The sequence below is a fragment of the Saccharicrinis sp. 156 genome (genome assembly GCF_050589685.1).
GTDB lineage: Bacteria > Bacteroidota > Bacteroidia > Bacteroidales > Marinilabiliaceae > Saccharicrinis.
Map to the genome: position 1 here is coordinate 115,344 of NZ_JBNGOS010000008.1, position 57,671 is coordinate 173,014.

The following is a 57,671-nucleotide window of genomic DNA, read 5'->3' on the forward strand; positions in this document are numbered from 1 at the left end:
TTCCCGAGCCAGCATGGGGATAAAAAAAACAAGTATACTTTCAAAATAGTGAATATGCATATTCGTACTGTATTACGGATGGCATTCCCGATTCTGAAAATATTGGTTAAACCAAAGCCAATTAGTAACCCGGAAAATGAAATTGAAAAACACTTCAGCACGGCTGATATGGTACTCGACATTAGTGGTTATGGTGTGAGCTCGCATAACCAGAAAGCTATTTGGACTTATGCAACACTTTTTCCGGTTAGGTATGCTAAAAAGTATGATGTTCCCTTTGTGTTTCTCCCTCAGTCCATTGGACCTTTTGATTTTACCGGATGGAAAAAACTGGTGGTTTGGCCGTTAATTAAAAAGTACCTTAAGTATCCGAAAACTATTTTTATTCGTGAACCGGATTGTAGAACACATCTCGATAAAATTAATACGCAGCAGGTAATTGATTCTTTCGATTTGGTATTGCAATCATCTAAAATTGAAGCTAAAAACATTTTTGCAGACTCCTCTTCTTATTATAGCAGAAGTTTTAACATACCTGAAAATTCAATACTTCTTATTCCTAATAAACAGCTAACGCGACTGAAATCTCAAGAAGAAATGATTAATTTATTTTCTTCGTTAGTGAAGACGATGGTTAACCAGGATCAGAAAGTGGTTATACTACGTCATTCTGCCGATGACAAGGAAATGTGTGACCTGATAGCCAAAGCATCTAAAAACGAAAATGTTTATTTAATGAATGAAGATTTGGACCCCTTGGAGTTGCAAGAGTTATTCGAATCATCTAAAATGGTGATCGCGGCCAGGTATCATGGTTTGATTCACGCGTTAAAATTAGGAAAACCATGTTTGGTGATTGGGTGGGCTAACAAATATAGCCATGTAATGAACACGTTTGGTTTAAATGAATTTTACTTTGACATTAGAAAAATGGAAGTGGATAACATTAATTTTGCATCGCTAAAAATGTTGAAGAGCGTTGAAGAATATAAAATGAAAATAGAAGACAAGTTAAACGAAATAAAATCGTCAGATATCTATAAATACATTTATTAATCATGCTTGCTCCCATTGTTCTCTTTACATATAATAGGCTACATCATACGCAAAAAACAGTTGAAGCTTTGCAAAACAATAAACTTGCAAACCAAAGCCGTTTGTTTATTTATTCCGACCAGGCACAGTATGATCAGGATGTTGTAGAAGTAAATAAGGTCAGAGCGTATTTAAACCAGATATCAGGGTTTAAAAAAATAACAAAAGTTTTTCATGATGAAAACAAAGGCCTGGCTGCTTCTATTATGGATGGTGTTAGCGATGTTTTAAAAGAATATGAAAGCGTCATTGTGTTGGAGGATGATTTGGAGACATCTCCATATTTCCTGACTTTTATGAACAAAGCATTGGATAATTACTCGCATGAAGAGGTTTGGAGTGTGGCTGGATATACACCCAAGATTTCAATTCCCAAGGATTATTGTTATGATACTTATTTGGCCCACAGAAACTGCAGCTGGGGTTGGGCAACCTGGAAACAAAATTGGGAGAAGACAGATTGGGAGGTCAATGACTTTGACGATTTTTTCGTGGATAAAAACAAAAGGAATGATTTTGAAAGAGGAGGAAATGATCTTTCCATCATGCTTCTGAAACAGCAGAAAAAAATTATTCATTCCTGGTCCATACGATTTAACTATGCGGCCTTTAACAATAACTTACCAAGCGTCTATCCTACTCAGTCCTACGTTAAAAATATGGGGGTTGATGGCAGTGGAACCCATATGAAAAAAAGTGGGAAGTACGATTCTGAATTAAATTTTTCTGATAATTCTAATATGCTATTTGCCCCGAGTAATATAATTGATTCAAGGATTTCAGTTAGGTTTAAAAAATTCTATAATACTTCGTTATACAGGAAGGCCATCAATTGGTATTACTCCAGACGGGAAGTTAGATCTATCAAAACTAAGTGTCGTTGAATGTGTTTAATGGTTGTTTTTAAGTGAGTTGATATTGTTTTTTAAGTTGGAAAGTTTACTCCATTTTATCCAGAATGTATTTATCCTGTCTTTTTCCGCCGCTAATAAAAAACCCGAGAAGTATATAATGGAAGGCCATAATAACAATAAGCTAATTTTAAAAGTGAGTGCACCCATAAAATTCTCAATATGAATAACATATAATGGGATAATTGATACAGAAAGACTGACGAACAGAATCAGTATGCGTTTCCATTCCAGGTGTAATTGGGTTAGTTTCAGCGTGTAATATACCAATACCCCTGATGATATTATTTGAACTATACCCGTTGCGTAGGCAGCTCCTATGGCATGCCATCTTGGAATAAACAAAATATTTAAAATGACGTTTAACATTCCTGCAACAACCGAAAGGGTTCCAATAATTTTTGTTTTTTTTATTTTATTAATGGGTAATGTAAGCATTTGCCGTATTCCACCGAAAATAAGACCGATGGTGAGTATGGGAACTAGAATGATTGAATCCTTATAATCAGTTTGTTGTGTGTTGAATAGCATTAATGCTTCTTCTATAAAAAGGATAAGTAGTAAACTACAAAACGAAATCACCATTAAAAAGTAAGTAAACGACCTGGTGAAAAACTTTTCTCCTTCTTCCTTATCGGCACCCTTAAAATAACTGTGCATATAGGCGTTCATAAAAGCATTGACAATTAACAAATTTACAATATTCGAAATTTTATGGGCTATTGTAAATGTTCCTACGTTTTTTAAATTAGAAAAGAGATTGATAAAATACTTATCGGTAAAATTGAATAGCACATTAACCATATTTCCCAGAGCAACAGGAAATCCGTATTTTAATATGTCTTTGATTATTTTAACCTCTAATTTTAACTTTATATTTCTTACAATAACAGGAATTAGTATCAAAAACTGAAAGGAAGCCGATAAAATGGTGGCCCAAAATAGTCCTTCCAGTCGCATTTTAAACCAAGCTAAAAACACATATACAAAACCTACAAATGAAATTAATTGAACTAATTGAACTACGGAGTGTTTTTTTGCCCTGTGTTGTGCTCTTAATAGCAGCATTGGGATTTCGGACAATAGTTTTATCAGGTTGCCCACGATAAACAGAACTACCAAATAATTGCCTATTGGAGTTTTTAGGTAGTATCTGGAGACTAAATCGAATCCAAGGTATAAAAGAATACTAAAGAGCACACAGACAATAACATTAAAGGTAAATGCCGTAAAGAACAAACTTTTTTGGTTGGGAGTGTTTCCCTTATCCCAATACCATCGGGCAAAGCCAAGTTTAACACCTAGTCCGGAAAATACCTGAAAAATTTGAAACAATGCCTCAAATAAGGCGAAGAGCCCAAATACTTCAACCGGTAGGTATAATAAATAAATGGGTAAAAGTATTATGCCGGAAAACTTACCAAAAAAGTTACCTAAACTGTAAAAGAAGGATTGAATTACCGTTGACCGTAAACGATTAAAAATATCACTCATTGGAAGCTATAATTGAACTTCAAACTTAAGAAAAGAACAAATGGAAACAAAAAATGCCACCTCGTTTTAATTGAGAAAGCATTTTATTATATGTTATATTTTAATCTTTATTCTACGGGAGTCATATTGACGGTGTTCCAGTTGGTGCCATCATATAGCTGTAGTTTACCGTCCGTTCTAAAATACATATCCCCCGTTTGGGCATCTGCCAGAGAGTTTCTTGAGGTTCCAACCTTATAGCTTCAGAAATATGTAATTTCTTTTTAGATTCTGTTTGTCACAGGTTACCAAAGTTTTATCTTCGATGTTCAAACAATTCTACTGTTTAATTAAAAGAATTTTATGTCCTCCGAGCTGCCATTTTCAAGCTTTAAGATATCAGTTAATAGGTTGTTGGCCAGTCTGCTGGCACCAATTCTAAAAAGTTTGTTGTTCAACCATTCTTTTCCCAGAACCTCTTTTACCACAGCATAAAAACCAATTGCTTCGGCAGTAACTGCTATTCCTCCGGCAGGTTTGAAACCAATAAGTTTACCTGTTTTTGCATGATAGGCTTTAATGGCATGGCACATCACATAAGCGGCATCCAATGTGGCTGCGGTGGGTATTTTACCAGTGCTCGTTTTTATAAAATCAGCCCCTGCGTCCATGGCAATGATCGAGGCATTCCAGATAAGTTGAGGATCTTTAATGGCTCCTGTTTCCAGAATCACTTTAAGATGGGCGCTCCCACAGGCTTCTTTTAATTGGCGAATTTCCTCATATACAAATTCGTAGTTGCCTTCCAGAAACTCACCAATGGATAGGACCACATCAATTTCGTTAGCGCCGAAATACACCGCTTTTTTAGTTTCCAAAACCTTTAAATCCAGAAATGTTTGAGATGCTGGGAATCCGGCCGAAACAACCGCACGTTGCACGTTATCCACCTTTAGATATTGTTTTATGATGGGCGCAAATACCGGAAATACACAAACGGCACCCACAGAAGGAAAAGTAGGGTATTTGTCACTAAATTCGTTTACCTTTTGAACAAAAGCTGTAACCGATTCTGCCGAGTCAGTTTCTTTTAGGGTGGTTAAATCAATACAACTGAATATGTTTTTTAGTACTTCGGCATTCTTTTGTAAATCTTGGTTTGTAGATGTAATGTGCTCAATTTCTGCATTTATGTTCTCTATATTGAAATTGATTTTATAATCTTCAAGTATATTTTCCGATTGCATCATTATTGTAGTTTTTTATTGTTCGTGTGTCTGTCTCTATCTCTATTGGTTTTCTTCTTCATATTTTTCTCGAGCGCTTCAGTAAGATCAACCCCGGTTTGATTGGCCAGGCATATCAGTACCCACAACACGTCGGCCATTTCATCTGCCAGATTTTCTTTTTCGCCCTCCTTAAAAGATTGCTCCCCATATTTACGAGCCATTACCCGTGCCAATTCGCCAACTTCTTCGGTTAAAATGGCCATATTGGTAAGTTCACTGAAATATCGGACTCCAATGGTTTTTATCCATTCATCCACTTTATTTTGAGCATCTTTAATGGTCATAACTGAGCAAATTCTAATTTCATTTGTTTAATTAACTGAGCAAATATAAAAATAATAGAACGTTAAATATGATTTTATTACTTGGTGCATCAATCTTTATTTTCCAATGCCATGATTAATTTATCGTTAATCATTGCATTGGAAAGTGATGATATATACTAGTATATGTAATTTTCATAAGCCGACCATTTGGTCTACGATTTTTATTTAATCATCTTTACTATAATAAACCCAAAAGCTTTACCCATGAATTACAAATTCTTTTTAATACCCGTTTTATTGGTTTTTGGCGTACATCTTAAATCAGAAACCATAGAGCAGTATTATGCCAATGCAGCGGGAAAAACCGGAAGCGAACTGAAGGCAGCGTTACACACAAAAATAAGCGTACAAACCGTGTTAAGTTATAGTGAGGTTTGGGAAGCATTAAAAACCACCGATGAAGATCCGGATAATAGCAGCAACGTCATACTTTTATACACTGGATGGTCATATCCTAAAGATAATAATGGGGGGGGAGCCACAGAGTGGAACAGGGAGCATACCTGGGCAAAATCGATGGGTGACTTTGATACGGATCCTGGCCCGGGAACTGATATCCATCATTTGCGGCCCACCGATGTTACGGTAAACAGTAAAAGAGGAAATCTATATTTTGATGACGGAGGAACAGCCTATACGGATCCGTCACCCTATGGCGGAATCAGCGGTATTACCGGTTGTTATTACGATGGTGACAGTTGGGAGCCACGGGATGAGGTAAAAGGCGATGTGGCCCGTATGCTTTTTTATATGGCAGTTCGTTATGAGCAAGGCGATAGGGTTGATCTTGAATTGGCTGAATATTCTTCGAGTTCAGGATTGCACGGTAAACTTTCCACTTTATTGAAATGGCACGAAGATGATCCCGTGGATCAGTGGGAATGGGATCGTAACGAAAAGATTTATATCGAACAGGGTAACCGTAATCCTTTTATCAATCACCCCGAATATGTAGGTATGATCTGGGGCGATAACGGAAATAATGGTGGGGATGGGTTTACCAACCTTTTTTATGAGGATTTTGAGTCGGTTAGCGTAGATAATCCTATTACATTAAGTAATTGGACAGTGGTTAATTCATTGGGGGCAAACGAATGGTTGGGAAAAGAATATAATTCGAATAAATATGCCCAGATGACAGCTTATCAGGGAGACGCATCGGAGGTAGACTGGTTGGTTTCTCCATCAATTGATTTATCCGGTAAATCAGAAGTTGTTTTGAATTTCGCCACGAAAGATGGCTTTGATGTTGGTGACGTTTTGGAAGTTTTTGTTTCAGAGGACTATGGGGGCGATGTAAATACGGCAAGTTGGGTGAAGCTAAACCCTACTTTAGCCAGTGGTTCTGCGTCAGGGTTTGCCAATAACTTCACCAATTCGGGAGATATCAGCTTAACGGGATATTCCGGAACGGTTTATATTGCTTTTAAATATACCGGAGGAACAGGATTAACCACCACAATGCAAGTGGATAATATACTCATTAAGGGAAAGGAGATCATTTCTGCAATTAATGATAACCATCGCGGATATATAAAAGTTTATCCGAACCCTGCAAAGGACAATATTTCGTTGGAAGGTGACGGAGAACCGATAAAAGAGGTCCGGATTTATAATCAAGGTGGCCAATTAATGAAATTTGTTACTGACTATGGAACTTATTCGATCATTAGAATTAATGGATTCAGTACTGGCTTGTATTATGTTCGGGTAACCGACATCAACGGTTATACGAAGACCGAAAAATTATTGGTGAAATAAAAGCTTTCGTGATTTTATCATAATTGTAAATCCCGCTGAATTTTATGGTTCAACTGGGATTTATTGCTATGAATGGAGCGCAACCGCTATTAAAAGCAAGCTAATTTTGCTTTGCTGCCCTACTGTAGTTACATTTGCTTTTGCAATAAATTATAAAGCGATGAGGATAGCCATTTTTGGAAAACAGTTTTCGGAACTCTTTAGGGAAAGTTGCAGCAACTTGTTCCGTAAGCTGCATCAACACGGAACAGAAATCATTATTTACAAGCCATTTTATACGTTTTTGGTAGGTAATATTGATGTTAAACCAATGGTGGATGGTTATTTTGAAAACCGAAAGGATCTGGTGGATATTGATTTATTCGTGTGTATTGGAGGTGATGGAACCATGTTAGAAGCAGTTACTTTTATACGTGACTCAGGTATTCCAATAGTGGGGATCAATAGCGGTCGGCTGGGATTCCTGGCTGATATTGGCCAAGAGGAAATTGAAAGTGCCATAGAACATATCTTTGCGGGAAATTACCAGTTAAATTCGCTGGACCTGCTACAGCTCAAAACGGAAAACAACTTGTTTGGCGATATGAATTTTGCACTGAACGAGCTTGCTGTGCATCGTCGCGACAGTGCATCAATGATTACGATACATGCCTACTTGAATGGAGAGTTTCTCAATTCCTATTGGGCTGATGGACTTATCGTTTCCACAGCAATTGGTTCAACGGCATATTCCCTAAGTGTTGGTGGCCCAATTATTCATCCCAAATCACAAAGTCTGGTAATTACCCCTATTGCCCCGCACAACCTTACCGTTAGGCCCATCGTAGTGCCCAACGATATGATTATCACATTAAAAGTTGAAGGTCGCGCCGATAAGTATTTGGCGACCTTGGATTCGCGCAGCCGTATCTTTGAAGTCGGTTTGGAGTTAAATATCCGAAAAGCGGATTTCAACGTCAATGTGATTGACCTGCCCGGAATCAATTTTAATTCAACGCTCCGCAATAAACTAATGTGGGGAGCCGATAAAAGGAATTATTGATGGGTCATAAAAGGTCGTTTTTATGAATAACTTCTGCTTCCTGCTCGCTTCATGCCACCAAATTACTAGGCGTTGAAACTGGAATTTGGGTTTAAATACTCATTTGAATGTGTGGGGTTACTGTTTACATTATTCTTAATCCGAAAACAACATTACCTTATTTTTTTCTGGCTTTCCGGTTTAAAAAATTAAAAATGGATATTAAGTCCTTGGGTAAATTGGATTCTGAGAAAGTAAATGCGTGCGCATGTTTTCCTTTAACCGTTAAAACATATTGAAATTGATCGGGGTAAGCATCCGTTTCAGGCACTCCCGAAGAACCATCAGCATTGGTTAATTCTAACCAATTAATAAAGTTGCTGCGAAGCTCTTCGGGCAGCTCGTCACTGTTTAGTTCGCAACTAATAGTTTGCCCCATAAGGCCGCCCGAACGTTCGTAAATAATTTTATAATTGTCTGCCATTTAAAACAAATTAATTGATGGAAGTTTCAGCATTTCATACCAAATATTAAAAGCTCATTGCTATATTAGAAAGGATCAATCATTCTATTTACCAAGAAAACGACTTAAACAGCCTCTGTTCTCCTCAAGTTTTATGGGCAGTCCAACCCCAGCCCATGCGTTTTTCACCGCTATTTGCTCGGCGCTATCGTTACCATATAAATCACCTGCTACTTCATAGGTTAGTTTTGCGGCATCTTCAAACTTTGATGTTTGCTTTAGTTTATCTTTTAAAGTAACATACCATATCCTACCTGCTTTTTCCCAGGCATGACCGCCAATTTCCATCGCAGCCAAATAAAAAGCCTTGTTGGGAATTCCCGAGTTGATATGAACACCACCATTGTCGCGGGTAGTATCTACATAATCGTCCATATGTCCCGGTTGTGGGTCCTTGCCGATAGTGGGATCATCGTACGCAGTTCCAGGATCTTTCATGGAGCGTATTCCAACCCCGTTTACGTTGGGTGTTAGCAAGCCTTCACCAATAATCCAGTCGGCATCAGCAGCAGTTTGGTTTTTTTCCCGTTGTTTAACGAGCGAACCAAAAACATCTGAAAAAGATTCGTTTAAAGCTCCTGCTTGCCCTTGGTAAACCAAGTTGGCTTCGTACTGGGTTACACCGTGCGTGAGTTCATGTCCAATAATATCTATGGCAATTGTAAAGCGGTTAAATATACGGTCTTCTTCGGGCAAATCTTCGTCACCTTCGCCATATACCATCTGTGTTCCATTCCAAAAGGCATTGTCGTAACCACTGATATACCGTACTGTCGATATCAGATCCATCCCATTGTTATCGATAGAGTTCCGGCCAAAAACCTGATCGTATAAATCGTATGTGGCTCCTGCGCCATCGTAGGCCTCATCTACTTGTGCATCACCAGTGGCAGCATCTCCCTCGCTACGTGCCAAAACGCCGGGCAGAGTATTCAGGTTCTGGGCATCATAAACCAAACGGTTTTTATCGCCTTGCGTGGCTTGTGGCGTTAGACTTATGTCTGCAAAAGACTGGCGCTGCCCTCTCATTTGTCCGGCAAAAGCAATGGTGTTTTTGGCTTTTTCTTTTTGCTTTTCGGAGCCTTTGTCCAAAATACGTTCTAAAACATATGGTGGTACCGCGCAAAGAATGGAATGATAGTTCGATTGACACATATTAGTTGTTTTATATTAAATTCTTAATTTAAGGAATATGCACGAGGAGGTCAATAGTGAAAGCATTTAATTAAGCGGGTTTATTTTTGAGAAGAAACTAGATTGGGACGAATATGGTGTATCATATATGAATATACTTAATTATCATGAACATTGCTTTTAGCAAAAATACCTCCATGTCTGTCATCATTTATTCCTTTCTTATGGAAAAAATATAACCTTTAATAAAACGGGAGCATGATTTTATGTGATTAATTATAGCTTTATCAGTATTTTGCCAATCAGATAATATGATGTATGAAATTCTCTAAATATACCCTTGCTTTTGCTATACTATATATTATAAGTACAAGTATGGCACTGGCTCAAATCGATTTTAGCAATCTTACCGAAGAACAGATCTATCGAAAACAAAATAAATATAATACCTGGTCGGTTACGTTAGGTTACGGACCTGTATTCTTTTATACCGATGTGATAGATTATACTGTTTTTCCAAAAAGCGACTATAGGTTTGCCCCTACGGTTATTGTATCCAAACAATGGGGAAGAGCCTGGGGTTTAGAAGCCCAGTTTCTTGGAGGTAGTATGTATGGAGAAAAAAACAACCGATATTTTAAGGGAAGCTTTCGCGATTATTCCTTGAACCTTCGTTTTAGTATAAATCAGTTAGTGGCTTTTGGCCCATTGGGCGATAAGTGGGATTTGTACGGTAAGGTAGGCCTTGGTATTAACGCTTTTAGAAGTAGGTTGCGCAGGTTGGATGACGACAGCTTTATGCTGGTGAACGACGTACATAAGAATCTGGGAGGGTATCCAAACCCGCCGGGGTGGGACGATGATGATTATTTGGTGGTAGGATATGACCGGCAATACCCAACGGATAAAACTGGCAGGGAAACCGAACTGGTGGTGCCTATTGGTGTTGGTGCCCAATACAGGATTAATAAAAGTTTCGATTTAGGGGTGGAGATGACCATGCGAAATCTTACTGCTGATAACTTTGATGTGAATCTTACCGGTGCAGATAACGATACCTATATGCATACTTCGTTTTCTGTGACCTATAAAATTGGTAAGAAGAATAAACGTCACGCTCGATGGACCTATAAAGATTTTAACCTGGCCTACGAAGCCCAGCGTGCTTCGGATCCTTTAGCTATTAGGCTCGACTCCTTGAAAAGCGAGTTGGACAGGTTGGCCGGTCTGGACTCAATCATAACAACTAAGTCTTATCAGAAATTTGAACAAGTAATTTATGAAGAAGGTGTTTCCGCTTCGGTGTTCTTCGATTTTGATAGGTCGGATATTAAAAAGAGCGAACACAGGCAATTGGCAAGAGTAGCAAGAGCGTTAAAACGCGACAAGTCAATAAGCATGGTAATAGCGGGGTATTGCGATGACAGAGGAAGTTACGAATACAATTTAAAACTAAGTGAGCGCAGGTGTAATGCCGTTTTAAAGGCCATGGTCACAGATTTCGGTATCGATTCGTCGCGATTTAGGTTGGATCCCAAAGGGGAGTCGGAATTGCTATCAGATACCCAAAATATGAATATAAAAGGTCTGCACATGGCCAATAGAAGGGTAGATCTATTGATGATTGTTAACGAGGAATAAATTAAACCCAATGATAAATATACCGAAAGGCATCATCTTAAGTGTTTTGGGTTTGGTTTGGATAACTTTGGCCAAGGCCCAATTTACTACGGATGGACGATTGATTCAGGAACACATGCGGTATTCCAGCGAAAAAGCTTTTAATCGTTGGGATATTATGATTGGATATGGGCCAAATATTCTATTCACAGATTTTACCGAATACGCTTTGTTTCCCGATGACAAATGGCATTTTAGCCCCACTGTTGCATTGAGTTATCAGTTGGTTCCCGCACTGGCATTCGATTTTAGGTATATGCAAGGGGATATTAAAGGGCAAGGAATCCATCATTATTTTAAAGGGAATTTTGCGGAATATACAGGAAGTGCGAGATTCTACATTAACCAAATGTTATCCAATCCCGGACCGGTGAATGATAAATGGAATTTCTATTTTAATGTAGGTTTCGGGGTTCAGGCTTTTAGAAACCGAATTTACAAAAACGAAGATGATCAGGTGTTACATGCCAATGATATTGAAGGCAGTACTTATGAAGGTTATTTTGTTTTGGGTTACGATTCGAATAACCCTGATAAAAAGATAAGCAGAGCCACTGAACTTGTTTTACCCGCCGGAATTGGGGTGCTGTATCGTATAAACCGTAGTTTTGATATAGGTGTGGAAAGTACTATTCATTTTGGACTCGAAGATAATTTAGACGGTGTTTTATCAGGTGCAACCAACGACAACTATTGGCATACTACTTTTAATGTAAGCTATAAAATCGGTAAAAAAGACAAACGACACAGCAAATGGACATACAGAACTTACGGATTTAATATTTTCGGAAAGAAAAGGAAAGATCCTCTGGAGGACGAAGTAAATAAGTTTGAGCGGATGGTGCAACAACAAGCCGGAATATTGAGGTTGCAAGTAGATTCTGTAATTACCGAAGAGAAAAACACAAAAATTTATTCGGCCGATAATATATTCCCCATTTATTTTATGCCAGGGGGGTCTACGTTTAAGGATTACGAAAATCAGATCACGATGGCTCAAATAGCGGTTTTGCTCCGTAAGCATGCCGACTGGACACTAGAGGTAATTGGATACGCCGATTCAGCGGAAAACAATCCGATGTTTATAAGTCAGAAAAGAGCAGAAACCGTGAAACGCTACCTGATGGAGCATTATGGTGTGGCCGATGAGCATATTAAAGTGGTGGCTAAAGGAGATGCCGAACAGCTAAGCACCGATGACATTAAGAAAAAGACAGGTCTTATCCATGTGGATAGGAGGGCGGATATTGTACTGATAAAACAAAAGTTAAATCTCAGTGAGTAGTATTTGATTCGTGGTCCTCAGTCAGCAGTCTGATGAAATATTTGACTGCCAAACTGATGACTGTTGACCGAACTACTCCGGGCTTTGCGTTTTTTCCTTGTCTTGTTCCTCGTGATATTTACCTCCCAAAAAAGCGAGGAAGCTACTAAAAGCTTTAATGGCTTCTTCCGTACCTTTCGAAATTTCTTTCCCCTGCAATTTAAGCAAGAATTTACTGTAGATGCCTGTTAGGCAGAGCTCAATCTCGTTGTTGAGTGTTTTGCCCGTTTTTTCGTCAAATTCGTTAATGAAGGGGAGGGTCGCATTGTAAATATGACGGTAGGCTATTTCTTTCGGATCATTTAGTAGTTCGCGATGCAACCGGTCCAAATCTTTCACCAAATTGGTAATTACCTGTAGGTGACCCTTTTCTTTGATTTGTTCCAGCGTCATCATTTCAACCAGGTTGTCGTACCAGTCAATACATTCTTGCAAGGTGTCGCCACTCAAATTATATTGGGGAATAATCCCTTGTTTAATGGCTTCGATATTGAATTGATATGCACGAATCAAATCCTCAACTTGCCACATGTACAATATGTACTCTACAATGTTGCTGTGACGTTTTTCTTTAGCTATAATCATTTTTTCAGGAATCAGTTATCAGTAATCGGTTATCAGTAATCGGTGGTTGGTATATAGTTCAACAGTCGATGCTTATTAGTATTTTACTACTACTTACTTTCTTTTGAAAGGAAAGCTTTCGTCTATTAAAAATCCCAGTCGTCTTCTTCTTCCATCTTATCCAGGTCGCGCCGGTCTTTTTTGGTAGGGCGGCCAAGGCCTTTTCTTCGGCCCATAGAATTAGCCAGGCGGGTTAGTTCCAGCAGTTCTATTTGATCTTTTGCTGTTACCTCTTCCATAAAATCAGGCACTAGTTTAGCACCCATTCTTTTGCCGGTAATAGTCAGCACTTTAAATGAGCGGGTGATAGGAGGGAACTTTACGTCGATAACTATGCCCACTTTGACCAACCTTGAGTTTTTTACGGGAAGACCACCAATGAGAACGCGTCCTTTTTTTATGGCTTCGGCAGCTACACTCCTGGTTTTAAAAACCCTCACGGCCCATAAATATTTATCTACCCTAACACTTTCGTCCATGGTATTACTTTTTATTGAATTGATTCATGGTTCTGGCGGCACCAATGGTGGCAAATCCTTTAATCATTTTTATGGCTATATCAATTCCTTCATGCAGGCCGGCCAGCTCCTCACTGCTCCATTTTCCCAGCACATAGTCAATCTGCTTTCCCCGGCTAAAATTATCGCCAATTCCAAATCGGATTCTATTATAATTGCTATGTCCAAAAATATCCTGGATGTTTTTTAAACCGTTGTGGCCGGCATCACTTCCCTTTTGCCGCATCCGTATCGATCCAAACGGCAATGCAAGATCATCGACAATAACAAGCAGGTTTTCCGGTTTAATCTTTTCCTGCTGCATCCAGTACCTAATGGCTTTGCCACTCAAATTCACATAGGTGCTGGGTTTGAGGAGGATAAGAGTTTTTCCTTTGAATTTGTATTCTGTTACCGCACCGTAGCGTAAGTTCTCAAATGTTAGGTTTTCTTGCTTTGCAAGTTCGTTTAACACATTAAAACCTATATTGTGACGGGTGTCTTCGTATTCCGAACCGATATTACCCAACCCAACTATTAAATACTTCATGGGATCAATTTTCGAGGGCTTATTACTAAACAATAATTTTTTTAAATAGAACCACATACGGTATGTTTTGCTGTGGCAATAATACAAAAAGCCTCCATATTACCATAATATGGAGGCTGATTATATGCTTAAAATACGTTTTACTCTTCTGCTGCTTCTGCTTCTTCTCCACCTGGAGTCTGTGCAGCACGAGCGGCACGGGTAAGTTTAACGGCGGCAACAACCGAGTTTTTAGCATTTAATAACTCAAGGTTTTCGAACGCCAAAGCACCCACCTTTACAGAATCACCCAGCTTAAGGTGGTCGATATTGATGTTTAAAGTATCGGGTAAGTTGGCCGGTAAAGCCTTTACACGTAGTTTACGTTGAACAAGAGACAATTGTCCCCCAGCCCTAACACCTTCTGCAAAACCGTTGAGTTTTACAGGGATTTCAATAATAACAGGCTTGTCTTCGAAGATTTGTAAGAAATCAACGTGTTGAATTTTGTCGCTTACCGGATGGTATTGGATGTCTTGAAGAATAGCTTCAACTTTTTCTCCATCAATGTCTAAACTGATGATGTAAACATTTGGTGTGTAAACCAAACCTTTTAGTTGTTTTTCTTCGATTACGAAGTGTGCTACTTCTTTTCCTCCATAAAGTACTCCGGGTACTTTTCCTTCTTTACGAAGCTCTTTGGTTGCTTTTTTACCAATTACTTCTCTTTTTGAACTTTTTAATTCAATTTTTTGCATCTTTCTAATTTTTTGTGCTACTCAAAATAAATCACTGGTAATGAACAGGTTTACTCCCCATCACACTTTTTTGCCAAAGGCGGCTGCAAAGGTAAAAAAATAAACCCACATTTTATTCATAATCTATTAAAATTTAATGAACAATGTGGGTTTGTGCGTTCACAGATACTGACTTCCACAATTAAAGGGAGCTTGTATCCAGGATGTTTTTACCTGTTAAATCAAAAACTGATTACTGATTGATTTATAATAGTACACTTTTTCTATGGTATCTGCCAAAAGTTCCGCTATGGACAATACTTTAATTTTTTCCGATTCCTGACGTAACGGTATAGAGTCCGTTACAAACAGTTCTTCCAATGCCGAATTGTCAATGTTGTCATAGGCGTTTCCGGATAGTACCGGGTGGGTAGCAAAAGCTCTTACACTTAAAGCGCCATCTTCCTTCATCATGTCAGCTGCTTTCGTCAGGGTGCCGGCCGTATCAATCATATCGTCTACGATAATCACATTTTTGCCTTTTACATCACCGATGATTCTCATTTCGCTAATAACGTTCGCTTTGGCTCTCGACTTATGGCATATTACCATTGGGGCCCCTAAGAACTTTGCATAGGTGTTGGCTCTCTTGCTACCGCCCACGTCTGGAGATGCAATAACAAGATTTTCCAGATTCATACCTTTTATATGCGGCAAGAAGATGGAGGATGCGTACAAGTGATCTACAGGAAGGTTAAAGAATCCTTGAATCTGATCGGCATGTAGATCCATCGTAATCAAACGGTCGATACCTGCAGCGGTAAGCATATCCGCAGCCAATTTGGCGCCGACAGAAACACGAGGCTGGTCTTTCCTGTCCTGACGGGCCAACCCAAAATAAGGTATAACAGCAACCACCTTGTAGGCAGACGCTCTTTTGGCGGCATCGATCATCATTAGCAATTCCAGCAAGTTATCTGCAGGCGGGAAAGTGGATTGAATGAGGAAAACATGCGACCCTCGAATTGTTTCCTGAAAAGCCACAGCAAATTCTCCGTCGCTAAAATTTAATTTTTTAATGTTCCCAAGATCCCTTCCGGAATAGTGACTAATCTTTTCGGTTACGTAACGGGACGATGATCCCGAAAAAATTTTAATGGGCGCTTTTGGTGGCATCGTAAATAGTTGTTTTTCTGTTTATTATTAAAAAGACGCTGCAAAGATAAAAAATCATGACTGAATTTATCGTTGCCCGACCATAATTTAATATGTTTCCTTATCTTGAAGCCAGGGTTAGATTTGTGGTTGCAGCTCTATTCACCTTACCATTGTTCATTTACCTGGTCGATAAAATTTAGAATCTCATCTTTACCCTCAGCTTTTTCAGCCGAAGTGATGAATATTTGCGGTAATTCTTCCCATTCCTCCAACAAGGCGTTTTTAAAACTTTCGATGTTTTTTTCTTTTTCCGAAGGTTTTAACTTATCCATTTTTGTAAAGACTATTACAAATGGGATCCCCCAAATACCCATCTGATGCATAAACTCCAAATCTATTTTTTGAGGATTATGCCGGCTATCCACCAATACAAAAAGACACATTAAGTTGGAACGGTGACGAAGGTAATTATCAATTAAAAGTTTAAATTCCTTGCGCTGTGTCTTTGATACCTTGGCATATCCATAGCCTGGTAAATCCACCAAATACCATTTGTCGTTTATGGTAAAGTGGTTAATCAACTGTGTCTTGCCAGGAGTGGACGAAGTTTTGGCCAAGGAATTTTTATTGCATAACATGTTAATTAATGAAGATTTACCCACGTTTGATCTGCCTATGAACGCGTACTCGGGTTTGTCTGCTTCGGGGCATTGACTGGCTTTGGAACTTGAAGTAAGGAACTCAGCTTTTGTAATTTGCATTTTTGTTTGCAAAGGTAAGTTACAATATCTAAAAAGTATGCCTTTTGTGTCGCTTTTAAATTTTTCTGAACAAATTATCGGTTATACTAACCTTGTAGGTTTCTAAATCGCCATATCCTTTAAAACCTAGCTTTAAATAAACAGGTTCTCCTGCCTTTGAGGCATGAAGCACACAAAAATCGCAATCATTATTTTTAGCGATTTGTATTAAGTATTGTGTCATACTTTTAGCGATTCCCATTTTTCTACTATTCGGTATGGTACCAATCATGTGCAATCCTGCAAGTTTTCCTGAATCAAAAAAGATACCACCGCACCCAAGGTAATGGCTGTCCGACACGTAATTGTAAAGTTGTATTTTTAAGTTGTCATTGCAGATGGCATGCACAATTTCACCATCTACATTATAACCAAAAGCTAACGATGCGGTCTGGGCAAATTTATCAGCGTCCTGTTTGGTCTTCACCTGAACAATGTTTGGGTCTGGAGTAGTATGCCGATTATATGACTTTAAGTTTAATGCCATATTCTTTTGTCCGGATATTAGTTCTGTTTGAGGGTTTTCGTTTAGATTATTTGGTTGGGGCATGGTTACGAGGTTTGGCAATTTTCCCTGGTGTATTTTTTTAAGAATATCTGAAAAATCAGCTTTAGGGGACACGTCAAATATTCTTTTGGGCCAATCGGAACCTGAAACAGCCACAGCCTTCAATTCATCCCGGACCATGAACAAATTTGACTGGATTCCTATGTAGGACCAGAATTCGTAAAGGTTATTTATAATCAAGTGATTCATCTTTTTCTTGTATAGGTATCCTGGGTTATCGCATTTAAAAACACTTCTGATTTAACGTGATTAAACAACATGGGGTTTGGCAATTCCGAAAATAACGGTGTGCCGCCTCCAATTAATATGGGAAGGGTTGTCAGAATCATTTCGTCAATTAAATCCTCTTTTAGAAAACCCTGAACTGTGTTGCCCCCATCGATATAAAGTTTATGGTATCCTTGTTTGTTTAATTGCGTAACAATTTCGTTTGGTGCACCTTTCACCAATTCTACATGTTCCGTATATCCCACGGGAATTTTTTTTAAAGTATGGGATGCAACAAAAACAGGTAAATGGTATGGCCATGGAATATTAAAACTCAACACCTTTTCAAAAGTTGTTCTTCCCATGATTATAGCATCAATTTTATGAATAAAATCAACATATCCTAAATCTTTACCCTCCGGATTGGGAACTGTATTTTCCAACCAATCAATTCCGCCATTTATATCGGCAATATAACCATCCAAACTTTTTGCTATAAACACGTAATTTTTGTTTTCCATGTTTTGTATCGTTTTTTACAAAGAAAGGGTTTTTGACAGAAAAGGGTTCAGGGTTTTATCATTTTACAAATTTACGCCATCTTCAGAACACCATCTTCAGCACTTGTTTGTAACGAAGCCATAAGTGAATTTCTAATCTAGTTCAATTACCTGCCGGACTTTATGTGCCAATATTTTTTTACTTGAAATACCTTGGGTTGTAACCCATAGGTGTTCGTAAACCATAAACTAAGGAGTTTATAATGAGAATGATCGTTCAGTTTGCTTTCTTTCCCTTTACGAAGTCACTATGGAGTTCAACAATACCTTTAAAAAGAACAAACTAGGTGTTGATGAATAACTGCTTTGCATTTCCAGGAATTCCACATGAAAACAATGTTCTATTATGTAGCTCTAATGCAAAATCCGGGTTACATTAAAATAGATTTACATGGTAATATCTATTTATGAGACATTAATTAGGTTTTCCAGCACCCATGTATAATCTCAGGGCTATCAAAGTTGGATAACCGGTGTGATATTAGGAAATGTATGCAGTTGCATTTCGTAAATGATACTGGATTCTTACAACTCAAACTTAATGCCTTGTGCCAGAGGTAAATTTTTGCTCCAGTTGATGGTGTTTGTTTGTCGGCGCATGTAGGCTTTCCATGCATCCGAACCGGACTCGCGTCCACCGCCGGTTTCCTTTTCGCCGCCAAAGGCACCGCCAATCTCGGCACCTGATGTTCCAATGTTTACATTGGCTATGCCACAATCACTTCCTACACCCGAGATAAACGCTTCGCATTCCTGTACGTCTCTGCTAAAAATGGAAGAAGACAATCCCTGCGGGACATCATTATGCATGGCAATGGCTTCATTGAACCTTTCGTATTTCATCACATACAAAACAGGCACAAAAGATTCGTGCTGAACAATGGGCAGATGGTTTTCCGCCTGTATAATGGTGGGCAATACATAATGGCCTTTATCGGGTATGCCGGATGTTATCAACTTGTTCCCAAATAAAACTGTGCATCGTTGCTCTTGGGCTGCTTTGATCGTGTTTTTGTAAATCTCAACCGCTCCAATATCAATAAGGGGTCCTACCAACATTTTCTCATCCAGGGGGTTCCCTACTTTGTTTTCAACTTGTCGGTATGCTTTTTTCAGCATGTCAATTACCACAGTGTAAATACTTTGGTGGATAATTAGGCGGCGAGTGGAGGTGCAACGTTGCCCGGTAGTGCCTACGGAACCAAATACAATAGCCGGGATGGCCAATTGCAAATCGGCTGTTTGTGTTACGATAATGGCATTGTTTCCACCCAATTCCGCAATAGTTCTGCCCAGGCGGGCGCCTACCTTTTCGCTTACTTTTTTACCTACCCGGGTCGACCCTGTAACCGATATCAGCGAAACTCTTTTGTCCTCGGCCATCAAGTCGCCAATTTCGGATGATGGTGCAATAATTAGGTTTAATACGCTCTCGGGAACATGGTTTTCCTTCAGCACTTTTTCCAGAACCTTGTGAACAGCTATGGCACAAAGGGGTACTTTTGAACTTGGTTTCCAGATGCAAACATCGCCGCATACCAATGCGATCATGGCGTTCCAGGCCCAAACTGCCATGGGAAAATTAAAGGCTGAAATGATACCGACAATGCCCAGTGGATGATATTGGTCGAGCAAGCGGTGGCCGGGGCGTTCGCTTTGCATGGTGAAACCATACAACTGTCGCGACAACCCTACGGCAAAATCGCAGATGTCGATCATTTCCTGGACTTCACCGAGTCCTTCCTGGTATATCTTGCCCATTTCCAAGGATATTAGCTTGCCTAAATTTTCCTTTTGGTGGCGTAACGCATTCCCCATCTGCCTGACAATTTCACCACGTTTGGGAGCTGGTATTGTTCGCCAGCTATTAAAGGCATGTGATGCATTGTCAACAAGGTTGATGTAGTCCGAAGAGGTGGCCTGATGAACTTTTGCAATAGGATGACCATCGATGGGCGAATGTGATGTTAGAAGCTGCCCATCTGTTTTAACCCACTTGGAGCCTGTGCATAAACCCATATTGTCGGTTTTAAGGCCGAGTTGTTTCAACATTTCCGGAATACCGAAATCCTGTTTGTGGTGTGAACGATATTTTAAATAAAATTGTGGCATAGTAATATTTTTTATCTGATTAGATCGATAATTCAATTTACGGCTTTTTTTTAAGAGATGAGCCCACCTAATTCATATATTTTCCAGGATATAAATGTTGATGCGCGTTAAGCCTTTAATTGCTATGCGCCTGCGCCGAAGCTTCTAGTGCAAGCATAAGGCTGGTCATGGGCGAGAGCCGTCCGGTAAGAATTTGGAACAACTGGACGGAATGACTTTGGGAGGTTGTGCCAAGCAGGATTCGTAGTGCCAATTATGGATCATCAAAATTGGTTGTGACACATAATCGATGCTGGAAGCAGTAGTTTTTCGTAAAAAATAAGGGATAAATGAAATTGAAGATGATTGTTTTATGATTTTTGTCTTTTTATGTGTTGGCTGCAATGTATATCTATGCGCTTTCAAAAGAAAAACATAACTACATGGGCAACACTAAAAGGAAATTTACACCTGCGTTTTGGACAGCAAATTTTGCCGAGTTGTTGGAGCGCGCCGCGTACTACGGGGTTTTTATCGTAATTACCCTTTATTTATCAAGGATTTTAGCATTTGATGATATTGAGGCTGCGGCTATTGCAGGAACATTCTCGGCCTTGCTTTATCTTTTACCCACATTTGCAGGAGCATACGCCGATAAAATAGGATTTAAAAAATCCCTTATTGTCGCTTTCAGTTTGCTTACGCTAGGTTACTTAGGCCTTGGTTTATTACCTACGTTTATTCAAAATGCAGGTTTGGCAGAATACGGCACAGAAACCGTGTTTAAAGGGCTTGACAAAAGTAATTTCAGGTACGCTATCCTACCGGTGATGGCTTTAATTATTCTTGGGGAAGTTTTATTAAATCGGTTATCACTGGCACGGTCTCTCTTGAAACAAGCGAGGAGAACAGGGCTACAGGTTTTTCGATTTTTTATACCATTGTGAACATTGGGGCGTTCTCGGGGAAAACCATCGTTAAGCCTTTGCGCGATGCCATGGGTAATGTGGGTCTTATTAACATTAGTTACTTCTCGGCCGGGATGACTTTGTTAGCTTTAATCGCAGTGTTTTTCTTTTTTAAGCCATCCGTCCAAAAGCGGGATGGAAAGACTTTCGGTGAAATATGGAGAGCTTTTGTAAAGGTACTATTCAATGTTCGATTAATCGTTTTGATTTTCATTGTAACCGGGTTTTGGTTAGTGCAACATCAGTTATATGCTACTATGCCAAAGTACGTATTGCGTATGGCAGGCGAGAGTGCTTCGCCAAGCTGGTATGCAAACGTTAACCCACTGGTTGTATTTTCCACTGTAGCAATAATTACCTCTTTAATGAGGCGACGAACAGCCTTGTTTTCGATGACTGTCGGTATGTTTATTATGCCTGTTTCGGCTTTTTGTATGGCGGCGGGAAATCTTTTTGATGGAGGATCAGCGATCATTGGAATGCATCCGGTGGCCTTTATGATGATTGTCGGTATTGCTTTTCAAGGCTTGGCTGAGTCGTTTATTTCGCCTCGTTTCCTGGAGTATTTCTCGTTTCAGGCTCCTAAAGGTGAAGAAGGCCTTTATTTAGGCTTTAGTCACTTGCATTCGTTTTTATCCAGTATTGTTGGCTTTTTGATGTCAGGGGTATTACTGGATAAATATTGTCCCGACCCAATAAAGTTTGGTGGAAGAACAGCTGAATGGCATGCGGTGAGTGCCAATGCGCATTATATCTGGTACTATTTTGGTGCAATAGCCATGGTTTCGGCTATTGCTTTAATAATTTATGGTCGTATATTTAAGGCCCAAGAATAATTTTTTTATTCCACTTACACAACTACTGAGAGCCGGAAAACTTCCCACCGTTTTCCGGCTTTTTTATTTTCGTTGAAAGAAAAAATTAGTCATAAACAGGCGGAGTACGGCGGCAGCAGATACCATGTAGTGTTTTTTACTTTTGCCATTGAAATGTATTGTTTTTGTGGGTTAGTTTGAATTTTATCAAAAAATAAGGGTTCTTGATCTACGTATAACAAAGAAAAACCGTGCTTTACTTCTTGTTTTATCCACTAGCCTATTATCTTTTTATATTAAAATGTTGAAAGCCAAAATAAGGAATGTCGTGTATGAAGCAACCCTGAACATCTGACATCCTGGAGCCTTTTTTACAGCCCAAAATAAAATTGGCCAAATTATTACGTTCACCTTCCGCATCCACTTCAACCTCGCCACCAGGCAGGTTTCTTACATAGCCTTTAATGCCATGTTCCTGCGCTTGGGCCAAAACAAAATATCGATATCCTACTCCTTGAACCCTTCCGCAAACTATCATTCTAACCCTTCTCATCCCATTCAGTTTTTATGTATAAATTTACAGGCAAAGAATCAAATATAAAAGAGAATTCCCCTTAATTTATACTCTATCATTCGAACTATTAGTTTTTTATCACCTATTGGTTTAATTTCGATATCAATAATATTTTTTATGCCGCATCCCCCCATTGTAAGCTTAAATATTATTAAAGCCTTCAATCTGGATTTGAAATAATCCTGACGAAAGTTTAGAATGTCAAAAATTTCGTCACTCTGATGGACAGATACTATTTTTATAATAACAAATCTGGTATACACACAAAAAATAGGTAAATTGTATCGCTAAAATCAACGTAAAACCATGTCCAATAAAATATTACCGGAAAAATGGATTCAGACAAAGGTCGCTATAGGTTTTATCATCATAGTGGCTATTGCAATTGTTATTTTTTCCATCACCTACTTTTCTGTAATCTCCATTATAAAAGTGCAGAACGAGGAATACAGTCACGAATATGAGTTTACATATTTGAACCAGCTTATATTTGAGATCATCGAAACAGAAGGACTCAGCCGGGTTTATGGTATCACAGGGAAAAAGGAATACCACGAACAATATTTGCAACACCACGATTCGGTGCTAGCCGTTCTTAATTACCTAAACCTGCTTTTCCCGGATACGGTTTCGCAAGGTGGGATTAAGGAGATTGAACGATTGTATTTTCAAAAGAAAGAGTTGATGGATCAACTGACTAAAATGAATCTTAAAAAGTTGTATGCCGAATCTGCAGAGAAAATAATAGCCTCTATTCCAGATTCTTTAAATTATGAAGTAACTCAGTTTACCTATACCAGTTTGCAGGTTGATTCTGCGCAGCAAGATGTGATTGTAGAAGATACCGTGCTGGTAATCCAGCAACAACCCGAAGATGAGAAAAAAGGTTTTTTTAAACGAATGGGCGAATTGTTTGGAGGAAGTAAAAAGAAACAGGAACCACTCGTGGAGTTGGAGGCCGTTGTTAGTAGAAAGGTGGATTCCACCGTCATACAGGAAACCAGGCCCAACGAAAATATCGGGGAATTAAAATCGAGAATAGAACGTGCCGAAAAAAGGGAAGAGAGATTGAATATTATTGTTCAGAAACATGAAGATGAACTTATTCAACTCGACAGGCGTTTGACCGACCAGATTAAAAACATCGTAACTAATTTGCATGATACTACCATAAAGCGAAACGAAAACAAGCGATCGGAGCTTGAAGTTTTACGGAGCGAGATGATCGATCGTATTTTGCTGCTGGTGGGCACCGCTGTAATAATGATGTTGTTTTTTATTTTCTGGATTAGCAGGGATATCACCCGAAGCCAGAAACTTAAAAATGATATTATCAGAGCCAAAGAACGAGTTGACCGGCTTCTAAGGGTCAAGGAGCAGTTTGTAGCACACATGAGTCACGAGATCAGAACCCCGTTAACATCCATCATCGGTTTTTCGGAACAATTATCCGGAATGCTTAGTAAAAAAGAAAATCTACTTGTTTCGGAGCGGATACTGTTATCGGCCGAACACTTAAACGGCCTTATAAATAACGTTTTAGATTCGTCGATGCTGGAATCGGGAAATATTGCTTTTTATAAAGATAGGATTGATGCTAAAGCCCTGATGGATGAACTTTTCCAGCTTTTTGAATTCGAAGCGCAAAAATCAGGCTTGACCTTTTCGTATAATATTGACCCCGACCTGACAGGTTTTGAGTCAGATAATCTCCGACTCAAGCAAGTGTTGATTAATCTAATTGGCAATGCATTAAAATTTACATCTAAGGGTTCGGTATATTATGATGTAAATATTCGTAAAGACAAACTTGTTTTTACGGTAGAAGATACGGGTATAGGTATACCGAAGGATAAACAGAAATCGGTATTTAAAATGTTTAACCAGGTAAATATCAGTTTGTCGCGAAAATACTCGGGAACAGGTTTGGGACTTTCCATTAGCCGGCAAATTATTGAAGCCATGGGAGGGAGCATACACCTTGATAGTAAACCGAACGAAGGAAGTACCTTTACATTTGATATTCCTTACATTAAATGTGAAGTTGTGCAGGCCGATCCAATGGAGGGAGTAACTTACCTGTTTAAAGACAAAAAGATAATGGCGGTGGACGATGATGAGATGATTTGCCAATTGATTGACGGTATTCTGCACGACAGGGTTGAACGTTTGGATGTAATTTCTTCGTCCGAACCAGCTATGCAGGCCATCGAGCATGTGAAATACGACCTTTTTCTGGTGGACCTGCATATGCCCAAGGTGGATGGATTACAATTGTTAAACATTATTCGAAACGAAAAGAAACTGACCACACCGGTTTTGTTCCTGACAGCGGATATGGTTAATTCAGAGCTGAAAGAAGCCAATAAAAAAGACAATATTTGGGTAATGGCCAAACCGTTTACGCAAAAGCAGATTATGGAGAAATTGGCGGAGATTTTTAATTTGAAAAGGAGTAAAGTTGCAGATACTAAAGTTATGGCGCCAAAAGATGAAGAAAATGACCAGTTGTTTAGTTTAGATGGGGTGAAGTCGTTTACTGGCAATGATCAAGAATTTTTAAACTCGGTGATAAAAACATTTGTTGAGAACTCAGATAGAGGAATTTGGGATATTAAAAAAGCGCTTTCGGAGGATCCGGAGTTTTACCATGTTGTATCGGAAAGGGCACATAAACTTCTGACCGGGTTCCGTCAGTTTAAAATTAAAAAAGGGATTGCGAAACTTACGTTGCTTGAAAAAGCCCGGGAACAAAAACTTACCAAAGAAGAAATAGTAACCAAAGTGAAGGAATTGGAAACTTTTTGGGACGAAGTTAAAAACCAAATACAATCACTGGTAGCCTAGAACCGCAAATTCTTGTTGTACCTTACGAAAACACCATTTCAGGCATCAATACCGTATTTGTGTATTTTATTGTACAAGGTTTTTCTGTCAATCCCTAGAATACGGGCTGCCTTGGCTTTATTATACCGGGTCTGTTCCAAGGTTTCTACAATAATTTCTTTCTCTGATTTTTCCTTGGCAGCTTTTAATTGAAGCGGTATATCGGGTTGTTCGAGAGGTGACTGAATTTCCGGAGGTAATTCCGCCAAAGTTATTTCGTTACTTTTTGCCAGCAGAACCGCTCGTCGGATCACATTACGCAGTTCCCTTAAATTTCCGGGCCACTCATAGCTCAGGAAAATTTTTACCACCTCAGAACCAAAATAAATATTTTCCTTGTTGAATTCATTGGAGGCCATCTGCAAAAACCGATCGCTATACACGGGTATATCTTCTTTTCTATCTCTTAAGGGCAATAGGTTAATGGAGAATTCGTTAAGTCTATGGTATAAATCCTCTCTAAATTTCCCACTAAACGAAGTCGTCCGCAAATCTTCGTTGGTGGCTGCTATTATCCTGCAATTGATGGGATATTCCTCGTTGCTGCCCAATCGGCGACCTTTACGTTCTTGGATGGCTCGTAGTAATTTTACCTGCACATCGTAACTCAGGTTTCCGATTTCGTCGAGGAAAATAGTGCCATCCTTAACGTTCTCAAAATGTCCTTCCTTATCGTCCAAAGCACCCGTAAACGAACCTTTTTTATGTCCGAAGAGTTCGCTGGAGGCAATGTCGGTATGTAAGGCGCCGCAATCCACTGCCACAAAGGGCTTTATGCTTCTGTGGCTAAGTTCGTGAATACGCTGGGCCACAAACTCCTTACCAACACCACTTTCGCCCAACACCAATACGGAAAGTTCGGTGCCAGCTATTAATTCAATTTGTTGGTCTATTTGTTCCGCAAATCGGCTAACGCCCTTAATGTAATTTGAAACAGGAGCCAGTACGGGCTTATTGGCTTCGGAAGTAGTTTTAGCGATACCTCTTTTAATGACGTGTAATAGCTCATCGGGATTAACAGGTTTGGCAATATACTCGAATGCCCCCAGTTTTATAGCGTTTACAGCTACTCTAATATCGGAATAGGCGGTAATGAGTACCACGGGAGTTTTAAGATCTTTCTTCCTGACTTCGGGAATTAAATCCAATCCTGTACCGCTGTCTAACCTATAGTCGGTTAAAACCAAGTCGAATGATGAAGTCTTTATAGCATCCAGTGCGGAGCTGAAACTACTCACAAAAACGGTTTCGAAGCTTTTTCTTTTCAGAAAGCCTTCGATCATCAATCCAAAGGAAGTGTCGTCATCAACAATTAAAATCTTTGCCATTACCGAAAATTACAAAAGTTGTTAAATTTATAAAACATCTTTTTGATTATAACGAATAACAGGAAATAAATTACTTTTTAATCAAATGCTGGGAGCAGTGAGCAAATCTTCTGGTAGTTTAAAAGATTTTTGTGATTTATTGTCTGAAAGTGGTTGAGTTATTCATGGTACTTAACTATTTGGGTTTGGAGGCTGATTGTTAAAAAACAAAATAATTATATCATTTAACAGAAAAAATAGGACAAAAAAAAGCGGATCAACGTTTTGATCCGCTAGCCTAGAACTACATTTAACTATATATGGTAACAATAGTCTAGAGTTGGGTGGTATCGTTTAATTTGTTGTGTGTGTTGTGTTGTGTGGTGTTGTGTGTGTTGTGTTGCTTGATACCGATACCTATTGTAATATGAGAAACTTACTAATTCAAATTGTCATAAACCGTAACACCTTGACCTTCAGAATATGGATAGGTTACTTCTGGAAGATCTGCTGTTTTAAGCAGAACCAGCCCGATCACTACAACCAAAGAGGTAATTATAAGTGCTGTTAGTTTATTTATGAATGATTGATCCATTGATCTGTTTCTTTTTTAATTGATATTCGATGACTGTATATGTCAAAAGTGTGCCATAAAAGTGTGTATCGTGGCCTGTGTTTTCTAAGGTGTTGATATTCAGTATTAAAAAATTGTATAGGATGTTTTCTGTATGATAAAGAATTTGGTTATTCTCAAAAAGTGTGGAATAAAGTCCACACATTGATTCCTCATAGTGTGGAAATTTCCTATAGGTACCTACTGTTAATACTAGCAATAACTTAATAATAAGTTATAAAACGTAAAAATAAGTTGCATAACTTAAATATAAGTTGTAAGTTTGAATTGCTGATTAACTAACTTGGTGTTTAGATGGTAAATTTAACAAAAGCAGAAGAAAAAATAATGAAGCTACTTTGGGAGCTTAAAAAAGGATTTATTAAAGATATTCTTGAAAAGTTTCCTGATCCAAAGCCTCCTTATAATAGCGTTTCAACCATTGTAAGGGTTTTGGTAAAAAAGGAAATAGTGGGATTTAATAAGTATGGAGGTACATACGAATATTATCCGCTTATCTCGAAAGATGAATATAGAAAAGGTCAGTTAGGCAATTTGGTTAACGGATATTTCAATAATTCTCTGTCACAAGTTGTCAATTTTTTCTCTGAAAGTAAAAACGTAAAAATCGATGAAGTAGATGAAGCAATAAAAATGCTCGAAGAACTTAAAAAGAAAAAAAATGGCTAGTTTCCTTTTGTACTTGTTTGAATCGGGCTTATGCCTGACATTGTTTTACTTGGGGTATGTTGTTTTCTTTCGTAAAGAAACCTATTTTACCTTTAATCGTTTTTACCTGTTGGCTTCTATGGTATTGGCTTTGCTTATGCCGTTAATCCCTATACAGGTAAATGCCAATGAAACAGAGTACATCGGAGAGGCGCTTACAAAAGTTGAAGCCTTTAGAAACTATTATGAGGAGTTTGTTTATTATTTCGATGTGGAATACGACGCTCCTGTAATTGATAATTCAGAGGAACAATTGGTTTCTCAAAAACTATATTTTAACAGAGTTGGTTCTTCAGTAAACATCATTAAACTAATATTTTATTTATATATCGCAGGTCTGCTATTCTTTGGTTTACGACTTGTATTTCTTCTTTATCACTTATTCAGGTATATTCGACAAAACCAGGTTAGTAATAACGATGGGTTTTCTGTGGTGTCAATAAAAGAAGAAGCACCGTCCTTCTCCTTTTTAAAATGGATTTTTGTTAATAAAGATAATCTTAAACCAGAAGAATTAAAGCAGGTAGTGGCGCATGAAAAAGTTCATGTGCAGTATAAACATTCGGTGGATTTGATACTGGCGCATATTATTACAATGTTTCAATGGTTTAATCCGCTTACATGGCGCATACAGAAATCGATTAAAACATGTCACGAGTATATTGCCGACAGACAGGTGATTAAGCAAGGACACGAATTATTCGATTATCAGTCTCTCTTACTGAGTCAGTTAATCAGCATTCGCTCAGTTGAGCTGGTAAACAATTTTAATTTATTATCCATTAAAAAAAGAATTGCCATGATGAACAAAATAAAATCGGGAAGAATAGCTAAACTAAAAGCTGTTTTGGTTATTCCAATTATATCGCTTGCATTTATGTTTTTTGCAAACTGTACGGAATCTTTAAAAGATTCAAATGATCTTAAGAATGGTGGTTCAGCCGTTTTAAAATCGATTACGGTAGATCTTCCAAGCACTAATGAAGTTAAAGAGTATGATGAAAATTTTATCCTATGCACTTTAACTCTAAGCAAGGAAGGCTTTTATTACAACGACACAAAACACGATTTAAATAAAGTAGATGAACTTGTTGCTTCCATCGATTTATCGGAAAATAAAGAAAAAGGCAATAAAATGACCGTTTTGTTAAACGTTGACAAGTCGGTTAAAGTAGGAGATGTAGAAAAAGTAAAACAAGCTCTACGAAATCATGATATTCTAAAAATTGGTTATTTATCTAAAGGAGATACTCCAAAAGCTTTATTTATGCTTTTACCGCCTAAAGAGGCAGAACATATTGATGAAAACCTGGTGGTTGAACTATTTACTATAAATCACACTGAAAAGCTTGATGTGAAGAAAGTGTCACAGGATTTAAGTAAGTATTACTACGATCACAATAAATGCATTATTTTATACAAGTTCGAAGATCATATTACCTATGAGGATTATGTAGAGGTGGTTGATATGGTATTTAATACTGTAAAGAATATGCGTCGTGCAGAAGCTAAAAAAGACGGTAAAGATTACGATTCCTTATCTAATGAAGATCAAAAAGTGTATCGTAAAAAATATCCTATTAGATTAACACAAAAGGGTATTCATGGAGTAAGACCATGAAATTGATTTAAATAATTTCTAGCTAAGGTCGTTAAGTTTATAGCAAAGCAAGCCAATATTAATCGTATTAATGAAAACTTTGCGTAATTTGCGTTTAAACTTTGCGTTCTTAGCGAGAAATATTTCATGCTGATAGATATCCATACCCATAACAATTCTGAAGATGCTGATATTGCTATTATCAACCAGTTTGCTTATGATGTCAAACCAGTCGCTGAAAATCAGCAATATTCATGCGGTATCCACCCATGGTTTATTCAGGAGGATAAAGTTTATATTTGGTTAAAACAGATTGAAGAGCTTTGCCAGGAAAAGAAAATTGTAGCCATAGGCGAATGTGGATTAGATAAAAACATAAAAAACTTAGAATTCCAGAAAATCGTTTTTAAAGATCAAATAAGGCTTTCGGAACAATATAGGCTGCCTGTTATCGTTCACTCCGTTAAAACACATCATATCGTGTCTGAGATAAGAAATAGCAGCCTTGCAAAGCAGCCCTGGATTATTCATGGTTATAATGGGTCGTTAGAAACAGCTCAACAATTCGTCAAACAAAATATTTTTATTTCTTTTGGGGAAAATTTAATCAAACACCCCGATAAGTTTCAGAAGCTTTTAAGCTGCCTGGATTTGGATTTTTTATTGCTCGAAACCGATGATAGCGAAATTTCAATAGCTGATGTTTACAGGCAGGCTGCAAAAAATTTAAGCATGGATATGGGTTTGCTTGAGAAAAGAATAGAAGCAAATTTTAATAGTGTATTTGGTTAAGATGAACTGGTTAGAGAGAACAGAACTGCTTATAGGTCAGGATAAAATTAAAGAGTTATCGGAAAAAAATGTGTTGGTAGTCGGGCTTGGTGGCGTTGGTGCTTTTGCCGCTGAAATGATTGCCAGGGCAGGGATTGGAAAAATGACCATTATTGACGGTGATACAATTAACGAGAGTAATAGGAACCGACAGTTGCCGGCACTTTGCAGTACTCTGGGCATGTCAAAAGCCCAAGTGTTGGAAGCCAGACTATTAGATATTAACCCCAGTTTAAAACTTACTGCTATTGCGCGATTCATAGATGAACATTCTTTTGAGGAGCTATTAGAGAACGACTTTGATTATGTGGTGGATGCCATTGATACCCTTTCACCGAAGGTAGCATTGATTCGTGCTTCGGTTCAACAACAAATTCCTATTGTTTCATCCATGGGAGCAGGAGGTAAATTCGATCCTTCACAAGTAGAGATCACCGATATTTCAAATTCTAAGTATTGTAATTTGGCACGTATGGTGCGCAAGCGTATTTACAAAGATGGCATCAGGAAGGGTGTGCCCGTTGTTTATTCTCCCGAAATGGTGCCCAAGGAATACATCATTAAAACGGAAGGTGAAAGGAATAAAAAGACAACGGTTGGGACCATCTCGTATATGCCCGCGATTTTTGGTTGTTTTGCAGCCAGCAAGGTTATCAAGGATTTGGCAGGGAAATAGAGGTTAAACCCGGATGATGTATTAGAGGTAAGTAATGAGTATTTAAAATACCATAAAAATCGGGGTTACTGAAACGAGGCATAGTACCGCTGCGGTGAGTTGAAGCAAGTTAGTGAAACGCCTTGTTTTGAAGTAGTTGATTTACACAGCAGGATTTCTGATGCATATTCGGGGTTATACCGAGATCTGTCATTAGGCATTCGAAAAATTCCTTAATAATCGCAGGCATCAGCTGTATCGAGGGAATCCCGATTTAAAAAATCTTACATTGCTGTGTTTCGGTAATGTTTAGGTTTTGATCATCGAATTGGCCTTTTGGTGAGGTTTGATGACAATTTTGGGTTAAAAAAAAGGCTCCACTGCGTGTGAAGCCCTTTGAATATTTTATTTCAATTATTTATTTACTTCATACTTCTTTTGTCGCCGGCGTGGCTTAATACAGTACCGTTTAAAATACCGCTATATTTAGTTTCATCACCCAACAATTCAAGCGCTTTTTCCAACTCTTCATCGTTTTGCAAGGAGAATTTTATGGCCCCTTTTTGGTAATAATATCTTTTTACAATCTCGTTACCCAATAACTCACTAACCTCAGATTTAAAGATATTTAAGTCTTTTTGAACATCTAATGTCAACAGTTTCTCGAGTTGTTCGAATTCGGTTTTTGACTTTTCGTAGTAATCTTCCTTTTGGGCCGTTTCCTTTAGCTCCTTTAAAGCTTCTTGTGTTGCCGATTTATATTTAAAGTCTTTTTTCGCAGCTACGAATTGCTTGAATTCTTCAAATATTTCATTCGATATTTTAAAGTTTTCAGGTTTAGCAATCTCATCATGTTTTAAAACAAATTCGGTAGCGTAGTTAAAAAACATGTTCTGTGCTACAAGTGCATAGGCAATGTTGCCATATTTTTGGGGTTCAACCTTAATGTCAGGCGAAACACCGCCCCCATCATAAACAGAACGGCCACCAAAGGTCTTAAATTCCGTAATCAATGAATCGGGAATTAACCCAACACTACCGTCCTCGTTTCGATGGCTGTAATCAACTGCCTGAATGCACCGACCGCTGGGTATGTAATATTTGGCTGTGGTAACTTTAAGCTTGGCATTGTACGACAACGGGCGTGTGGTTTGAACCAGTCCTTTACCAAATGAGCGCTGTCCAATTAAAACCCCTCTATCCATATCCTGAATGCTACCTGCAACAATCTCTGATGCCGAAGCGGAACCTCGGCTTATTAGGACAACCATCGGGCTAATTGTGTCAATAGGTTCCGAAGTAGCACGATATACTTTATCCCACTGACTTACTTTACCGCGTGTAGAAACCACTTCGCTTCCTTTTTTCACAAATAAGTTTACAATCTTAACAGCATCGTCCAACAAACCGCCCGGGTTTCCTCTTAAATCAAGCACAAAGCTTTCGGCACCGTGGTTCTCTTTTAAATCCATAAGTGCTTTAGCTACCTGTTTTGAACAGCTTTGTGTAAAGTTATTCAGGATAATTAATCCTGTTTTGTCGGAAACCATTCCGTAATATGGAACTGGATTGATGGAAATCTTTTTGCGGATCAATTCTATGGTCACTGGTTTGTTTTGGCCGGGACGATCAATCTTCAGTTTAAGCGGTGTGTTGGCCGGACCTTTCAGCATATCGCTTACCTCGGAACTGGATTTTCCAACCACATTCACATCGTTGACCTCCACTAATTTATCGCCCGCTTTTAGACCCGCTAATTGAGCGGGAAAACCCTCGTATGGTTCTGCAATAACAATGTAATCGCCTTGTCTGGAAATCAGGGAACCCATACCTCCATATTCGCCTGTTGTCATAAACTTAAAATCCTCCATATCATCCTCGGGGATATAAGTTGTGTACGGATCAAGCGATTCAAGCATTTCATCAATGCCTTTTTTAATCAGTTTTTCCGGGTTGGTTTCGTCCACATAATAACTGTTCAACTCACGAAAAAGAGTATAAAAGATATCGAGGTTCTTAACGATGGAGAAGTTACGGTTATCGTCGTTGTTAAAGCCTACCAATCCCACCGAAACAACCAAAACAATCAGTGTTCCGCTTATCCACCTAAGTCGGCTTTGTTTATTAAAAATACTCATCTGTTTAAAATTTAACAAAACTCTAATAACCAGTGCAATTTTCAGTCATGCTCCTCCCGCTCTGACGGTACGACCTGTTCCGAACTTGATTTGGAAGGGTATATAACCTAATTATTTGCTCCGGCCATGCCGGTTTCATGTTTTAAATATTAATCTGCTATATCGTCTTTTCTGTATGAAAGAATACCCCGATATAACAATTTTTCTTACTTTTTGTGTAATCCACATTCCTTTGTATCCGGATTTTCCCAGTACCATCGGCCGGCTCTAATGTCTTCGCCCGGCATAATAGCTCTTGTACAAGGCTGGCAGCCAATACTTGGATAACCTTTGTCGTGAAGCGGGTTATAAGGGATACCATTTTCTTTGATGTAATCCCAAACATCTTTCTCGCTCCATTTAGCCAAAGGGTTGATCTTTAAAATATTGTTGTTCTCGTCCCATTCCACTACCTGAACATGGGTACGTGTTACCGATTGATCGGCCCGCAGCCCGCAAACCCATGCCTCTAATCCTTCAAAAGCTCGTTTTAATGGTTCCAGTTTACGGTTGTAACAGCATTCCTTTCTGTTTTCGATACTGTCGTAAAACAGGTTAATCCCCTTTGTTTCAACCATTTTCTGAACGGCTTCTGCTTTCGGTGAATATACCTTTAGGTTTGTTTTGTATTTCTTAGAAGTACGATCAATGAGCTCATAAGTTTCAGAAAATAATCTACCTGTGTCCAAGGTGAAAATATGGGCCTGGTCTGTAACCGAAGTTATCATTTGGGTTAATACCTGATCTTCGGCACCCAGGCTTGAAGCCAATGCTATTTTATCATTATATTTCTTTACGAAGTATCTGATTACTTCAACCGGATTGCTATCCGCAAATTGCGCATTTAGTCCGGCAATTTCTTCCTTTGTCATCCTCTTATTAAGCTTAAAAATGCGGTTGTTGATGCAGCAAAATTAACACCAAACAACCGCAATTGGTTTAACTGTTAGTTTTTTAACTTAAGTTTAACTATAATTTATCGCCAAAGCACACGCCCATGTTTCGAGCTTTCATGACTAACCGGTTGTTCGGTTCAATTAATTTAGTTTTCCCCCCTACTTCTTCCAATGCAACAGAGTTGATTTGATTGTTTTTAACACAAACCATCGAGCCGAAATTTTTGTCTTTGATCATTTTGGCTGCGTAAGAACCATAGCGGGTTGCCAGAACCCTGTCGGCTGGAGAAGGAGTGCCACCTCTTTGTGTGTAGCCTAAAATAGTTTCGCGTGTTTCAAGACCTGTCCGTTCCTGGATTTGTTTTCCGATAAATCGGGCGGCGCTCTTTTTTTTCGGAACCTTAATGCCTTCGCCAACCACCACAATGGAATAAGGTTTGCCTCTTTCGGAACGTCTAAGGAGTGCATTGGTAATCACATCCATATCGTACTCTATTTCAGGAAGCAGCACGATGTCGCCGCCTCCGGCAACACCCGAATGCAATGCTATCCAGCCTGCGTTGTGGCCCATTACTTCAATCACCATAACGCGTTTGTGAGAGTTGGCAGTGGTATGAAGTCGGTCAATCGCATCGGTGGCAATGTTGACCGCAGAATCAAAACCAAATGTGACATCGGTACCCCAAACGTCGTTATCAATCGTTTTTGGCAGTCCAACAATGTTGAGTCCTTCCTTGGATAGTAAGTTGGCCGTGCGCTGCGTTCCGTTACCTCCAATACAAACCAGCGCATCCAATCCCATTTTATGGTAATTTTCCTTGATTACCTGAGGTTTGTCTTCCACGGTGTCCCCTTCTTGCGGTTTAAAGGGTTTCATTCGTGAAGTTCCAAGGATGGTTCCTCCCAATGTGAGTATACCGGATAATTTATCTTCGGTTAACAGTTCGTAATCCATATCGATAAGCCCACTAAAACCGTTTGAGATTCCAATTACTTCCATACCATACTGAACAATGGCTGTTTTTCCTACTCCTCTTATGGCTGCATTTATTCCGGGACAGTCCCCGCCTGCTGATAATATTCCTACTTTCATTGCGTAAAATTTGATATTAAGAGATTTTCGCTGCTTGTAGCAAAACATCTATTTGGTAAACCACGGGACTACCATGATAAAAGTCATCATAAAATGACGGGTAAATTTAATTTAAAAATCCCTTTTTAGGAACTAATGTTGCACAGATGTTATAAAAAAGCTTTACTTTTTTATAAGTAGGTTGGGTATTGCTCATTCTCCGGGCTGATTATACGCTATTTTTATTCACCTTCTTAAACTTCTTCGCATTAGCTTGGGCTTTCACTGCGACGGAACAAGCTTTGTGCGTATTCCTTGCCAGGGGAAAAGAAAAATGGTATTAAAGCATTTATTCCGCTTAAGTATTATTTATGTTTATTTGTGAAAGAATAAGGTAGGGATTTCTGCGCTAAAGAGAATTTTCCTGGTTTGGCTGGGGTGCATCATTTTAGCAATAAAGTTACGCTTTTTACGCGTAATAGCCATTAAATCAATATTGTTGTTTTCAATGTATTCCATGGATGCTGCAACCATATCGTGTCCGCAAATATAATCGCAAATCATGCTTTGGTTCCTGTAGGTAGATTTACAATATTCACTGTATTCTTTCAATTGTTCTGCGTCTACTTTTTCTTTTCCAGCAGGACAATATTGAACATTATGTATTTTGGTTTTAAAAGTACCCACTAGTCGGACTAATTTGTGGAGTGAGGTGTATTCGCACTTCGCAAAATCGGTTACAAATAGTATGTTGTTGATTTTGTCAAGATTAAAGCTGTAATTGATAGGGACTGCCATAACCGGAAAGGACACACCTTTAATGATATCCAGTGTTACACTGCCCAGGAGTTCCTTGATAGTTTCGCCCTTGCTTTTTGTTCCCATTACAATTAAATCGGGGTAATATTCCTTACAAAACAATTGAATCGCATCCTCCGGATATCCATCTAAAACCCGCAGCTTGATTTGGAGGTTATTGCTTCTCCTGGTATTGCTAAGAACGTGTGCCTTTAATTTTTCAAGTTCGGTATAAGCATCTTGGTGCGAAAGTATTGTGGTTTCAGATTTTTCGTTTCCACTGTCGGTTTCGCTGTCGCTTTCTCCGTCGCTTTCACTCAAAAAGTTGGTATAACAATAAAGTAAAGTAATTTCACCACCCACATGTTCTGCTATTGCGGTACAATACTCAATTGCCTTTAAGGTGTACGGCGCAAAATTAACTGGAATTAAAAATCTAATCATAAGTAATCCTCCAAGTCAGCTTTTCTTGATATTGTGTTTGTATAAAGTTATCAATATTTAAACAGAATGGTACCAATTGTGTTTCAAATATTAGGAACTGTTAGGTTTATGGTTTAAACAATAACGTAAAAAAAAATAGAATAATATAATATTTAACAAATTGAAAAGTACAACTACCAGAATAAACATCGTTTGGCTCAGAAATGAATTGAGGTTAGCCGATAATGCGGTCATACAAGGAGCTGCCAGGGAAAAACAGCCCATTCTTGTCGTGTATATTTTTGATGAGTCGGCAGTTTGCAAGCTGGATTCGGATGATAGCAGAATTTCATTTATTCACGATCGGCTGAATATTATATATCAAGAACTGAAAGGGCACGGTAGCTCGCTTTGGGTAGCAAGAGGGAATGTAGTAGAGATTTGGAAAACTATCTTTCAAAAATATAACGTAAATGCCATTTATGCAGCTGAAGATTATGAGCCGGACGGAATAAAACGTGATGGTATGATTGCAGATTTGTGTGTAGCCCATCGTGTGGGATTTCAGCTCTTAAAAGACCGTGTAATTTTTGCCAAGGACGAAGTGGTCAAGAAAGACCAAAGTCCATATTCTGTTTACACACCGTATAAAAGGCAGTGGCTAAGGCGGTATCAGGATATGGAGCCGATTCGAAGGAGCGAATGGAGGCCTGTTTTTCTAGATGGGGTTTTACCTTTTCCGTCCCTACGTTCGCTGGGATTTGACAGGGGGAGGTTAACGGTGAAGGATTTTACCCTCGAAGGGTTGGAAGACTATGGTAAAAACCGCGACTACCCGTTTAAAAACTCAGGGTCAAACCTGGGGCCCCACCTGCGCTATGGTACTACGTGTATACGAAAGGCGGTGGAGGTGGCGATGGGAAAAAGCGAGGTGTTTCTCTCGGAATTGATCTGGCGGGAGTTTTTTATGCAGGCATTATATCATTTCCCTCATTCGGCAACTCGCAATTTTAAAAAACAATATGATTTTATTTCCTGGAGAAACAATGAAATGGAATTTGAGCTTTGGTGCAATGGGAAGACTGGTTTTCCTATGGTAGATGCGGGAATGCGGGAATTAAATGAAAGCGGTTATATGCACAACCGTACACGTATGGTGGTAGCTTCGTTTTTGTGCAAGCATTTATTGATTGACTGGCGCTGGGGCGAAGCTTATTTTTCGTCCAGGCTGTTGGATTATGAAATGGCGTCGAACATAGGCAATTGGCAATGGGCAGCAGGAACAGGATGTGATGCGGCACCTTATTTTAGGGTTTTTAATCCCACTAGTCAACAGGAAAAATTTGATCCTGATTTTATTTATATCAAGCAATGGATTCCGGAGTTTGGGACGGGGGATTACCCTAAACCCATGTTGGACCATGCCATGGCCAGGGAAAGGGCTATAAGGACGTACAAAGAAGGAATAGTGAAATAAAAAAGCCGCATTATCAATGTAATGCGGCTTTGGATATTTTATTAACAAGGTTATAATATCAACATGGCATCTCCGTATGAACCAAAGCGATACTTCTCTTTAACAGCTACTTCGTAGGCGTTCATCAAATTGTCGTAACCGCTGAATGCTGCGGTCATCATCATTAAAGTGGATAATGGAAGATGGAAATTTGAGACCATGCAGTTAGCAACATTAAATTCATATGGCGGAAAAATAAACTTGTTTGTCCATCCTTCAAAAGGTTTAACGTGGCCAAAAGTAGAGACTGAACTTTCGATGGTTCTCATAACCGTTGTTCCTACAGCACAAATTTTTTGGCGGTCATCCTTCCCTTTGTTAATAATGTTACAGGCTTCTTCGGTGATAAATATTTGCTCCGAATCCATTTTGTGCTTCGTTAGATCCTCAACATCTACCGAACGGAAGTTTCCTAATCCAACATGTAAAGTTATTTCCGCAAAGTTAACGCCTAAGATTTCCAGGCGCTTCATCAGCTCCCTGCTAAAGTGCATGCCCGCAGTAGGTGCGGCAACCGCACCTTCGTGCTTAGCGTAGATGGTTTGGTAACGTTCTTTGTCTTCAGGTTCTACCTTGCGGTTGATAATTTTAGGAAGTGGTGTTTCGCCCAAACCAAAAAGCGCTTTTTTAAATTCATCGTAAGGGCCGTCGTACAAGAAACGCAACGTACGCCCACGTGAGGTAGTGTTGTCAATAACTTCGGCTACCATTTCGTCGCTTTCGCCAAAGTAAAGCTTGTTGCCTATCCTAATTTTTCGTGCCGGATCAACCAATACATCCCAAAGTTTCTGATCACGGTTCAATTCGCGAAGTAAAAACACTTCAATTTCTGCTCCTGTTTTTTCTTTGTTTCCGTGCAGCCGTGCTGGAAAAACCTTGGTGTTATTAAAGATCATTACGTCCTGGTCTTCGAAATATGTAACCAGGTCTTTAAAAACCTTATGTTCTATTTCTCCGGTTTTTTTGTCCAGGACAAGCATGCGGGCTTCGTCGCGATTGTGGGCTGGGTGTAAGGCTATTAGTTCTTCAGGAAGATTGTACTTAAACTTCGATAACTTCATTTGTGTTTGCTTTATATTTTAGTCAACAACGGTTCTTTTCTATTTTATACGGTACAAACGCGTTGTCGTTTGATACGTAGTAACTTATTGGGTAAAAATGCTATTTAAACCTATTGATGTAATTGAGATTGTGTTATTTAAGGTAAATATGCGCATAGGAGCAACCTTATACGCAGAGATTTGCCAAAGGTTACAAATTATTTTAATTTTTTTTCAAAGGTTTCGATATTCATGCTATTTTCGTTGATAAACAGACCGATACGGGTTCTTTTTAGGGCTGTTAAGTGGGCTCCGCTTTTAAGCGCCTGTCCAATATCACGTGCCAAACCACGTATGTATGTTCCTTTACTACAAACAATTCTTAATATCAATTGGTTCTGATCAAATTCAAGAATTTCTATTTCGGTAATAATTAGTTTCTTCGGTTTTAACCCCGGGTCTTTTCCTTTGCGGGCGAATTCATAAGCTCTTTTCCCTTTCACTTTCACGGCAGAAAAAGCCGGGGGTATTTGGTCCAGTTCGCCTATGAATGCATGTAAGGTTTCTTCAACAAGTTCGCGGTTGATGTGTTCCGTGGGATATTCGGCATCAATTTCGGTTTCCAAGTCGAAGGAAGGTGTTGTTGCGCCTAATTTAAGTGTAGCAATGTATTCTTTTTCTTTGGCTTGATAGCTGTCGATGGTTTTGGTGGCTTTTCCTGTGCAAACAATCAAAAGTCCGGTTGCCAATGGGTCCAATGTTCCGGCATGGCCAACTTTTATTTTTTTAACGCCTAATGCATTTCTGATCAGCTTCCGTATTTTGTTGACCAAATCAAAGGATGTCCATTCGTACGGTTTATCAAACAATAAAACCTCCCCTTCTTTAAAATCGTACCCTCCGGGTTTTATATTTTCCACTTCCATTTTCAACATTTTTTATACGCAACAAATGCCTGGGGTAATGTCCACTGACAATTGCTATTTTTTGTTATGTTGTGTTTTACAATGAAAAGGCTATGGCAATTACACCTACCACGGCACAGTACAATGCAAAATAAATCAGTTTTCCTCTTTTTACCAGTTGAATCATGGCATTACATGCCAACAAACCCGACACAAACGCTCCTGTAAAACCCACCACTACAGGAAGGATTCCAATCGAAGTTGAACTTGAGTAGTCGTTTTTTAAAAGGCTCAACACGTTTTCGCCCAGAATTGGAATCAGTACCATTAAGAATGAAAACCGGGCAACGGCTTCTCTTTTGTTTCCCAGTAACAGACCTGTAGCAATGGTTGAGCCTGATCTGGAAATGCCAGGTAGTACGGCAATTGTTTGTGCAATTCCTATGATGAACGCATCTTTAAACGAAACGTCCTTGTCCTTTGCTCTAGCATAAAACGTAAAGGCCAGCAATGTAGCTGTTATGAGCAACATACATCCCACCAAAAGCATTATATTGTCGGTACCGAAAAGTGCTTCTACCTGGTCTTTGAAAAAAACACCTACAATCGCGATTGGAATCATACTCGCCGCGATTTTAAAAAGATATTGGGTTTCCTCATTCCATTTAAACGCAAACAAGCCCGCTATTAATTGGGCTATATCTTTTCTGAAAACAAAAATCGTACTTAATACGGTAGCTCCATGAACCACCACTGTAAAAGTTAGGTTGTCGGTGGCTTCAACACCCAACAGGTGTTTGCCAATTTCCAGATGACCACTGCTGCTAACAGGTAAAAATTCGGTTAATCCCTGCACTATGCCAAGGATTAATGCTTCTATCCAGTTCATTTTGTATTCTTGGTAAATAGGTAAGAGAAATGGCTATTCGTTTTTCTTAGGTTTTTTCATGATGGCATAAATTTCAAAAGCAAAACCTGCCAGCACCAACATGGGGGCTAAAGTAATCCTTTGAAAGCCATATATTTCTTCGTTGAAAACATTTGGGTCCTCGCTTCTACCTCCAATCATTAAAACAAAACCTAATATAACAATGGCGAAACCAATAGCCATTAAAACATAGTTTTCCCTAGATAGGGCAAACTCAAATTTTTTTTCCTGTTTGTTGCTTGACATAGTTGTAAGTTAAAAATATAATTGGTCAGTTTTTAATCGCAAATATTTATTTACCGCAAAATAGGTTGAAACCAACGAAAGAAGGATTCCCACAATGATAACCAAAATAAATAGTATCCCGATTAATTCAATATTATCGAATCCGATAAAACCGCCTAATTCCTGGTGCAACAGATAAATGACTCCGGCCAACATGCCATTGGCGATAACCGCGCCTATAAAGCCATGAAAAACACTGATGCTCACAAACGGTTGTCTGATAAACCCTTTGGTTGCGCCAACCAGCTGCATGGTGTTAATCAGAAACCTTTTGGCGTAAACCGACAAACGGATGGTATTATTGATAAGTGCTATTGCTATTAGTAATAGCAATATACTGAACGTTAGTAATATCAAGCTTATTTTGTTTACATTTTCATTTACTTTCTGGATCAGGTTTTTTTGGTAAAAAACCTCTTTGACTTGTGAAAACGAACTGAAAATTTCCTCAACATTTTTAATACTGTCAGGATTGGCGTACTCTGCAAATAATTTAACCTCTATCGAAGAAAGGAGTGGGTTGTATCCCAGAAATTCCACAAAGTCTTCGCCCAATTGATCCTGGAGCTCTTTGGCTGCTCTTTCCTTGTCGATATACTCGGTGGATTTTACATAGGAGGAGGCATCCAGATATTTCTGAAGTCTTCGAACCTCTACTTCCCTGACGTTATCCTTTAATACAATGTTAAAACCAATGTTTTCCTTCACATATGTCGAGAGACGTTGTGCGTTCAACATCAGATATCCCACCGACCCCAATAAAAATAATACCAGTGCAATACTAATTACAGTGGTAAAATATGAGTTTCTAAGCTGTCGTTGTGTATGTTGGCTATCTTTCTTTTTCATCATAAAAATTGGGCGTAAAGATAAAAAAAAGAACCAATGCAAAGTAAGGTTTTCTCTTTTGTTTTGGCAATCTTTGTTTATAGCGAGTAATTTGAGTTGTGCGGACTGGGATATTATGTTTTTCCGCCTACTGATTCGCTGAAAAACTGAAGCAATTCGTGAGATTTTGAGCGCCATATATTGTAAGTATATGTGATAATTATCGGGTCTTTTTTCTAAAATCTATTGATCTATTATTATCTTGGCGCGCTAAATATAAAGTTGGCAGGATGAATAATAATGACGTTTTAAGAAGTTTAAGATATACTTTTGATATTGACGACGATAATATGATAAAGTTGTTTGCCTTGGCGAACGTTACCGTTAGCCGCGCTCAGGTAAGCGATTGGTTAAAGAAGGAAGAAGACGAATCGTTTACAACAATTGTGGATGAATTTTTTTCGGCGTTCTTAAATGGTTTTATCATTTTAAAAAGAGGAAAAAAAGATGGTGAAATACCGGTAAACGAAAAAAGGTTGAACAATAACTTAATCCTGCGAAAGCTTAAGATTGCCCTTCAGTTAAAGGATGCTGATATGATTGAAATTCTTTCCTTGTCGGATTTTAGAATAAGCAAGCATGAGTTAAGCGCTTTTTTTCGTAAACCCGGACAGAATCAGTATAGGGTTTGTAAGGATCAGATATTGAGGAAGTTTATGTTTGGCTTACAGAAAAAATTTAGGCCTAAAGTCGAATAACCAATATTTTTTAATTCTGTGTTGTCGTAAAAAAATGCGGAACATGGTTTTACAAGGTAGCTTTACAAGGCAGCCTGGCTATGAAAGTTGAGATAGAAAATTGTTAATTGGCATCCAGCAATTTAAGGCACTGCTTTGCTTTAGGTCTAATGGTATGCAATGAAAAATAGGATTAGATATAAAAGTTTAAAAGTTGCCCTGGTTATTGCCGGTTTTATTAGCATTTAGGACAACTTTTGTTAATATGGTTAGAATCTTTTTCCGATTGAAACACCGAAAGAATAGGAAGAGTAATGTTCTTTAAAGTCATAAGAGAAAATAGGGGTTAATTCCCATCCTTGTGCAATCTCAACTTCAAAATCGATACCTGCTTTTAACACCATAAACATTTCTGAATCTTCACCTTCAATAAATTCGGTTTCAATGCCTGGACCAGCAAAAATCCCCAACCTGTGCAATGGCTTGTAACGTGCAACAGCTGCTGTTACCAGAATATTATTTCGTAACAATTCATTATGTTGGTCGGTATGTATGTAATATTCATCCAGCTCAATATCGGCTAATACACCGAGGTCAAATTTTTTGGATAAGGTATAATAATATTCCGCTCCGATAGTCGGGATCCATTTCCCGGTGCTTTCCTGGTGAGTTTCGTGTTCGTAAAATGCTGCTTCAACATGGGTAAAACCGGCATAAAAGGCAACTTTATGTTTCCCGTGAACATTTTCGGGGCCGCTTTTACCGACGTGAATATTTTCACCCTCATGATGTTGGGCAACTAAATTGTTGCTTGAAACTAAAACCAGGCTAAGTGCAATTAAATTAATCAATCTCATTTTTATTTTTTTTATAGGGGCTTTATTTAACGGACGGCAAATGTAAGAGAAATCGCTTTTAAGTGTTATTGCACACCATATTTGTTAACAATAATTAGCACTCCACCTATGCCGACGGATCGCCTAATGGTTAAAAATTTATTCCCTGGTGTTTTAAGCTAATATTTAAGGTGCAGATATATAGTGAGATATGAAAATATGTAACTTATGCACATATTTTCAGATGTTACAATGTTCAATTTTTAACTAATGTTAATAAACATTACAAAAAGGTATGCTCTATAATGAATACCTGATAAATAGTTATCTTTGGCGGCCTAATCTGATTTAATTATGTGGGAGTTTTTGCAGCAAGGGTATTTTGCCCTATTCGTTATTATTTGTTTGGGCTATATTATTGGAAATGCCAAATTTAAGGGAATATCACTCGATATTTCAGCAATTATTTTTGTAGCTCTTGTGTTCGGACATTATGGCTTGGTCATGCCGCCCATTATCGAAAAAATAGGGTTAATACTTTTTGTGTATACTATAGGTATTCAGGCTGGGCCGGGTTTCTTCGATTCCTTTAAAAAACAAGGCAGAACCTTAGTGGCAATGGCTGCCGTTGTAATTATTTCCGCTTCGGCACTTACTTATTTAGCTATAGTTTTATTTGATATTGAAGTGGCAGTGGCCATTGGTCTTTTAACCGGTGCGCTTACAAGTACGCCAGGTTTGGCTGCGGCCATCGAAAGTACGGGCTCCACAGGTGTTTCCATTGGTTATGGTATCGCCTATCCTTTTGGGGTGATTGGTGTAATTTTGTTTGTTCGTCTGTACCCTAAATTTACAAGGGTTAATCTTCAAAAGGCAGAGGAAGATTACGAGAAATCATCCGAAGAAAGCTTTCCCGAAATATTTTATAGACATTTTAAGGTAGAAAACGATAACGTTGCCGGTAAATCGATCGGTGAGCTAAGGGTTAGGACGATGACGCAAGGTGTGATCTCCCGTGTTAAAACAAATGGGGAACCACACGTTCCTTCTTCCCAAACTATACTGCACCAGGGAGATATTATCAAGGTGGTTGGTACCGAGGAGGCTCTAAAAAAAGTGGAACTTTTGATTGGAAGCGAAACAAAAGAGGAAATTCCTTTGAAACAAGGCTACGAAATACAGTCGATACTTGTATCTAATGCCAACGTGGTTAACAAAACCATTAAGGAAATATATCAGTGGACGGCTACTTACCATGTTACGATCACCAGGGTACGACGTTCAGGTATTGATATAACACCAACCCCAAACCTACGCTTACAAATGGGCGATAAAATTAAAATATCGTGCAGCAAGGCGCATATGCAATTGGTAACCAAAATTTTTGGAGGTAACAGTAAAAAGCTATCAGATACTAACTTTTTTCCCATTGCCGCAGGTATAGTGTTGGGATTCTTCCTGGGTAAATTTTCGCTCAATTTCGGCCATTCCTTTACTTTTTCGTTAGGGTTAACAGGGGGTGTGCTAACTGTAGCTATGATTTTAAGCCGGATTGGAAAAACAGGGCCGATCATTTGGTCCATGTCGGGGGGCGCTAACCAACTGCTGCGGACGCTTGGACTGATGTTTTTTTTAGCTGGCGTCGGAACAAAAGCGGGTGCTCATATTGTCGAAACGTTTAATCAATATGGCTTCACTTTGTTTTTAGTTGGGGGCGGACTTACACTTATCCCCATGATACTGGGGGCTGCGGTTGCGCAATGGGCATTTAAGGTTAATGTTCTTTCAATGTTGGGGGCATTAACCGGATCAATGACAAGTACGCCCGGGTTGGCGGCCGTGGATCCCATGACAGAAACCAATGCGCCATCCATAGCATATGCCACGGTTTATCCAGTAGCAATGGTGTTGTTGATTATTTGCGTTCAAATATTAGCCTCGTTGGGTTAAATGCTTTTTAATCTGTTTGCTGCATCAATAATCTGTTCGTCGCTTAATGATAAATTAATTTGCAGGAATTTCTTTTTGCTTTTCTCGCGATAATAGAAACTGATGGGAACTGTAGCAATATCCTGCTCCCGAATCAATTTGTAGGCCATGTCCACATCGCTTTTGTCAATAGGCGTTTCAAAACTTATCAATTGAAAATAGGTTCCCTTGCTAGGGATGGCTTTGATCTTGGAGTCTTCTATGATAGACAGAAATAAATCCCTTTTCTTTTGGTAAAATGCTGCAAGTTGATTGAAACTACTTTGCTGATTAATATATTCTGCGATTGCCATTTGGTAAGGCAAATTAATGCCTTCCCCAACAATGTCAATTATTTTACGTAATTCATTGGTTAGTTTGGCCGAAGCCATGCAATATCCAATATGCCAATTGGGAATATTCAGTGTTTCGTTGAACGAGGATACAATAATGCTACGTTCCCTTAACAACGGGTAAAGTGCGATACTCTGGTGCATTTCACCGTCAAACACGATATGCTCGAACGATTCGTCAGCTATAACCACAATGTTGGTGCCGTTCAGGATTTTCTGAAGACGTATCATGTCCAATTCAGACATGGTTGAACCAGTAGGGAAGTGAGGTGAATTAATAATAATCATGCGGGTGGTGGTGGAAATTAATTTTTGTACCTCTTCCCATTCCACATGAAAATCGGGCGGACGTAAGGTAACGGTTACAGGACGTGCACCTGTCGTTTCAATGGCTTGCTCGTAGCTTCTGTGGGTGGGTTCAAACACCAGTACCTCATCTCCTTCTTTCAGAAAGGCCATAATGGCAGCAAAAATACTTTGTTTAACCCCGGAGGTAATGGTAACCTCCGTTTCCGGATCGTATCTGTGATCGTATAACTTGGAGGTCTTGGCTGAAATGGACGCTCTTAAGTCCATCAAACCAAACCTGGGCGAAGGATAGTTTGCATTAGGAAGAACTTTGTTAAGCAATATTTGCTCCAACTTTGAGTTGCATTTCACATACGAATGGCTTTCTGCTAAATTTAGCAACGACGTTTCCCGGGCATATTCAATAATAGCCTTTGGCGATGTCAGGTTATCTGTATTGTGTGTAATCATATTAATTATAGTTCTAGTACGTAGTTTGGTTATTTGTTTTAATCGTCAATCTTTCGAAAATACAAAAGTTAACGCTTTATTGTTATGGGTTTTACCATGGCTTAAAATAGTTTTTACGCACTAATTTTTAGTCAAAGGCAAAGCAATTTACAAAAGTTTTTTCTATAAATAATCCTTAAGGGATGGATTTACATTAATATTACGCCAAAGGCATGTTTTTTTCTACTATCGGAATAATTCCTTTAATACTTCAAGTGACTTTATGTTGGAAAAACCGGCAAGGTGCAGCTGGTAATACTCCAACATTTTCTCGATAAAATTTATTCTCTCATCCTGACTAATTCGAATGCGCTCAAGCTCATCAATTCCGGTTTTTTCCAGTAGGAGTAGAATAGCAGTTTCGGAGTGGTTCATATAATGCGGGTGTGCAGGTTCGGATTGCTGAAACAAGCCTTTTTTCAAATCAAAATATTTGCAGCCCTCAATATTCTGGAAATGTGGGTAAAAACCCAATGGGCGCGTTAATCGGAACAATAAAAAAAGATGAAAATTTTGGACCCCAAGCAAATGACTGTCGAGGATGGATATAGACTGATGCAAAAAATCAAATAAACTTTCTTCTCTTTTGTCCTCTTGTTTTAGCGCTTTGTTGAGCACTTCGGCAATAAAAAAAGCCAGGCTTCGCCTCACAGGTTCAAACGGTATTTGCGTAAATGGGGTGTTCACCTTAAAATCCTTGATTCGATGCATCGTTTTTTTATCGTTATGGTACACTTCAAGGTCTAACAGCGTAAGCGGTTGTAGGAAAACATTTTTTCCCTTGTTTTTTCGGCTCCTAACCTGATTGATCATATAGGACTGTAGACCGAATCTTTGGGTATAAATGTGGGAGATGATACTCGACTCGGCATATCGTGTGTAGTTTAAAACTATTCCTTTGGTTGACTCAATCATTTAGGCATATTTAATACAAAAATACCATTAATTTTTCCAAAAAATATATTACATCGCTAAATTCAGGTGGATATAGAAACCACTTACACCAAATTTATTGATTGAATAATTAAGTGAGACAACTTTGTCGTAGTAGGTAACTAAGTCTAATCCAATACCATAACTGTATAAAAAAGAGTTGCTTAATGTATTGGTAATGCCGGGATTACCTTTATGGGCATACCCTCCGTCGGCAAAAGCTTTTAGATACAGAGCGTAATGGAATTTCGAAAACTGATTAAGATCGATAAAATTGAGGTAAGCTGTTTTTGTCGGGATCAGTTCAAATGATATTTTCTGTTTGCTATAGGCAAAACTGGTGCCGTCGATAACGTTGTATTCATAACCGTTTAAAAACTCGTTGTATCCCAACTCGGAATTAACAATTAAAGGCTTGTTATCGGATGTGTTCATTATGCCTCCCATATTCCAACCGTAGTATAGTCGATTGGATATCATTCCGTAATGTTGGAATTTAAGGATAAAAGTAAGATTGGAGTAGCTGTTGGAGATAATACCCAGACCATTCTGCATTATGGTTCCTTCAACCATACTGCCTTTTATCGGGTAAGATTTATTGTCGCGTTTATCAAGATTATAGGTGTAAGCCAGGTTCAAATAGGTTAAGGATGTATTTCCGTGAGGTAAATAGTCGGGGTTGAGGGCTGCCAGCGTGTCTTTAATGTGAAAGGCATCATGGCCCAGAGTTAACCTATGGCGATGATAGAATTTATGGCGATAATTTAACATGAAACGCGACTTCCATTTTTGTTGCAGAATGGCATGGTTCGATTTAATATATACGGGCTCATTGTTTATAATATCATAGGATACTTGGTTGTTAACGTGATATCCCAGTGCCGAGCCCCAACTAATACGATTGTTATAATCGGCGGACTTATAATATAGAACAACCTCGTTCAAATAACCCAGCCTCAATTTCATTTTAAAGGTCTCATTCATGCCCCTGAAGTTAAGCCGCTTAAGGTAAAGGCCGTAATTTATCCTCGACCAGTCTCCGTTTTCCAAAAAGGAACTGAAATTTCGGCCGGCGTGTTCAAAAATGGGTAGAGCCCATAAATACCAGCGTTCGTCCACTTTTACTTCAAAGGCGATCTCGTTATTGGAGATCAGCCAATAGTCGATGTACACGAAATTAAACAGAGAGGTATTGTGAAGGTTCTGACGCGATCCGCCAACCAAATCGTATAATTTGGAGGTAGGTAACCGAGAGTTTTTTTTGAATAGCAGTTCGTTCAAGATTACTCTAGCTTTGGTTTTTTTATTGCCCGCCAAATATATTTTTGCAACCAGCAGGGTGTCTGCAGCCTTGGAAAGATCGATAGCTACCGTATTATTATTTGCATGTAGCTGGCTTGCGAAAAGGCAAAAAAAACAAAACAGTAAAATTTTAAACTTTTTATATATTAAGAAATATGTCAACTACACAGGTTATCTTTATACATTCAGATACCTTATCAAGGCATCATAGTTCTTCTTAATAATTTCATCAACAGTATTATGTTCTGAATATGAGGCTGTCACCGTATAATCATATCGGTCAAAAGCTCTAAGCACAGGGGTTATGTCTTCCCTGTTAAGTTTGATGGTAATTTTTAAGGTATCGCTTTTTTCGTCATGGTTCAGGTAGAAGCTTAATACTTTGGTATCAGAGTCTTCAATGATCCTGGCTATTTCGGAAATTGAATAATCATACGAGGGCACTTCTATTTCCACAATTCCACCTGGCGTATGAACCGCAATTAAATCGGCAAAATTCTTTAACAAATCGGTTTGCGTTATCAAACCCAAATATTCTTTTTGGTTGGTCAATACCGGAACCACTGTCAATTGCAGTCTCGAAGCCACTTCGATCACAGAGTAAATATGTTGATCGTAAGTTACGTATGGGGCGGTTAACGACAATTGATGGTTTCCCAACGGTTCTTCGGGTTTGTTCAGGTCAAAAATATCCGTATCGGTCACCAGGCCAAGCAACTGCTTGTTGTTGACAATGGGCAGGTGCGAGACCCTAAAAACCTCCATCCAGTTCAAGGCATCCAGGCCGGAATCTGAGGTTCGTAATGCGGGAACTATATCTGATATCAAATCTTTTGCTAACATACAACAGTTTCAAGAAATACTCTTAACTTTGTGTTCTATTTAAATTGTTTCCTGCTACCTTTTAGCTGGAGCCATTTTAAACGGAACGAAGGAGAGGCATTTGATTTCTCCTTTTTTTATAGTACTCAGGATAAATTTACTTGCATAATATGAAACAATCAAATGATTGATTGGTTTATTTATGACTTTTAGACTAACGTCCTGTGGATGATGACAAAATAGAATAGAATAAGATGACAAAATTAAGTGTAAATATTAACAAAATAGCCACTTTAAGAAACTCGAGAGGTGGTAATCAACCCAACGTGCTAAAAACTACCATTGATGTTCAGGAGTTTGGTGCAGAAGGTGTTACGGTTCATCCTAGACCGGACGAAAGACATATTCGGTACCAGGATGTGATTGATATTAAGCCTATTATTGTAACGGAATTTAATATTGAAGGCTATCCTTCAGCGAAATTTATCGACTTGGTGAAAAAGGTTAAGCCCAATCAGGTTACGTTAGTGCCCGATCCGCCGGAAGCACTTACTTCAAATGCAGGTTGGGACACTATAAAGAATCAATCTTTTTTGCAGGAGGTTATTGCTGAATTTAGTGAGGCCGGTATTCGTACTTCAATTTTTATTGATACCGATTTGGTTAATATTGCTAATGCCCCCAAAACCAATGCCGACAGGGTAGAGCTGTACACAGAGCCTTATGCCGCTATGTACGCTAAAGACAGGGAAGCAGCAGTAGCCCCCTTTGTTGCAGCTGCTGAAATGGCCAGAAAAGGAGGGCTGAAAATCAATGCGGGTCATGATCTGAGCTTGGAGAACCTGAAGTTCTTCTCTGAGAAAATACCTTTTTTGGCGGAGGTATCAATTGGTCATGCATTAATCTGTGATGCACTGTATATGGGTCTCGAGAAAACGATACAGCTATACAAACAGCAGTTGCGTAGGCTGTAGTGAATTTCTGAAACAGAAAATATTCAGGAACGGTTGTTTGTTTGCATAGTGCAAGTGAAGAACCGTTTTTTTAATGATACGATTATGGAACTATTCTTTCGGGAACTGGGACAGGGAAATACAAACCTGGTTATAATTCACGGACTTTACGGGTCTTCCGACAATTGGTTGAGCATAGCAAGGTTGTTGGAGGATAAGTTCAGGATATTTATTATCGATCAACGAAATCACGGGCAATCGCCCCATTGCGATGATATGAGCTATTCGCTGATGGCGGATGACATCAAGCGTTTTATGCAACAGCAAAAGCTGGACAAAACTATAATTATGGGACACTCCATGGGTGGAAAAACCGCTATGGCTTTTGCCTTGCAGTACCCGGATTTGGTAGAGAAACTGGTGATTCTGGACATTGCACCAAAATCGTATGGTAGTTTCAGCAACTATGCGAAAATTACTAATGATCACAGATCTATTGTTGATGCCTTGCTCTCGATTAATCCATCGGAATATACATCGCGAAGTTCGATCGACAAAGCTTTGAAGGACAAAATTCCAAACCAAATGGTACGTTCGTTTTTGCTAAAAAATATCGGGAGAGACCCGAATAAACAATTGAAATGGAAATTGAATATTCAAGCTATCTCCAATAACCTGGTTAAAATAATGGATGGCGTTGCCGAATTTGAAGCAGCCAAAGCGTTTCCTGAAGAGAAGGCAGTCGTATTAATTCGGGGTGCTAATTCAACGTACGTGCTGGATGAGGACATGCAGCAGGTACGCAAATATTTCCCCTCGGCACAATTGGCCGATATTCCTAATGCTGGTCATTGGCTTCATGCAGAACAAACCGAGTTGTTTATAAAAACAGTAAGGTATTTTTTGGATGTTTAAATCCTGATAAGATAACCCTTTATTGTTGCCTGTTAATTGGTAAAAAAATAATATATTATCAATTTTACGTATGTACCTTAGCACCAATATTCTGCCATTTTTTGGCAAAATATCGGGGATAAGGTACCAAAATGTTCTAGATAAATAGATTTAAATTGGACTGCTCAGCTTCTTCAAGGTAATTGGCGACTCCACCAATATTAACACCTTCAATCAGCTCTTCTTGTTGAACACCCATGATGTCCATGCTCATTTGACAGGCAATCATGTTAATGCCACTTTTTTTGGCCTGATGAATCATGGTTTCCAGTGCATCCACGTTTTTGTCCTTCATGCGAAGTTTCATCATACGACGACCCATACCACCCATGTTCATATTCGATAGTTTCAGCTTTCCGGCATGCCCGGGCATCATCTTGTCAAACATGTTGCCCATCATATCCTTTTTGACCTTGGGTCGATTAATATCTTTTATAACGTTAAGTCCCCAAAAAGTAAAGAACATGGTTACTTGCTTGCCCATGCTGGCAGCTCCGTTGGCGATAACAAAGGAAGCCAATGCGCGATCCATGTCGTCACTGAACACCACCATGGTTTTGTGGTCGGTTCCTGCTTTTGGCAGCGTGCTGTTTTCGGAATCTTTTTTAAATTTTTCGATGATGGCAGTAATTTCCCCTGCATTGTTTTCCCTTTTCACCAAGCGGAGTCCGGTTACCTTGCACCACGAAGCAACATCATTGTAAAATCCAGGGTCAGTAGCCTTTACCTCCAGCCTGTCTCCATATTCAATGGAATCAATACTTTCTTTAAGTTTTAGCACAGGGCCGGGACATTGCAAGCCACAGGCATCAACGGCCATCGACTTGACCTCGATCTTCGGCATTTCTGCTTTTACATCTTCAGCTTGGATTTGGTCATGGGTAAAAAAGATAGCATTCGATTGTTCAGCCATGGCTTGTTTATATACTTTTAAACCTCCCGAAAGATTGAAGACTTCCGCAAACCCACTTTGCTTTAAAATTCTGGCGGCTACGTATCCGCGTAACCCCACCCCGCAATAAATCATTATTTTTTTGTCATGAGGAATACGGTCCAGATTCTCGCGGATTTTATCTAATTCGATGTTTACCGAGTCTTCAATGGCATCAATGGCATATTCTTCGGGAGTACGAACGTCTAAAACAAAAACATCCTTTTTAATTCTTTTGTGAAAATTAAAAGGCGAAAGTGGCTTAAATAAACCTTTTATTATATTTTCTGCGTTGTAACCGGCTTGGTTTACCGGGTCTTTAGCCGAACTAAAAGGGGGAGCGTAGGCATGCTCTATTTCCTGTAAATCGTATATGGTTCCGTTGTTCTTAATAACGGTTGCCAGTAAATCAAGTCGTTTATCCACGCCTTTGTATCCGATTACTTGACCGCCGTATAGTTTACCCGATTCCGGATCAAAACTAATTTTAAGCATCATCTGCATAGATCCGGGATAATAACCGGCATGAGAACCTGCATGAACAATGGTGCAATCGTGTTTAATGCCCTGGGCTTTAAGTCCTCGATGTGTCATCCCGGTTATTCCGGCTGTCATGTCAAAAACCTTGGCAATGGCAGTTCCTATTGAACCCTTGTATTTTCTATTGTGTCCGTAAACCATATTGTCGGCCAGGATTCTGCCCTGACGGTTTGCCGGGCCTGCTAAAAACGCGATGGTAGGTTTGCCCGTAATCGGATGAGGGAATTCAATGCTATCTCCAACTGCATAGATATCCTTAACTGATGTTTGTAAATATTCATCTACCCATACTCCACCTGTTTCGCCAATTTTTAATCCGGCCTCTTTGGCCAAAGTTGTATCTGGTTTAACACCGATAGACAGGATAATAAAATCGGCCTGAATAATCCGCCCGCTGGAAAGAGCTACCTGAATGATATCGCCAACCTGTTTAAACTCAGTAACGGCATCCTTTAAAAACAGACCAACCTTTTTATCTTTGAAATGGTGATGCAAGGGAGCTGCAATTTCACTGTCCATCATGTTCATAACCTGCGGGGACGCTTCAACCACAGAAACGTTTACACCACGATGATGCAGGTTTTCTGCCATTTCGAGTCCAATAAAGCCTGCTCCTACCACAACTGCAGTGCGAGGTGTTGAATCATCAACAAAAGCTTTTATTTTGTCCGTATCCAGAACATTGCGTAAGGTAAAAATATTGGGTAAGTCAATTCCTGGGATAGGTGGTTTTACCGGGGAAGCTCCAGGTGATAAAACCAGTTTGTCATAGCTTTCGGTATAACTATCGCCTGTTTTTACCGATGTAATGGTGACTTGTTTTTTATCTGGGTTAATGGAGGTAACCAAGGAATACACCCTGATATCAATGTTGAAACGTGTACCAAATGATTCAGGGGTTTGTACCAACAGTTTTTCCCGTTCTTTGATTACGCCACCAATATAGTAAGGCAAGCCGCAATTGGCATATGAAATATGTGGGCCTTTTTCAAACATGATTATTTCGGCTTTTTCATCCACTCTTCTTAATCGGGCTGCCGTGGTAGCCCCGCCGGCAACACCTCCTACAATTACGTATTTCATTTTATAATTATCTATCTTTTATATTCATTATCAGTGTAATATATAATGCGTGCAGGGTTTATGTCTACATTTATTTTTCAAGGATACAAATATATGCATATTGCAATATCTACAAATATGGATATGTATGTTATTGAACATGTTTTAATGCAGGTAATACTTTATTGTTTTAATTGGGATTCCTTTCATATTTCGCTTATTTTGCAAGTATGGAATTAATAGACATAAAAGGGGTGGGGCCTGTGTTGTTTCAGGCAAGCAAAAGGGCAAAGAGACTGTCTATTAAGCTAAAGCCATTCGAGCCTGTCAAGGTTGTTGTACCTGTAGATATGCATCCCCGGGAGGCCCTTAAGTTTGTCGAAAGCAATAAGCAATGGATTTTGCAGAACATGGCCAAGGTGAAGGAAAGAGAAAACGATCTGACCATATTTGATGAAAAAACAGATTTCAGAACCCGATCATTCGCATTGCGTATCAAAAAATCCCCGCTTTCGCAGATGAGAATGCAGTTAAGAGATGGTATCTTATCGGTGGAATATCCCGGCCATATGGATGTTAAATCAGCTAATGTTCAGGACAATATCCGATATGCAATAGAAGAAGCTTTGCGATTATCGGCCAAAAACTATTTACCCAAGCGCCTGCATCAATTGGCCCAACAGCATGGGTTTTCGTACAACAGGGTATTTATCAAGAATTTAAAAACACGTTGGGGAAGTTGCTCTCATGTAAACAACATCAACCTTAACCTTCATTTAATGCGCTTGCCGGACCATTTAATCGACAGTGTTTTATTGCACGAACTATGTCACACCGTTGAAAAAAACCATGGAAAGGGCTTTTGGGCATTAATGGATAAGGTAACCAATGGACAGGCAAAAATGCTCGACAAAAAAATGAAGGATTACCGCACAGTAATTTATTAATATGAACTGGGATCAATTATTATCGACAAAGCGCACCGGACAGGAAGAACGCGTGTATACCGTACAGCACCAACGAACTCAATTCCAACGCGATTATGACCGTTTGGTTTTTTCATCACCCTTTAGGAGACTGCAGGATAAAACCCAGGTTTTTCCCTTACCAGGAAGCGTCTTTGTGCACAACCGATTAACGCACAGTTTGGAGGTAGCCAGTGTTGGACGTTCGTTGGGACATAATATCGCAGCGTTTTTGTTGGAGAATAAAGGGCTCAAAAACACCCTAATAAACGAAATTGGAAGTGTTGTGGCTACTGCTTGCTTAGCGCATGATATGGGTAATCCGCCTTTTGGTCATTCGGGAGAGTCTGCACTTTCGCAATACTTTGTAAAAGGAGACGGGCGAAAACTGAAGGATGGATATGAAATTAGTGATGCCGAGTGGAATGACCTGATTGAATTCGAAGGAAACGCCAATGCATTTCGTCTTCTTACCCATCAATTTAAAGGAAGAAGAAAAGGTGGATTTGGACTAACATATTCATCGGTGGCTTCTATTTTAAAATACCCCTATGCCTCAGGCCTTGAATCTAAAAAGAAGTATGGTTTTTTCCAGTCAGAGAAGGAAATGTTTGAGCGGGTAGTAAAAGAGCTTGGATTAATTGAGACTGAACCGGGGGTATATTGTCGTCACCCTCTGGTTTACCTGGTCGAAGCTGCCGACGATATATGTTACCAAGTAATGGATGTGGAAGATTCCCATAAGCTTCGGATTTTAGACACCGTAAAAACCAAGGAAATATTATTGGCTTTTTTGGCAGAAGATGAGGATAAAGCTACAAGAGATAGAATTGAAGAGGTAAGCACAGAGGTGACCGATACCAACGAACAGATTTCTTTTATCCGGGCTTCGGTTATCGGCAAACTGGTAGGTTGTTGTACGCAGATATTCAAGGCTAATTATGATCGCATCATGTCGGGGAATTTTTCTGGTAGTTTGATCGATCATTTGGAGGGCAAAACAAAACAAGCCGCAGAGAATTGCTCCGAGATATCCTTTAATGATATTTACAGGCATCAATCAGTGGTTGAAATAGAACTGTCAGGTTTTAAAATATTAGGATCATTGTTGCACGAATTTTCCAAGGCCGTGCTAAACCCCCAAGATAAATATTCGAAGATGCTATTACCGTTTATACCTAATCAGTATTCTGTTGGATTAGAAGCAAGCCCCTATCAAAAACTGCAATCGGTACTGGATTACATTAGCGGCATGACCGATGTTTACGCGCTCGATTTGTACCGGAAAATTAATGGAATTGGCCTGGCGGATAAGAGGTTTTAGCAATTAGCCCTTAGCTGCAAGCTAAAAGCCAATCGCTAATCTCTAATTCCCTAATTCAAAAAAACTAATTCCAACTCTTCCTTGGCTTCCTCTTTTTGACGTACCGAATATTTTCCCGAATTAACAAACGAATATCCTTTATCCAGCCCGGCTTCCATCAATGTTTTTTCTATTTCGTAAGCGGCATCTAAATCTAAATCCTTGTTAAAATATAAGTATAGCATTTTTTCGTCCTCATCGTTAAATTTAACTAAAACTGAATTGTTCTCCACAAAAACAAGATCGTCGTAACTATAGGATACGGGCAGTCCGACTGACTCTAAAATTTCCATCACATATCCCAATGGTCTGTAATTTAAACTCATGGCATTGAATTTTAAATGAATAATCTATTAATTGTAAATTAATCTCGCGTTAAAAAATATCATACTACAACCAACTTAATCAGGTTGACTGTATTTTCCAGTTCGTCATGTTCTTCTGCCAATTGGCATTTAAACATCATCATGCTGTATGCCTCCTCAAAGTCGGCTTCGGAAAAAGTCAGTTCTTTTTCTGTTAAAAACTGGTTAAGACCGTCCAGGCCTTTTACCTTGTACATCTCTTTTCTAAAGTGAGTATCATCCTTAACCCGTTCAATAAATTTTTTTGCATTTTGAATCGACATATTACCTCCTTTTCATTTCATCCTACATAATTGTAACATTTTTACCGGCCTTATTACTATTTTGTATGCAGCTTTATGGGCTAAAACCTTTATTTGGCAAAGGTTTCCAATAATAATGCACAGACCTGTTTTAATTAAAACAAGATCTATTCCGCAATCTTAAGCTTGCCAAAAAGTTTTATTGAAAGGAGCAATGACCAAATCATTATTTATACAATATAGGAAAGTAGTGCAAAACTGGTTTGGTTTGTAGCTTGTCCGGGGTAGCGCTAAACTTCACAGGATTCTTTTTTTTCGGAAAAATAAGACAGAAAATAATGTAATATTTATCAGTCTGATATATAGCTAGTTTGAAGTTTGCATAAATTTAAT

54 protein-coding genes (1 of these 54 only partly in view) are annotated in these 57,671 nt (G+C 38.9%); 20 read left to right on the plus strand and 34 right to left on the minus strand.

Annotated features, from left to right (window positions below; genetic code table 11):
- Both ACRD64_RS06640 and ACRD64_RS06645 read left to right on the plus strand, forming a co-directional pair.
- A protein-coding gene (locus ACRD64_RS06640) for a polysaccharide pyruvyl transferase family protein (RefSeq protein ID WP_430932472.1) crosses the window boundary here: on the plus strand, positions 1–1,056 show its 3' portion. It extends 123 nt beyond the left edge of the window; the window shows 1,056 of its 1,179 coding nt (coding positions 124–1,179); its start codon lies beyond the left edge, outside the window; the stop codon is at positions 1,054–1,056.
- Between the two features lie 2 nt (positions 1,057–1,058).
- Positions 1,059–1,979 carry a sugar transferase gene (locus tag ACRD64_RS06645; RefSeq protein WP_430932473.1) on the plus strand — a complete coding sequence of 307 codons (921 nt, stop codon included), beginning with the start codon at positions 1,059–1,061 and terminating at the stop codon, positions 1,977–1,979.
- Between the two features lie 6 nt (positions 1,980–1,985).
- Here the strand turns inward: ACRD64_RS06645 and ACRD64_RS06650 are convergent, their stop codons facing one another.
- The 3 genes from ACRD64_RS06650 to ACRD64_RS06660 form a co-directional block, all read right to left on the minus strand.
- The gene (locus ACRD64_RS06650; protein ID WP_430932474.1) at positions 1,986–3,500 is read right to left on the minus strand and encodes an oligosaccharide flippase family protein; all 1,515 of its coding nucleotides are present in this window, start codon (positions 3,498–3,500) and stop codon (positions 1,986–1,988) included.
- A 329-nt stretch (positions 3,501–3,829) separates the two neighbouring features.
- On the minus strand, positions 3,830–4,729 hold the full coding sequence (gene deoC, locus ACRD64_RS06655) for a deoxyribose-phosphate aldolase (protein ID WP_430932475.1): 900 nt from the start codon (positions 4,727–4,729) through the stop codon (positions 3,830–3,832).
- A complete protein-coding gene (locus tag ACRD64_RS06660) occupies positions 4,729–5,052 on the minus strand; it encodes a nucleotide pyrophosphohydrolase (protein WP_430932476.1) in 324 nt (107 codons plus the stop codon). The genes deoC and ACRD64_RS06660 overlap by 1 nt, the downstream gene beginning before the upstream one ends.
- A gap of 246 nt (positions 5,053–5,298) precedes the next feature.
- Here ACRD64_RS06660 and ACRD64_RS06665 point away from each other — a divergent pair, with 246 nt between their 5' ends.
- Both ACRD64_RS06665 and ACRD64_RS06670 read left to right on the plus strand, forming a co-directional pair.
- Complete coding sequence (locus ACRD64_RS06665) at positions 5,299–6,855, plus strand: endonuclease (RefSeq protein WP_430932477.1); 1,557 nt, start codon at positions 5,299–5,301, stop codon at positions 6,853–6,855.
- Between the two features lie 160 nt (positions 6,856–7,015).
- Positions 7,016–7,897, plus strand: coding sequence for an NAD kinase (locus ACRD64_RS06670; RefSeq protein ID WP_430932478.1), 882 nt, complete (start codon positions 7,016–7,018; stop codon positions 7,895–7,897).
- 157 nt (positions 7,898–8,054) lie between these two features.
- On the opposite strand, the gene ACRD64_RS06675 is transcribed toward ACRD64_RS06670, so the two are convergent.
- Together ACRD64_RS06675 and ACRD64_RS06680 are read right to left on the minus strand one after the other, a co-directional pair.
- A complete protein-coding gene (locus ACRD64_RS06675) occupies positions 8,055–8,360 on the minus strand; it encodes a protealysin inhibitor emfourin (RefSeq protein WP_430932479.1) in 306 nt (101 codons plus the stop codon).
- An 84-nt stretch (positions 8,361–8,444) separates the two neighbouring features.
- Entirely contained in the window at positions 8,445–9,554 is a 1,110-nt protein-coding gene (locus ACRD64_RS06680) for a M4 family metallopeptidase (protein WP_430932480.1), read from the minus strand.
- A gap of 297 nt (positions 9,555–9,851) precedes the next feature.
- Here ACRD64_RS06680 and ACRD64_RS06685 point away from each other — a divergent pair, with 297 nt between their 5' ends.
- Together ACRD64_RS06685 and ACRD64_RS06690 are read left to right on the plus strand one after the other, a co-directional pair.
- Positions 9,852–11,174 (plus strand): OmpA family protein, encoded by a 1,323-nt coding sequence (locus tag ACRD64_RS06685; RefSeq protein ID WP_430932481.1) that lies wholly within the window; start codon positions 9,852–9,854, stop codon positions 11,172–11,174.
- A gap of 10 nt (positions 11,175–11,184) precedes the next feature.
- The gene (locus tag ACRD64_RS06690; protein WP_430932482.1) at positions 11,185–12,498 is read left to right on the plus strand and encodes an OmpA family protein; all 1,314 of its coding nucleotides are present in this window, start codon (positions 11,185–11,187) and stop codon (positions 12,496–12,498) included.
- A 72-nt stretch (positions 12,499–12,570) separates the two neighbouring features.
- Here the strand turns inward: ACRD64_RS06690 and ACRD64_RS06695 are convergent, their stop codons facing one another.
- The 9 genes from ACRD64_RS06695 to amaB form a co-directional block, all read right to left on the minus strand.
- A complete protein-coding gene (locus ACRD64_RS06695; protein ID WP_430932483.1) occupies positions 12,571–13,122 on the minus strand; it encodes a DUF4924 family protein in 552 nt (183 codons plus the stop codon).
- A gap of 125 nt (positions 13,123–13,247) precedes the next feature.
- Positions 13,248–13,640 carry an RNA-binding S4 domain-containing protein gene (locus ACRD64_RS06700; protein WP_430932484.1) on the minus strand — a complete coding sequence of 131 codons (393 nt, stop codon included), beginning with the start codon at positions 13,638–13,640 and terminating at the stop codon, positions 13,248–13,250.
- 4 nt (positions 13,641–13,644) lie between these two features.
- A complete protein-coding gene (gene pth / locus ACRD64_RS06705; protein ID WP_430932485.1) occupies positions 13,645–14,208 on the minus strand; it encodes an aminoacyl-tRNA hydrolase in 564 nt (187 codons plus the stop codon).
- A gap of 140 nt (positions 14,209–14,348) precedes the next feature.
- Positions 14,349–14,945: a 50S ribosomal protein L25/general stress protein Ctc gene (locus ACRD64_RS06710; RefSeq protein ID WP_430932486.1), complete on the minus strand. Its 597-nt coding sequence runs from the start codon at positions 14,943–14,945 to the stop codon at positions 14,349–14,351.
- 216 nt (positions 14,946–15,161) lie between these two features.
- Positions 15,162–16,100, minus strand: a complete 939-nt coding sequence (locus ACRD64_RS06715; RefSeq protein WP_430932487.1) for a ribose-phosphate pyrophosphokinase — start codon at positions 16,098–16,100, stop codon at positions 15,162–15,164.
- A 146-nt stretch (positions 16,101–16,246) separates the two neighbouring features.
- The gene (gene yihA, locus ACRD64_RS06720) at positions 16,247–16,843 is read right to left on the minus strand and encodes a ribosome biogenesis GTP-binding protein YihA/YsxC (protein WP_430932488.1); all 597 of its coding nucleotides are present in this window, start codon (positions 16,841–16,843) and stop codon (positions 16,247–16,249) included.
- 55 nt (positions 16,844–16,898) lie between these two features.
- The gene (locus ACRD64_RS06725; protein ID WP_430932489.1) at positions 16,899–17,639 is read right to left on the minus strand and encodes a GNAT family N-acetyltransferase; all 741 of its coding nucleotides are present in this window, start codon (positions 17,637–17,639) and stop codon (positions 16,899–16,901) included.
- Positions 17,636–18,178 (minus strand): dihydrofolate reductase family protein, encoded by a 543-nt coding sequence (locus tag ACRD64_RS06730; RefSeq protein ID WP_430932490.1) that lies wholly within the window; start codon positions 18,176–18,178, stop codon positions 17,636–17,638. Before ACRD64_RS06730 ends, ACRD64_RS06725 begins: the two co-directional genes overlap by 4 nt.
- A gap of 564 nt (positions 18,179–18,742) precedes the next feature.
- On the minus strand, positions 18,743–20,329 hold the full coding sequence (amaB, locus tag ACRD64_RS06735) for an L-piperidine-6-carboxylate dehydrogenase (RefSeq protein ID WP_430932491.1): 1,587 nt from the start codon (positions 20,327–20,329) through the stop codon (positions 18,743–18,745).
- A 422-nt stretch (positions 20,330–20,751) separates the two neighbouring features.
- Here amaB and ACRD64_RS06740 point away from each other — a divergent pair, with 422 nt between their 5' ends.
- On the plus strand, positions 20,752–21,255 hold the full coding sequence (locus ACRD64_RS06740; protein WP_430932492.1) for a hypothetical protein: 504 nt from the start codon (positions 20,752–20,754) through the stop codon (positions 21,253–21,255).
- Positions 21,252–22,112: a hypothetical protein gene (locus ACRD64_RS06745; RefSeq protein ID WP_430932493.1), complete on the plus strand. Its 861-nt coding sequence runs from the start codon at positions 21,252–21,254 to the stop codon at positions 22,110–22,112. Before ACRD64_RS06740 ends, ACRD64_RS06745 begins: the two co-directional genes overlap by 4 nt.
- Before the next feature lie 262 nt (positions 22,113–22,374).
- Here ACRD64_RS06745 and ACRD64_RS06750 read toward each other — a convergent pair whose 3' ends face one another.
- Positions 22,375–22,644: an acylphosphatase gene (locus tag ACRD64_RS06750; RefSeq protein WP_430932494.1), complete on the minus strand. Its 270-nt coding sequence runs from the start codon at positions 22,642–22,644 to the stop codon at positions 22,375–22,377.
- 327 nt (positions 22,645–22,971) lie between these two features.
- On the opposite strand from ACRD64_RS06750, the gene ACRD64_RS06755 reads away from it, so the two are divergent.
- Positions 22,972–25,512 (plus strand): ATP-binding protein, encoded by a 2,541-nt coding sequence (locus ACRD64_RS06755; protein ID WP_430932495.1) that lies wholly within the window; start codon positions 22,972–22,974, stop codon positions 25,510–25,512.
- Between the two features lie 38 nt (positions 25,513–25,550).
- Here the strand turns inward: ACRD64_RS06755 and ACRD64_RS06760 are convergent, their stop codons facing one another.
- Together ACRD64_RS06760 and ACRD64_RS06765 are read right to left on the minus strand one after the other, a co-directional pair.
- On the minus strand, positions 25,551–26,879 hold the full coding sequence (locus ACRD64_RS06760) for a sigma-54-dependent transcriptional regulator (protein WP_430932496.1): 1,329 nt from the start codon (positions 26,877–26,879) through the stop codon (positions 25,551–25,553).
- A gap of 418 nt (positions 26,880–27,297) precedes the next feature.
- Positions 27,298–27,453, minus strand: coding sequence for a hypothetical protein (locus ACRD64_RS06765; RefSeq protein WP_430932497.1), 156 nt, complete (start codon positions 27,451–27,453; stop codon positions 27,298–27,300).
- 333 nt (positions 27,454–27,786) lie between these two features.
- Between ACRD64_RS06765 and ACRD64_RS06770 the strand changes: the two genes are divergently transcribed.
- From ACRD64_RS06770 to ACRD64_RS06785, 4 genes are all read left to right on the plus strand, one after another.
- Positions 27,787–28,161, plus strand: a complete 375-nt coding sequence (locus ACRD64_RS06770) for a BlaI/MecI/CopY family transcriptional regulator (protein ID WP_430932499.1) — start codon at positions 27,787–27,789, stop codon at positions 28,159–28,161.
- Positions 28,154–29,821 carry a M56 family metallopeptidase gene (locus tag ACRD64_RS06775; RefSeq protein ID WP_430932501.1) on the plus strand — a complete coding sequence of 556 codons (1,668 nt, stop codon included), beginning with the start codon at positions 28,154–28,156 and terminating at the stop codon, positions 29,819–29,821. The genes ACRD64_RS06770 and ACRD64_RS06775 overlap by 8 nt, the downstream gene beginning before the upstream one ends.
- A gap of 126 nt (positions 29,822–29,947) precedes the next feature.
- The gene (locus tag ACRD64_RS06780) at positions 29,948–30,592 is read left to right on the plus strand and encodes a TatD family hydrolase (RefSeq protein ID WP_430932502.1); all 645 of its coding nucleotides are present in this window, start codon (positions 29,948–29,950) and stop codon (positions 30,590–30,592) included.
- Between the two features lies 1 nt (position 30,593).
- Positions 30,594–31,307 (plus strand): tRNA threonylcarbamoyladenosine dehydratase, encoded by a 714-nt coding sequence (locus tag ACRD64_RS06785; protein WP_430932503.1) that lies wholly within the window; start codon positions 30,594–30,596, stop codon positions 31,305–31,307.
- Between the two features lie 401 nt (positions 31,308–31,708).
- Here the strand turns inward: ACRD64_RS06785 and ACRD64_RS06790 are convergent, their stop codons facing one another.
- The 4 genes from ACRD64_RS06790 to ACRD64_RS06805 all read right to left on the minus strand — a co-directional run bounded on the left by ACRD64_RS06790 (position 31,709) and on the right by ACRD64_RS06805 (position 36,673).
- Positions 31,709–33,424: a S41 family peptidase gene (locus ACRD64_RS06790; RefSeq protein ID WP_430932504.1), complete on the minus strand. Its 1,716-nt coding sequence runs from the start codon at positions 33,422–33,424 to the stop codon at positions 31,709–31,711.
- 206 nt (positions 33,425–33,630) lie between these two features.
- Complete coding sequence (locus tag ACRD64_RS06795) at positions 33,631–34,368, minus strand: phosphoadenylyl-sulfate reductase (RefSeq protein WP_430932561.1); 738 nt, start codon at positions 34,366–34,368, stop codon at positions 33,631–33,633.
- A gap of 64 nt (positions 34,369–34,432) precedes the next feature.
- Positions 34,433–35,452, minus strand: a complete 1,020-nt coding sequence (locus tag ACRD64_RS06800) for a 6-phosphofructokinase (protein ID WP_430932505.1) — start codon at positions 35,450–35,452, stop codon at positions 34,433–34,435.
- 354 nt (positions 35,453–35,806) lie between these two features.
- Positions 35,807–36,673 (minus strand): universal stress protein, encoded by an 867-nt coding sequence (locus tag ACRD64_RS06805; RefSeq protein WP_430932506.1) that lies wholly within the window; start codon positions 36,671–36,673, stop codon positions 35,807–35,809.
- 160 nt (positions 36,674–36,833) lie between these two features.
- On the opposite strand from ACRD64_RS06805, the gene ACRD64_RS06810 reads away from it, so the two are divergent.
- Positions 36,834–38,129 (plus strand): cryptochrome/photolyase family protein, encoded by a 1,296-nt coding sequence (locus ACRD64_RS06810; RefSeq protein WP_430932507.1) that lies wholly within the window; start codon positions 36,834–36,836, stop codon positions 38,127–38,129.
- Between the two features lie 50 nt (positions 38,130–38,179).
- Here the strand turns inward: ACRD64_RS06810 and queA are convergent, their stop codons facing one another.
- The 5 genes from queA to ACRD64_RS06835 form a co-directional block, all read right to left on the minus strand.
- Positions 38,180–39,229, minus strand: coding sequence for a tRNA preQ1(34) S-adenosylmethionine ribosyltransferase-isomerase QueA (gene queA / locus ACRD64_RS06815; RefSeq protein WP_430932508.1), 1,050 nt, complete (start codon positions 39,227–39,229; stop codon positions 38,180–38,182).
- Between the two features lie 197 nt (positions 39,230–39,426).
- Positions 39,427–40,134 (minus strand): tRNA pseudouridine(55) synthase TruB, encoded by a 708-nt coding sequence (gene truB, locus ACRD64_RS06820; protein WP_430932510.1) that lies wholly within the window; start codon positions 40,132–40,134, stop codon positions 39,427–39,429.
- Between the two features lie 76 nt (positions 40,135–40,210).
- On the minus strand, positions 40,211–41,002 hold the full coding sequence (locus ACRD64_RS06825; protein WP_430932512.1) for an undecaprenyl-diphosphate phosphatase: 792 nt from the start codon (positions 41,000–41,002) through the stop codon (positions 40,211–40,213).
- 33 nt (positions 41,003–41,035) lie between these two features.
- The gene (locus ACRD64_RS06830; protein ID WP_430932514.1) at positions 41,036–41,287 is read right to left on the minus strand and encodes a DUF3098 domain-containing protein; all 252 of its coding nucleotides are present in this window, start codon (positions 41,285–41,287) and stop codon (positions 41,036–41,038) included.
- Positions 41,288–41,296: 9 nt separating this feature from the next.
- Entirely contained in the window at positions 41,297–42,178 is an 882-nt protein-coding gene (locus ACRD64_RS06835; protein ID WP_430932516.1) for a cell division protein FtsX, read from the minus strand.
- 266 nt (positions 42,179–42,444) lie between these two features.
- Between ACRD64_RS06835 and ACRD64_RS06840 the strand changes: the two genes are divergently transcribed.
- Positions 42,445–42,912 (plus strand): DUF1456 family protein, encoded by a 468-nt coding sequence (locus tag ACRD64_RS06840; RefSeq protein ID WP_430932518.1) that lies wholly within the window; start codon positions 42,445–42,447, stop codon positions 42,910–42,912.
- Between the two features lie 248 nt (positions 42,913–43,160).
- Here the strand turns inward: ACRD64_RS06840 and ACRD64_RS06845 are convergent, their stop codons facing one another.
- Positions 43,161–43,748 carry a hypothetical protein gene (locus ACRD64_RS06845; protein WP_430932520.1) on the minus strand — a complete coding sequence of 196 codons (588 nt, stop codon included), beginning with the start codon at positions 43,746–43,748 and terminating at the stop codon, positions 43,161–43,163.
- Between the two features lie 333 nt (positions 43,749–44,081).
- On the opposite strand from ACRD64_RS06845, the gene ACRD64_RS06850 reads away from it, so the two are divergent.
- Positions 44,082–45,677, plus strand: coding sequence for an aspartate:alanine exchanger family transporter (locus ACRD64_RS06850; protein WP_430932522.1), 1,596 nt, complete (start codon positions 44,082–44,084; stop codon positions 45,675–45,677).
- Here ACRD64_RS06850 and ACRD64_RS06855 read toward each other — a convergent pair.
- From ACRD64_RS06855 to ACRD64_RS06870, 4 genes are all read right to left on the minus strand, one after another.
- The gene (locus ACRD64_RS06855; RefSeq protein WP_430932524.1) at positions 45,674–46,807 is read right to left on the minus strand and encodes an aminotransferase class I/II-fold pyridoxal phosphate-dependent enzyme; all 1,134 of its coding nucleotides are present in this window, start codon (positions 46,805–46,807) and stop codon (positions 45,674–45,676) included. The genes ACRD64_RS06850 and ACRD64_RS06855 overlap by 4 nt on opposite strands.
- A 225-nt stretch (positions 46,808–47,032) precedes the next feature.
- Positions 47,033–47,761, minus strand: a complete 729-nt coding sequence (recO, locus tag ACRD64_RS06860; protein WP_430932526.1) for a DNA repair protein RecO — start codon at positions 47,759–47,761, stop codon at positions 47,033–47,035.
- Between the two features lie 48 nt (positions 47,762–47,809).
- A complete protein-coding gene (locus ACRD64_RS06865) occupies positions 47,810–49,060 on the minus strand; it encodes a hypothetical protein (protein WP_430932528.1) in 1,251 nt (416 codons plus the stop codon).
- A 198-nt stretch (positions 49,061–49,258) separates the two neighbouring features.
- Entirely contained in the window at positions 49,259–49,924 is a 666-nt protein-coding gene (locus ACRD64_RS06870) for a CBS domain-containing protein (protein ID WP_430932530.1), read from the minus strand.
- A 233-nt stretch (positions 49,925–50,157) separates the two neighbouring features.
- Here ACRD64_RS06870 and ACRD64_RS06875 point away from each other — a divergent pair, with 233 nt between their 5' ends.
- Positions 50,158–50,877, plus strand: a complete 720-nt coding sequence (locus tag ACRD64_RS06875) for a pyridoxine 5'-phosphate synthase (protein WP_430932532.1) — start codon at positions 50,158–50,160, stop codon at positions 50,875–50,877.
- A gap of 84 nt (positions 50,878–50,961) precedes the next feature.
- On the plus strand, positions 50,962–51,771 hold the full coding sequence (locus tag ACRD64_RS06880) for an alpha/beta fold hydrolase (RefSeq protein WP_430932534.1): 810 nt from the start codon (positions 50,962–50,964) through the stop codon (positions 51,769–51,771).
- 136 nt (positions 51,772–51,907) lie between these two features.
- On the opposite strand, the gene ACRD64_RS06885 is transcribed toward ACRD64_RS06880, so the two are convergent.
- Entirely contained in the window at positions 51,908–54,364 is a 2,457-nt protein-coding gene (locus ACRD64_RS06885) for an FAD-dependent oxidoreductase (protein ID WP_430932536.1), read from the minus strand.
- Between the two features lie 209 nt (positions 54,365–54,573).
- On the opposite strand from ACRD64_RS06885, the gene ACRD64_RS06890 reads away from it, so the two are divergent.
- Positions 54,574–55,290: a M48 family metallopeptidase gene (locus ACRD64_RS06890; protein WP_430932538.1), complete on the plus strand. Its 717-nt coding sequence runs from the start codon at positions 54,574–54,576 to the stop codon at positions 55,288–55,290.
- 1 nt (position 55,291) lies between these two features.
- The gene (locus tag ACRD64_RS06895; RefSeq protein ID WP_430932540.1) at positions 55,292–56,632 is read left to right on the plus strand and encodes a deoxyguanosinetriphosphate triphosphohydrolase; all 1,341 of its coding nucleotides are present in this window, start codon (positions 55,292–55,294) and stop codon (positions 56,630–56,632) included.
- Between the two features lie 50 nt (positions 56,633–56,682).
- Here ACRD64_RS06895 and ACRD64_RS06900 read toward each other — a convergent pair whose 3' ends face one another.
- Together ACRD64_RS06900 and ACRD64_RS06905 are read right to left on the minus strand one after the other, a co-directional pair.
- Positions 56,683–56,997, minus strand: coding sequence for a hypothetical protein (locus ACRD64_RS06900; RefSeq protein ID WP_430932541.1), 315 nt, complete (start codon positions 56,995–56,997; stop codon positions 56,683–56,685).
- 59 nt (positions 56,998–57,056) lie between these two features.
- Entirely contained in the window at positions 57,057–57,299 is a 243-nt protein-coding gene (locus tag ACRD64_RS06905; protein ID WP_430932542.1) for a Nif11-like leader peptide family natural product precursor, read from the minus strand.
- Between the last annotated feature and the right edge of the window lie 372 nt (positions 57,300–57,671).

Bases quoted from the DNA above. Each gene is read 5' to 3' on its own strand.
- ACRD64_RS06730 (WP_430932490.1), bottom strand. From the start codon at position 18,178: ATGGAAAACAAAAATTACGTGTTTATAGCAAAAAGTTTGGATGGTTAT.
- ACRD64_RS06855 (WP_430932524.1), bottom strand. From the start codon at position 46,807: ATGATTACACACAATACAGATAACCTGACATCGCCAAAGGCTATTATT.
- truB (WP_430932510.1), bottom strand. From the start codon at position 40,134: ATGGAAGTGGAAAATATAAAACCCGGAGGGTACGATTTTAAAGAAGGG.
- amaB (WP_430932491.1), bottom strand. From the start codon at position 20,329: ATGCCACAATTTTATTTAAAATATCGTTCACACCACAAACAGGATTTC.
- ACRD64_RS06870 (WP_430932530.1), bottom strand. From the start codon at position 49,924: ATGTTAGCAAAAGATTTGATATCAGATATAGTTCCCGCATTACGAACC.
- ACRD64_RS06895 (WP_430932540.1), top strand. From the start codon at position 55,292: ATGAACTGGGATCAATTATTATCGACAAAGCGCACCGGACAGGAAGAA.
- ACRD64_RS06875 (WP_430932532.1), top strand. From the start codon at position 50,158: ATGACAAAATTAAGTGTAAATATTAACAAAATAGCCACTTTAAGAAAC.
- ACRD64_RS06700 (WP_430932484.1), bottom strand. From the start codon at position 13,640: ATGGACGAAAGTGTTAGGGTAGATAAATATTTATGGGCCGTGAGGGTT.
- queA (WP_430932508.1), bottom strand. From the start codon at position 39,229: ATGAAGTTATCGAAGTTTAAGTACAATCTTCCTGAAGAACTAATAGCC.
- ACRD64_RS06725 (WP_430932489.1), bottom strand. From the start codon at position 17,639: ATGAATCACTTGATTATAAATAACCTTTACGAATTCTGGTCCTACATA.
- ACRD64_RS06880 (WP_430932534.1), top strand. From the start codon at position 50,962: ATGGAACTATTCTTTCGGGAACTGGGACAGGGAAATACAAACCTGGTT.
- ACRD64_RS06670 (WP_430932478.1), top strand. From the start codon at position 7,016: ATGAGGATAGCCATTTTTGGAAAACAGTTTTCGGAACTCTTTAGGGAA.
- ACRD64_RS06775 (WP_430932501.1), top strand. From the start codon at position 28,154: ATGGCTAGTTTCCTTTTGTACTTGTTTGAATCGGGCTTATGCCTGACA.
- ACRD64_RS06830 (WP_430932514.1), bottom strand. From the start codon at position 41,287: ATGTCAAGCAACAAACAGGAAAAAAAATTTGAGTTTGCCCTATCTAGG.
- ACRD64_RS06650 (WP_430932474.1), bottom strand. From the start codon at position 3,500: ATGAGTGATATTTTTAATCGTTTACGGTCAACGGTAATTCAATCCTTC.
- ACRD64_RS06710 (WP_430932486.1), bottom strand. From the start codon at position 14,945: ATGCAAAAAATTGAATTAAAAAGTTCAAAAAGAGAAGTAATTGGTAAA.
- ACRD64_RS06840 (WP_430932518.1), top strand. From the start codon at position 42,445: ATGAATAATAATGACGTTTTAAGAAGTTTAAGATATACTTTTGATATT.
- recO (WP_430932526.1), bottom strand. From the start codon at position 47,761: ATGATTGAGTCAACCAAAGGAATAGTTTTAAACTACACACGATATGCC.
- ACRD64_RS06695 (WP_430932483.1), bottom strand. From the start codon at position 13,122: ATGATTATAGCTAAAGAAAAACGTCACAGCAACATTGTAGAGTACATA.
- ACRD64_RS06645 (WP_430932473.1), top strand. From the start codon at position 1,059: ATGCTTGCTCCCATTGTTCTCTTTACATATAATAGGCTACATCATACG.
- ACRD64_RS06755 (WP_430932495.1), top strand. From the start codon at position 22,972: ATGTCCAATAAAATATTACCGGAAAAATGGATTCAGACAAAGGTCGCT.
- pth (WP_430932485.1), bottom strand. From the start codon at position 14,208: ATGAAGTATTTAATAGTTGGGTTGGGTAATATCGGTTCGGAATACGAA.
- ACRD64_RS06760 (WP_430932496.1), bottom strand. From the start codon at position 26,879: ATGGCAAAGATTTTAATTGTTGATGACGACACTTCCTTTGGATTGATG.
- yihA (WP_430932488.1), bottom strand. From the start codon at position 16,843: ATGCAAATTACAAAAGCTGAGTTCCTTACTTCAAGTTCCAAAGCCAGT.
- ACRD64_RS06900 (WP_430932541.1), bottom strand. From the start codon at position 56,997: ATGAGTTTAAATTACAGACCATTGGGATATGTGATGGAAATTTTAGAG.
- ACRD64_RS06890 (WP_430932538.1), top strand. From the start codon at position 54,574: ATGGAATTAATAGACATAAAAGGGGTGGGGCCTGTGTTGTTTCAGGCA.
- ACRD64_RS06665 (WP_430932477.1), top strand. From the start codon at position 5,299: ATGAATTACAAATTCTTTTTAATACCCGTTTTATTGGTTTTTGGCGTA.
- ACRD64_RS06680 (WP_430932480.1), bottom strand. From the start codon at position 9,554: ATGTGTCAATCGAACTATCATTCCATTCTTTGCGCGGTACCACCATAT.
- ACRD64_RS06850 (WP_430932522.1), top strand. From the start codon at position 44,082: ATGTGGGAGTTTTTGCAGCAAGGGTATTTTGCCCTATTCGTTATTATT.
- ACRD64_RS06835 (WP_430932516.1), bottom strand. From the start codon at position 42,178: ATGATGAAAAAGAAAGATAGCCAACATACACAACGACAGCTTAGAAAC.
- ACRD64_RS06905 (WP_430932542.1), bottom strand. From the start codon at position 57,299: ATGTCGATTCAAAATGCAAAAAAATTTATTGAACGGGTTAAGGATGAT.
- ACRD64_RS06845 (WP_430932520.1), bottom strand. From the start codon at position 43,748: ATGAGATTGATTAATTTAATTGCACTTAGCCTGGTTTTAGTTTCAAGC.
- deoC (WP_430932475.1), bottom strand. From the start codon at position 4,729: ATGATGCAATCGGAAAATATACTTGAAGATTATAAAATCAATTTCAAT.
- ACRD64_RS06790 (WP_430932504.1), bottom strand. From the start codon at position 33,424: ATGAGTATTTTTAATAAACAAAGCCGACTTAGGTGGATAAGCGGAACA.
- ACRD64_RS06715 (WP_430932487.1), bottom strand. From the start codon at position 16,100: ATGCCACCAAAAGCGCCCATTAAAATTTTTTCGGGATCATCGTCCCGT.
- ACRD64_RS06660 (WP_430932476.1), bottom strand. From the start codon at position 5,052: ATGACCATTAAAGATGCTCAAAATAAAGTGGATGAATGGATAAAAACC.
- ACRD64_RS06690 (WP_430932482.1), top strand. From the start codon at position 11,185: ATGATAAATATACCGAAAGGCATCATCTTAAGTGTTTTGGGTTTGGTT.
- ACRD64_RS06770 (WP_430932499.1), top strand. From the start codon at position 27,787: ATGGTAAATTTAACAAAAGCAGAAGAAAAAATAATGAAGCTACTTTGG.
- ACRD64_RS06800 (WP_430932505.1), bottom strand. From the start codon at position 35,452: ATGAAAGTAGGAATATTATCAGCAGGCGGGGACTGTCCCGGAATAAAT.
- ACRD64_RS06675 (WP_430932479.1), bottom strand. From the start codon at position 8,360: ATGGCAGACAATTATAAAATTATTTACGAACGTTCGGGCGGCCTTATG.
- ACRD64_RS06685 (WP_430932481.1), top strand. From the start codon at position 9,852: ATGAAATTCTCTAAATATACCCTTGCTTTTGCTATACTATATATTATA.
- ACRD64_RS06785 (WP_430932503.1), top strand. From the start codon at position 30,594: ATGAACTGGTTAGAGAGAACAGAACTGCTTATAGGTCAGGATAAAATT.
- ACRD64_RS06765 (WP_430932497.1), bottom strand. From the start codon at position 27,453: ATGGATCAATCATTCATAAATAAACTAACAGCACTTATAATTACCTCT.
- ACRD64_RS06780 (WP_430932502.1), top strand. From the start codon at position 29,948: ATGCTGATAGATATCCATACCCATAACAATTCTGAAGATGCTGATATT.
- ACRD64_RS06805 (WP_430932506.1), bottom strand. From the start codon at position 36,673: ATGATTAGATTTTTAATTCCAGTTAATTTTGCGCCGTACACCTTAAAG.
- ACRD64_RS06825 (WP_430932512.1), bottom strand. From the start codon at position 41,002: ATGAACTGGATAGAAGCATTAATCCTTGGCATAGTGCAGGGATTAACC.
- ACRD64_RS06740 (WP_430932492.1), top strand. From the start codon at position 20,752: ATGGGCAACACTAAAAGGAAATTTACACCTGCGTTTTGGACAGCAAAT.
- ACRD64_RS06750 (WP_430932494.1), bottom strand. From the start codon at position 22,644: ATGAGAAGGGTTAGAATGATAGTTTGCGGAAGGGTTCAAGGAGTAGGA.
- ACRD64_RS06885 (WP_430932536.1), bottom strand. From the start codon at position 54,364: ATGAAATACGTAATTGTAGGAGGTGTTGCCGGCGGGGCTACCACGGCA.